General features: G+C 71.5%; 38 protein-coding genes and 1 pseudogene. 27 read left to right on the forward strand and 12 right to left on the reverse strand.

Annotated elements, in window-relative coordinates:
• The coding region (locus FGD71_RS42840; protein ID WP_140936066.1) for a hypothetical protein at positions 1 to 336 on the forward strand (336 nt) is incomplete at its 5' end.
• 85 nt (positions 337 to 421) lie between these two features.
• Here the strand turns inward: FGD71_RS42840 and FGD71_RS42845 are convergent.
• A complete protein-coding gene (locus FGD71_RS42845) occupies positions 422 to 601 on the reverse strand; it encodes a hypothetical protein (protein ID WP_119106004.1) in 180 nt (59 codons plus the stop codon).
• A gap of 225 nt (positions 602 to 826) precedes the next feature.
• Here FGD71_RS42845 and FGD71_RS42850 point away from each other — a divergent pair, with 225 nt between their 5' ends.
• The 4 genes from FGD71_RS42850 (at position 827) to FGD71_RS42865 (ending at position 4,849) form a co-directional block, all read left to right on the forward strand.
• Complete coding sequence (locus FGD71_RS42850; RefSeq protein ID WP_119106031.1) at positions 827 to 2,056, forward strand: NYN domain-containing protein; 1,230 nt, start codon at positions 827 to 829, stop codon at positions 2,054 to 2,056.
• A gap of 120 nt (positions 2,057 to 2,176) precedes the next feature.
• Positions 2,177 to 3,208 carry an ABC transporter ATP-binding protein gene (locus tag FGD71_RS42855; RefSeq protein ID WP_181359390.1) on the forward strand — a complete coding sequence of 344 codons (1,032 nt, stop codon included), beginning with the start codon at positions 2,177 to 2,179 and terminating at the stop codon, positions 3,206 to 3,208.
• Positions 3,209 to 3,288: 80 nt separating this feature from the next.
• Positions 3,289 to 4,113 carry an ABC transporter permease gene (locus tag FGD71_RS42860; protein WP_119106006.1) on the forward strand — a complete coding sequence of 275 codons (825 nt, stop codon included), beginning with the start codon at positions 3,289 to 3,291 and terminating at the stop codon, positions 4,111 to 4,113.
• 34 nt (positions 4,114 to 4,147) lie between these two features.
• On the forward strand, positions 4,148 to 4,849 hold the full coding sequence (locus FGD71_RS42865) for an AAA family ATPase (RefSeq protein WP_119106007.1): 702 nt from the start codon (positions 4,148 to 4,150) through the stop codon (positions 4,847 to 4,849).
• A gap of 1,120 nt (positions 4,850 to 5,969) precedes the next feature.
• Here FGD71_RS42865 and ybaK read toward each other — a convergent pair.
• From ybaK to FGD71_RS42885, 4 genes are all read right to left on the reverse strand, one after another.
• Positions 5,970 to 6,473: a Cys-tRNA(Pro) deacylase gene (gene ybaK, locus FGD71_RS42870; protein ID WP_119106032.1), complete on the reverse strand. Its 504-nt coding sequence runs from the start codon at positions 6,471 to 6,473 to the stop codon at positions 5,970 to 5,972.
• Positions 6,474 to 6,521: 48 nt separating this feature from the next.
• Positions 6,522 to 7,262: an LON peptidase substrate-binding domain-containing protein gene (locus FGD71_RS42875; RefSeq protein WP_119106008.1), complete on the reverse strand. Its 741-nt coding sequence runs from the start codon at positions 7,260 to 7,262 to the stop codon at positions 6,522 to 6,524.
• A 34-nt stretch (positions 7,263 to 7,296) separates the two neighbouring features.
• Entirely contained in the window at positions 7,297 to 8,361 is a 1,065-nt protein-coding gene (locus FGD71_RS42880) for a hypothetical protein (protein ID WP_420878400.1), read from the reverse strand.
• Positions 8,362 to 8,494: 133 nt separating this feature from the next.
• On the reverse strand, positions 8,495 to 10,087 hold the full coding sequence (locus tag FGD71_RS42885; RefSeq protein WP_119106009.1) for an oxidoreductase: 1,593 nt from the start codon (positions 10,085 to 10,087) through the stop codon (positions 8,495 to 8,497).
• A 584-nt stretch (positions 10,088 to 10,671) separates the two neighbouring features.
• Between FGD71_RS42885 and hisD the strand changes: the two genes are divergently transcribed.
• The 8 genes from hisD to hisF are packed head-to-tail and all read left to right on the forward strand — an operon-like array spanning position 10,672 to position 16,425.
• The gene (gene hisD, locus FGD71_RS42890; RefSeq protein WP_119106010.1) at positions 10,672 to 11,994 is read left to right on the forward strand and encodes a histidinol dehydrogenase; all 1,323 of its coding nucleotides are present in this window, start codon (positions 10,672 to 10,674) and stop codon (positions 11,992 to 11,994) included.
• Positions 11,991 to 13,118 (forward strand): histidinol-phosphate transaminase, encoded by a 1,128-nt coding sequence (locus tag FGD71_RS42895; protein WP_240437047.1) that lies wholly within the window; start codon positions 11,991 to 11,993, stop codon positions 13,116 to 13,118. Before hisD ends, FGD71_RS42895 begins: the two co-directional genes overlap by 4 nt.
• Positions 13,115 to 13,708, forward strand: a complete 594-nt coding sequence (hisB, locus tag FGD71_RS42900; protein ID WP_119106011.1) for an imidazoleglycerol-phosphate dehydratase HisB — start codon at positions 13,115 to 13,117, stop codon at positions 13,706 to 13,708. The genes FGD71_RS42895 and hisB overlap by 4 nt, the downstream gene beginning before the upstream one ends.
• A 4-nt stretch (positions 13,709 to 13,712) precedes the next feature.
• A complete protein-coding gene (locus FGD71_RS47780) occupies positions 13,713 to 13,877 on the forward strand; it encodes a hypothetical protein (RefSeq protein WP_162931383.1) in 165 nt (54 codons plus the stop codon).
• Positions 13,868 to 14,518, forward strand: a complete 651-nt coding sequence (hisH, locus tag FGD71_RS42905) for an imidazole glycerol phosphate synthase subunit HisH (protein ID WP_119106012.1) — start codon at positions 13,868 to 13,870, stop codon at positions 14,516 to 14,518. Before FGD71_RS47780 ends, hisH begins: the two co-directional genes overlap by 10 nt.
• Positions 14,518 to 15,243 carry a bifunctional 1-(5-phosphoribosyl)-5-((5-phosphoribosylamino)methylideneamino)imidazole-4-carboxamide isomerase/phosphoribosylanthranilate isomerase PriA gene (gene priA, locus FGD71_RS42910; protein WP_119106013.1) on the forward strand — a complete coding sequence of 242 codons (726 nt, stop codon included), beginning with the start codon at positions 14,518 to 14,520 and terminating at the stop codon, positions 15,241 to 15,243. Before hisH ends, priA begins: the two co-directional genes overlap by 1 nt.
• A gap of 25 nt (positions 15,244 to 15,268) precedes the next feature.
• Positions 15,269 to 15,673 carry a RidA family protein gene (locus FGD71_RS42915; protein WP_119106014.1) on the forward strand — a complete coding sequence of 135 codons (405 nt, stop codon included), beginning with the start codon at positions 15,269 to 15,271 and terminating at the stop codon, positions 15,671 to 15,673.
• Positions 15,670 to 16,425, forward strand: coding sequence for an imidazole glycerol phosphate synthase subunit HisF (gene hisF / locus FGD71_RS42920; RefSeq protein ID WP_119106015.1), 756 nt, complete (start codon positions 15,670 to 15,672; stop codon positions 16,423 to 16,425). The genes FGD71_RS42915 and hisF overlap by 4 nt, the downstream gene beginning before the upstream one ends.
• A 111-nt stretch (positions 16,426 to 16,536) precedes the next feature.
• Here hisF and FGD71_RS42925 read toward each other — a convergent pair whose 3' ends face one another.
• A complete protein-coding gene (locus FGD71_RS42925) occupies positions 16,537 to 17,172 on the reverse strand; it encodes a TIGR03085 family metal-binding protein (RefSeq protein ID WP_119106034.1) in 636 nt (211 codons plus the stop codon).
• Between the two features lie 127 nt (positions 17,173 to 17,299).
• Between FGD71_RS42925 and hisI the strand changes: the two genes are divergently transcribed.
• From hisI to lgt, 11 genes are all read left to right on the forward strand, one after another.
• On the forward strand, positions 17,300 to 17,692 hold the full coding sequence (hisI, locus tag FGD71_RS42930) for a phosphoribosyl-AMP cyclohydrolase (protein WP_119106035.1): 393 nt from the start codon (positions 17,300 to 17,302) through the stop codon (positions 17,690 to 17,692).
• Between the two features lie 11 nt (positions 17,693 to 17,703).
• Positions 17,704 to 19,227: an anthranilate synthase component I gene (locus FGD71_RS42935; RefSeq protein ID WP_119106016.1), complete on the forward strand. Its 1,524-nt coding sequence runs from the start codon at positions 17,704 to 17,706 to the stop codon at positions 19,225 to 19,227.
• A 76-nt stretch (positions 19,228 to 19,303) separates the two neighbouring features.
• Positions 19,304 to 19,954: a TIGR02234 family membrane protein gene (locus FGD71_RS42940; RefSeq protein ID WP_119106017.1), complete on the forward strand. Its 651-nt coding sequence runs from the start codon at positions 19,304 to 19,306 to the stop codon at positions 19,952 to 19,954.
• Between the two features lie 177 nt (positions 19,955 to 20,131).
• Complete coding sequence (locus FGD71_RS42945; RefSeq protein ID WP_119106036.1) at positions 20,132 to 20,383, forward strand: HGxxPAAW family protein; 252 nt, start codon at positions 20,132 to 20,134, stop codon at positions 20,381 to 20,383.
• A 115-nt stretch (positions 20,384 to 20,498) separates the two neighbouring features.
• Positions 20,499 to 20,942 (forward strand): DUF2752 domain-containing protein, encoded by a 444-nt coding sequence (locus FGD71_RS42950; protein WP_119106018.1) that lies wholly within the window; start codon positions 20,499 to 20,501, stop codon positions 20,940 to 20,942.
• A 182-nt stretch (positions 20,943 to 21,124) separates the two neighbouring features.
• Positions 21,125 to 21,934 carry an indole-3-glycerol phosphate synthase TrpC gene (gene trpC / locus FGD71_RS42955; RefSeq protein WP_119106019.1) on the forward strand — a complete coding sequence of 270 codons (810 nt, stop codon included), beginning with the start codon at positions 21,125 to 21,127 and terminating at the stop codon, positions 21,932 to 21,934.
• A gap of 7 nt (positions 21,935 to 21,941) precedes the next feature.
• A complete protein-coding gene (gene trpM, locus FGD71_RS49485; RefSeq protein ID WP_240437048.1) occupies positions 21,942 to 22,205 on the forward strand; it encodes a tryptophan biosynthesis modulator TrpM in 264 nt (87 codons plus the stop codon).
• A gap of 224 nt (positions 22,206 to 22,429) precedes the next feature.
• Positions 22,430 to 23,716, forward strand: a complete 1,287-nt coding sequence (trpB, locus tag FGD71_RS42965; protein ID WP_119106020.1) for a tryptophan synthase subunit beta — start codon at positions 22,430 to 22,432, stop codon at positions 23,714 to 23,716.
• A complete protein-coding gene (gene trpA, locus FGD71_RS42970; RefSeq protein WP_119106021.1) occupies positions 23,713 to 24,525 on the forward strand; it encodes a tryptophan synthase subunit alpha in 813 nt (270 codons plus the stop codon). Before trpB ends, trpA begins: the two co-directional genes overlap by 4 nt.
• Before the next feature lie 78 nt (positions 24,526 to 24,603).
• Entirely contained in the window at positions 24,604 to 25,377 is a 774-nt protein-coding gene (locus FGD71_RS42975) for a DsbA family protein (protein ID WP_162931385.1), read from the forward strand.
• 80 nt (positions 25,378 to 25,457) lie between these two features.
• Positions 25,458 to 26,453 carry a prolipoprotein diacylglyceryl transferase gene (gene lgt, locus FGD71_RS42980; RefSeq protein WP_119106023.1) on the forward strand — a complete coding sequence of 332 codons (996 nt, stop codon included), beginning with the start codon at positions 25,458 to 25,460 and terminating at the stop codon, positions 26,451 to 26,453.
• Between the two features lie 64 nt (positions 26,454 to 26,517).
• On the opposite strand, the gene FGD71_RS42985 is transcribed toward lgt, so the two are convergent.
• From FGD71_RS42985 to FGD71_RS50345, 6 genes and pseudogenes are all read right to left on the reverse strand, one after another.
• Positions 26,518 to 27,348, reverse strand: a complete 831-nt coding sequence (locus FGD71_RS42985; RefSeq protein WP_119106024.1) for an HpcH/HpaI aldolase/citrate lyase family protein — start codon at positions 27,346 to 27,348, stop codon at positions 26,518 to 26,520.
• On the reverse strand, positions 27,345 to 28,538 hold the full coding sequence (locus FGD71_RS42990; RefSeq protein WP_119106025.1) for a CaiB/BaiF CoA transferase family protein: 1,194 nt from the start codon (positions 28,536 to 28,538) through the stop codon (positions 27,345 to 27,347). Before FGD71_RS42990 ends, FGD71_RS42985 begins: the two co-directional genes overlap by 4 nt.
• Positions 28,535 to 29,926 (reverse strand): ADP-ribosylglycohydrolase family protein, encoded by a 1,392-nt coding sequence (locus FGD71_RS42995; RefSeq protein WP_119106026.1) that lies wholly within the window; start codon positions 29,924 to 29,926, stop codon positions 28,535 to 28,537. Before FGD71_RS42995 ends, FGD71_RS42990 begins: the two co-directional genes overlap by 4 nt.
• A complete protein-coding gene (locus FGD71_RS43000) occupies positions 29,923 to 31,068 on the reverse strand; it encodes an ADP-ribosylglycohydrolase family protein (protein ID WP_119106027.1) in 1,146 nt (381 codons plus the stop codon). Before FGD71_RS43000 ends, FGD71_RS42995 begins: the two co-directional genes overlap by 4 nt.
• 7 nt (positions 31,069 to 31,075) lie before the next feature.
• Positions 31,076 to 32,365, reverse strand: a complete 1,290-nt coding sequence (locus tag FGD71_RS43005) for an ADP-ribosylglycohydrolase family protein (protein WP_338120114.1) — start codon at positions 32,363 to 32,365, stop codon at positions 31,076 to 31,078.
• Between the two features lie 1,055 nt (positions 32,366 to 33,420).
• Positions 33,421 to 34,476: pseudogene (locus tag FGD71_RS50345) on the reverse strand (ADP-ribosylglycohydrolase family protein); the annotation flags it as partial.
• Between the two features lie 328 nt (positions 34,477 to 34,804).
• On the opposite strand from FGD71_RS50345, the gene FGD71_RS43020 reads away from it, so the two are divergent.
• The 3 genes from FGD71_RS43020 to FGD71_RS43030 all read left to right on the forward strand — a co-directional run bounded on the left by FGD71_RS43020 (position 34,805) and on the right by FGD71_RS43030 (position 41,959).
• Entirely contained in the window at positions 34,805 to 35,533 is a 729-nt protein-coding gene (locus tag FGD71_RS43020; protein ID WP_119106028.1) for a VIT1/CCC1 transporter family protein, read from the forward strand.
• A 368-nt stretch (positions 35,534 to 35,901) separates the two neighbouring features.
• Positions 35,902 to 40,506 carry a glutamate synthase large subunit gene (gltB, locus tag FGD71_RS43025; protein ID WP_119106029.1) on the forward strand — a complete coding sequence of 1,535 codons (4,605 nt, stop codon included), beginning with the start codon at positions 35,902 to 35,904 and terminating at the stop codon, positions 40,504 to 40,506.
• Positions 40,499 to 41,959: a glutamate synthase subunit beta gene (locus FGD71_RS43030; RefSeq protein ID WP_119106030.1), complete on the forward strand. Its 1,461-nt coding sequence runs from the start codon at positions 40,499 to 40,501 to the stop codon at positions 41,957 to 41,959. Before gltB ends, FGD71_RS43030 begins: the two co-directional genes overlap by 8 nt.
• Positions 41,960 to 42,135: the final 176 nt, after the last annotated feature.

Consider the following 42,135-nt stretch of genomic DNA (forward strand, 5'->3'; position numbering starts at 1 on the left):
GTCGAGGACGCCGTCGTGTTCGTCAAGGGCCGCCTCGACAAACGCGAAGACGTCCCCCGCCTGGTCGCCATGGAACTCCAGGTCCCGGATCTGTCGAACGCGGGCACCAACGCGCCCGTGATCCTGACGATTCCGGCGCTGAAGGTCACGCCGCCCATGGTCAGCCGGCTCGGTGAGATCCTCAGCCACCACAAGGGCGAGAGCGAGGTGCGCATCAAGTTGCAGGGCCCGCGCAAGACCACGGTGTTGCGGCTCGACCGGCACCGGGTGAAGCCGGACGCCTCCCTCTACGGTGATCTGAAGGTGCTGCTCGGGCCGTCCTGCCTCGCGGGCTGAATCGGCGGTCGACCACACGAGGGGCGCATCCATGGCGGATGCGCCCCTCTTGGTGTGCCTGGGCCTACCGTCCGCTGCCCTGGCTTCAGTTGTGGCCGAAGCGTTTCTGGCGCTTGCGGGCGGTATCAGTGGGGCCGTCCTGAGTCAGGGCCTGTATCGCCTGTTGAGCCTCGGGCGATGCGCTGCGTGACTGCTCCTGCGCCTGGTCGGGCTGCGAGGCGGGGTTCTGGCGGGCGCTCTGCTTGCGGTTCTTGTTCTTGGCCATGGTGATCTGCCTCCTGTGGGTTACCTGGGGGTCAGGGCCGGGACCAGACTCACATATGCATATAGAGCACGCATTTCGGAGAATTACCGTGCGTAATAAGGCTCGTCGGAGAGCGAACCTCCGATACGCCACGCCGAAGATCGAGTTCCGGCCGTTAACCTCCGCGCCGTCGGGCAGACTCGAAGGAAGCCCGAAGCAAACTTCCCGGGAAAGAGGGTGGATCGCGTGGACCGCTGCATCGTCCTGGTGGACGCCGGGTATCTGCTCGGGGCTGCCGCCAGTCTCCTTGCCGGGGAGCCTTCGAGGTCCCGGATCACCGTCGATCACGCGGCCCTGATCCAGGGACTGCGCGAGCGCGCAGAGTCCGACACGGAGCGGCCCCTGTTGCGCATCTACTGGTTCGACGGCGCCCCCGACCGTGTGCCGCAGCCCGAGCACCGCAGGCTGCGCGTGATGCCGCGGGTGACCGTACGCCTGGGCGCGCTGACCCGCAGTGACGGACGGTGGGCGCAGAAGGGTGTGGACGCCGCCATGCACGCCGAGCTCACCGAGCTGGCACGCAACCGTGCCTGCTCCGACGTGGTGCTGGTGACCGGTGACGGTGATCTTCTGCCGGGCATGATGGCCGCCAAGGAGCACGGCGTCGCCGTACATCTGTGGGCCGTGCAGGCCGCCGACGGCGACTACAACCAGTCCGAGGACCTGGTCGCGGAGGCCGACGAACGCCGCGTGCTGGACCGGGCCTGGATCACCAAGGCCGTCCACGCCAAGGATCTCGGCGGGACCTGCGCCCCGCCGCCCGCGCCGCGGCCCGAGATCGCCGCGATCCTCTCCGCGCCGCTGCCCGAGTCCGCGATGCCCTCCAGGGGCGAACGGAACGCGCGGGAACCGGAGCACACACAGGCGGCGGTGAGCGGGAACGGTACGGAGGAGCGGGTGCCGGCCGCGAAGGGGGTGCCGACGCCGAAGGACCTGGCGGCGCTGCGCGGGCCCGGCACGCAGGCAGCTCAGCACCCCGCTCAGCACCCCGCCAACGCGACGTTGCGCTGGTCGTCCGACAAGGGGTGGGTGGACCGGCCCGGGGTCGCCGGGGAGACCGCGGACGCCGCGTCCCTGCCCACGCTCGCGCAGCTCACGACGGCCGAGCAGCGGTGGGCCGACCGTGAGGAGGACATCACGACGGTGGGCGGCGACCCGTACGAGGTCGGACAGGTGTTCGCACGGCGGTGGATGGGGCGGCTGTCGGACCAGGCCCACCTGCAGAAGCTCTCGACGATGTATCCGCGGGTGCCGCACCGGATCGACGGCGAGCTGCTGCGGTACGCGGCCCGGTTCGGGCTCCTCGCGCACAAGGACGACCAGATCGACGAGCACGATCGGTATGCGATCCGGGCCGGGTTCTGGCGGGAGATCGATGTACGGACCGCCGCCGAGCACGCTCCCGCGGGTGAGTGAATTCGTCCTGGCGGCACGTCCGGACACACGTTCTGTGGTTACTCGCCGTTTCCACGGATATGCACCTCTGTTCCGCCCCGAGCGTGGTTCCCCGTCGGGGACCCCGTAGTCTCGTTCCTCGTGAGTACGCGCACCGCACAGGCAGCCCGCAACGGGCACGGTGGGGATGTCGTGTGCGCGGTGCGGGATCTGACCAAGACCTATCCGGCCGTGCGCGGGCGGCGCGGGGCGCCCGGGACACCCGAGGTGCGGGCCACGCACGGCGTGCGGCTCGACATCCAGCGCGGAGAGGTCTTCGGGCTGCTGGGGCCGAACGGCGCCGGGAAGTCCACCCTCGTACGGCAGCTGACCGGCCTGATGCGCCCCGACCGCGGCAGCGTCGAGATCCTCGGGCACGACATCGTGCGCCATCCCGAGCGGGCGGCGCGGATTCTCGCGTACCTCGGGCAGGAGTCCACCGCGCTCGACGAGCTGACCGTCTCGCTCGCCACGGAGACCACCGGTCGGCTGCGCGGGCTCGATGTGCGCAGCGCGCGGGCCGAGCGGGACGCGGTGCTCGAAGAGCTGGGGCTCACCTCGCTCGCCTCACGCCCGCTGAGGAAGCTGTCCGGCGGACAGCGCAGGCTCGCCTGCTTCGCGGCGACGCTCGTGGGGGAACGGCCGCTGCTCGTCCTCGACGAGCCGACCACGGGCATGGACCCGGTCGCCCGCCGGGCCGTCTGGGGCGCGGTCGACCGGCGGCGGGCCGAGCGCGGTACGACGGTCCTCCTGGTCACCCACAACGTCATCGAGGCGGAGACGGTCCTCGACCGCGTCGCCGTGCTCGACCAGGGCCGCGTCATCGCCTGCGACACCCCGGCCGGGCTGAAGGAGAAGGTCGCGGGCGAGGTGCGGGTCGAGCTCGTCTGGCGCGAGCACGCACCCCTGGACATCCCCGAGGTCGCCGCCCTGCGCGACCGCGCCGTCGAGTCCGGGCGCCGCTGGGTACTGCGCCTCGCCCCGGAGGAGGCCCGCGCGGCCGTCGCCGCCGTCACCGGCGGCGCCGCCTTCTCGGCCCTGGACGACTTCACACTCGCCACGCCGAGCCTCGAAGACGTGTACCTGGCGCTGGGCGGGAGCGCCGGCAACGTACGAGGGCTGGTGAAGGCCTGAGTGGGTGAAGGCGTGAGTGTTCGGGCCTTCGTGGCCGTACGGAACAGGACGACAGCAGAAGCGAACAGGAGCCGCTCGACGTGAGTGTCGTACCCGCCGAGGTCCTGCCGGGCCGCGCCCTCGCCGTCGAGGACGCCGCCGCGGAAGGAGCCGCCGTGCTCGGACCGCGTGCGCGGCTGTGGCCGGCGCTGGCCGCCGTCTACCGGGCGCAGCTGTCCCGGGCCCGGGTCGCGCGGATCCCGCTGCTGTTCGTGGCCACCTTCCAGTCCATCGGGATCATGGTCCTGATGCGCGGGGTGGTGGACGGCGGGGGAGAGGCGCGGGCTGTGGTCGCCGGCTCATCCGTGCTCGTCGTCGCGTTCGTCGCGCTGAACCTGCTCGCCCAGTACTTCGGGGAGCTGCGCGCCAACGGGGGGCTCGACCACTACGCCACGCTGCCGGTGCCGCCGGCCGCCGTCGTGCTGGGGGCGGCTGCGGCGTACGCCTCCTTCACCGTGCCCGGGACCCTGGTCACCGCCGTGGTCGGCTGTGTGCTCTTCCAGCTCCCGCTGGCACATCTGTGGATCCTCGCCGCGGTGATCCCGGTCGCGGGTGCGGCGCTCGCGGGGCTCGGCGCGGCCCTCGGGCTGCTCGCGCCTCGGCCCGAACTCGCCACATTGCTGGGGCAGTTGGGCATGTCGGCGGCGTTGCTGCTCGGGGTGCTGCCGCCGGACCGGCTGCCGACGATCCTCCAGTACGCGCGTGACCTGCTGCCGTCCACGTACGGCGTCGAAGCCTTCGGGCTGACCTTCGGGGCGAGCCCCGACTGGGGTGTCGTCGTGCTCGACCTCGCCGTGTGTGCGGGCGTCGGGGTCGCCTCGCTGGCCGTCGCGACGTGGGCGTATCGCCGGGCTGCCGTCCGGTGACGCGATTGCCGGGAGAGCCTGGCACGATGTGAGGGTGACCGCACCGCTGACTCCGCCTCCACCGCCGCACGACCAGTCTCCGCACCAGCAGCCTGGGCACGCGCAGTCCGCGCACCAGCAGTCGGGGCATCACGCCTGGCAGGCGTCGCCCGTCGCCGGTGTGGGCGGGCCCGTCGGACCCGTCGGATATCAGCAGGAGGACGGCCCCGGGATGAAGACCGAAGTGCGGGAGGCCGCCGTCATCACGATCGCGATGACGATCACAGGGCTGCTGCTCGGCGTCCTGTGGTGGTGGCTGGCTCCTGAGGTGCCGCTGGTCTCGGACGGCTCCGTGGTCTTTCTCAAGGACACGGAGGGGGAGCAGGCCATCGGGGTGGACGGGACGTTCACCCTGCTCGCGCTCGGGTTCGGCCTGGTCAGCGCGCTGATCGTGTTCTTGATGCGGCGGCGTGGAGGCGTCCCTGTCGTTGTCGCGCTCACGCTCGGCGGTGTGCTGGGCTCACTGGTCGCCTGGCGGCTCGGGATCTGGCTCGGGCCCACGCAGGATGTGGCGGCACACGCCAAGGAAGTGGGCAAGGGCGTCACGTTCGCCGCGCCGCTGGAGCTCGGGGCCAAGGGGGCGTTGCTGGCCTGGTCCGTTGCGGCGCTGCTGGTGCATCTCGGGCTGACGGCGTTGTTCGGGCCGCGGGATCCTGATCCGTATCAGCAGAACCTGTACGACGGGCCTCCGGCGTAGGGCGGAAGCCCGCGCGGGGTGGGCCACAGGGGATTTCGCCCCCGCCGCCCCTACCCATTCCCATCCCCTGGGGCTCCGCCCCAGACCCCGCCTTGGGGCTGTGCCCCAGGCCTCGCCCTGGGGCACCGCCCCAGGCCCTCGTCCGGGGGGGTGCCTCAGGCTCCGTCGGGGGTCTGGCCCAGGTCCTGTCCGAGGTGTTGCGCCAGGCTCCGTCAGGGGGTCTCGCCCGGGTCCTGTCCGGCGTGCTGCCTCATGTCCGTCAGGTCTGGCCCAAGCCCTGTTCTGGGGGGCTGGCCCAGGCCCTGCCTTGGGCGTTTGCTTCAGGCCCTGTCTCTGGGGATGCCGTCCCATGCTCCGTCCGGAGGTGCTGCCGCAGGCCCCGTCCGGGGGCTCCGTCTCGGTCACCTTCGGGGGTGCTGATTCGGGCCTGTCCGGGGTGCTGTCTCGGGTCTCATTCCCGGGGGTTGCCGCAGGCCCCTCTCCGGGGTGCTGTCTCGGGTCCCGTCCCGTCCGGGGGGGGTGCTGTCCCAGGCTCCGTCGGGGGGCGATCGCGGTTGGGTCCCCCGGCGGGCGGGTGTCCGCCCGGCCGATGTCCGTCGGAGACCTGTCGGATTCGCTCATCGCAGCCTTCTTCTGCCGCCCGGGGGCGCCTGGGCGTGCCGGGCCGTTCCGCCGATCTGGACCTGGAGTACGGCGTGGCGACCCAGGCCCTGTCCGGGGTGTTGCCTCAGATCGCGTTCCGGGGGCGCTGGCCCAGGCTCCGTCTGGGGGTACTGGCCCGCCCCGTCGGGGGCTCTGGCCCAGGCCCTGTCCGGGGTGCTGCCTCAGGTCCCGTTCCGGGGGCGCCGGCCCAGGCTCCGTCTGGGGGTTCTTGCCCAGGTCCCTGTTCGGGGGTTCTGGCCCGCCCCGTCGGAGGGCTGGCCCAGGCCCTGTCCGGGGTTCTGCCCCAGGTCCCTGTTCGGGGGCGCTGGCCCAGGCCCTGCCCGGGGCGTTGCCTCAGGTCCCGGTCCGGGGTTCCTGTCTCAGGGCCCGTCTGGGGGTTGCTGCCCCGGGCTCCGTCCGTCCGGGGCCTTGCCCCCGGGGCCCGCTCCTCAAATGGCTGAGGGGGCGAGAGTCGGAGTCATGGGCGGGCGATGGGGGCCGATACCGCCTCGGTGAGCTTGGTCAGGTCGTTGGGGGACAGTTCTACTTCGAGGCCGCGGCGGCCCGCCGAGACGCAGATCGTGGTGTGCGTCGAGGCGGAGGAGTCGAGTACCGTGCGCAGTTTCTTGCGCTGGCCGAGGGGGGAGATGCCGCCGCGGACGTACCCCGTCGTGCGTTCCGCGGCCGCCGGGTCGGCCATCGCGGCGCGCTTGCCGCCCACCGCTGCCGCCAGGGCCTTCAGGTCGAGTGAACCGGCCACGGGGACGACGGCCACCGTGAGTTCGCCGTCGACGTCCGCGACCAGGGTCTTGAAGACCCGGTCGGGTGACACACCCGTCGCCTCGGCCGCCTCCTCCCCGTACGACGGGTGAGAGGGGTCGTGCTCGTAGGCGTGGACCGTGTACGGGACCCCGGCCGCGGTGAGTGCCACCGTCGCGGGCGTGCCCCCCGGCTGCTGCTGTTTCTTCGACTTCTTCGCCATCAGCTTCTTCGCCATCAGCCTTCTTGCGTACCTCGGTCGTGCGTCGCGTCAGTTCAGACTTGTCGGGCTGCGCGTCAGGTCCGCCGCGGGCAGTGACGGCAGATTACGGATGATCGCGGTCTCCGTGCGCAGCAGTTTCAGCTCCTCGCGCAGACGCGAGGCCGTGTCCGGTGCCTGGAGCAGGCTCTGTTTCGCCGGGACGTCCAGCATCGCCGCGGCCGCGACCAGGTACGAGACGACGGCCGGCTCGTCCGGCAGCTCGGTCCCGGTCGACAGGGACCGCTCACGGGCTCCGGCCAGCCGCTTCTGGTACTGCCGGAACGCCCGCAGCACCCCTTCGGCCAGCGCCCCCGCCTCGTCGCCCGGATCCTCCTCCAGCTCCTCCAGCTCGGCCGTCAGAAACGCGCCGGACGCGTCGACCGAGAGCAGCCGTACCCGGGTCGTCCCGGTGGCCAGAACCTCGAAGCTGCCGTCGGCCCGCTCCCGGATGGTCGCCGCGTCCGCGATGCAGCCCACCTCGTGGAAGGCCTTCACGGGGTCGTCGCCGAAGCCGGCCGCGGGCCCGCGCTCGGGTACGGCCGTCTGGTCCGGCATGCCGGGTGCGCTCGGCGCGACCTCGTGACCGTCGCGGATGGCGACGACGGCGAACCGGCGCGGCTCGTCCTCGGGAGACTTCAGCAACTCGCGCATCATCGCGCGGTAGCGCTCCTCGAAAATGTTCAAAGGCAGCACGAGGCCAGGGAACAGGACGGAGTTCAGGGGAAAGAGCGGGAGCCGGACGGTGGTCACGACGCAGAAGCCTAATGGTCGCCGGGCGGGCGGGTCAGCCGCGCTCACTTCGTGGATACGGGTACCCCCCACTCCGTGGCTCCCGCGGTGACGCCGGCCGGTGCTTCGACGGCCGGCGCGAGAGCTCCAGGGGCATGCTCGCGGCCACTTCGAGCCGTATCCCGTCGCGCAGTTCCAGGAACTGCCCGAGCGGGTCGTCCGAGATCCGGTCCCAGGGGAACGAGGTGGCGTGCGGACCGATCCAGCGCAGCTGTTCCAGCGCGTCCTCCCAGCGTTCGAGTCTGATCAGCACATACGTGAGCAGATTGCGGACCTGCGCGGGCCAGGGGTCGCCGGCCGCGTACTGCGCCGACACGGCGATCGCCAGGTCGGCCGCCGCGTCGAGGCGCCCCCGCGGTACCCCGCCCTCGCCGCCCCCGATCAGATACGCGAAGGCCGCGCGGACCGGCAGCGCCTGGATGAGGGAGCCGGGCAGCGTGTCCTGCGCGGCCTCTTCGGCGAAGTCGAAGCACTCGTGGTGCGAGCCGTACCAGGCGGCGGACAGGTACTGCAGGGCGGCCACATGGCAGCCGTAGTGGTGCGGGGAGCGGCGTACGGCCTCGGTCCACAGCTGCTCGAACTCGGTGTGCGTCGCGTTGGTGCCCCGGGCGTGGTCCAGCGCGATGCGCCACGGCACCGGGTCGCGCGGGTCCCCCTCAGCGGCTGTGGCGATCAACGGCGCGACCTGGCGCAGCAGTTCGGCGCGGGCCGGTGATTCCCAGCTCCGGCACACCTCGAGCTCGGCCTTGACCAGAAGCGCGTCCGGGTCGTGCGGGGACGCGGACCGCCAGTGCTCGAACCACTCCGGTCGGGAGCGCGCGAAGGCGGCGAGGCGCGTCACGTACCGGTCGCGGTTCTCCCACTCCGCGGACTCCCGGGTGGCGGCGAGTAATTTGGCCGCGAGGCCGTAGTCGCCCCGGCCCGCGGCGACCAGCGCCGGCGCGAGCCGCTCGTCCGGGGCGTCGAGCAGCACCTCGTCGTCGGTGGGCAGACCGGCGGCGAGGCGCGAGGTGTTCCGTGCCATCCGGGCGGTACGGATGAACGCGCGCAGCAGTGCCATGGTGAGGCCCATTGAAAGCCGCAGGTCGGACGTGTGCCAGAGGTGAGCGGTGACGCTTTTGTAACCGTCGGTTGGTTGTGTGGGGAATGGTCAAGTCTGGGTAAAAGGTAGCGGTTCATGGGTGGTTGAGGCGTCAACCCCGGCGCAGCAGTCGCGACGCCCCCGCCGCCACCGTCGTCGCCAGGATCCAGCCCAGCAGGATCACGGCCGCCGACGCCCACTGCCAGCCGCCCTGGAGCCTCCACCGTCCGGCCTGGCCCAGGTCGATGACGGGGATGAGGAGGTCGAGGGCGAACAGGGAGGCGTTCCACTCGGGGCTCTCACCGGGCTTCACCGGGGGGTGGTCGGCCTGCGAGAAGGCCACCGAGCTGGCCGCCCACAGCACCGCCATCCAGACCGCGGCGCGGCCCGGCCGGTATCCGTAGGCGACCGTCCAGTCCTGCACGTACCCCCAGAACCTGGCCGCGGGCGGCAGGAACTCGCGACGGTGGCGCTGTTTGGCGAGCAGCACCTCGCGCGCGTCCTCGTCCTCGCCGCCGCTGCGCAGCACGGTCGCCAGGCGCTCGTACGGCTCCGGGTTGTACTCCGGTGTCGCCGCGGCCACCCACTCCAGGCGCCGGGTCAGCGGGAACGGGCCGCGCGGCACCAGGCTCTCGTACTGGAAGCCGTCCATGCGGAACTGGCCCGCGCCCGGCCAACTCGCCGCCTTGTCGACCAGAGTGACGATCCGCGCACCGGACAGCACGATCCGCCCGTGCTGCGGCCGCTCCCCGAGGAAGCGCAGCTCGGGTGTCTGGAGGCGGCGCAGCGAGATCTCCTGCTCGTTCGCGAGTGTGAAGCGGGCCTGGTCGAAGTCCACCGCGTCCCCGAACCGCCCGTCGTCGAGCCGGATCCCGCCCTCGGACTCGAACCGCTGCACCCGTGTGCCGCGCGCCGGAGTCCTGCCGCTGGTCTGCAGCGGATTGCCGACGCCCGCGGGCGTCATGTAGAGCGTGCGCTCGACGGTCAACTGCGGGGCGTTCAGCGCCAGTCGGCCGTACGGGTTCTTCAGTTGGCTCCCGCGCAGGCTGAGCGAGACGCCGACCGTGGCGCCGCGCAGGCTCAGTTCGCCGTCCGACTCCAGCATCTCGGCCTGCAGGTCCTGGCCGACGGTCATCCCGTCGCCGGTGAGGGAGCGGCCGTGCCGGTCCCGGTAGACCATGGCCTGGTTGAGCAGCAGATCCGTGCCGATGTGCGCGTCGCTGAGGCGTACGCCGTTGTGGAAGCGGCAGCGCGGCAGATGCAGATCGCCCTCGGTGTGCAGCCGGGCCGCCTCCAGGCGTGGCACCGAGCAGTCGACCAGGCGCAGGGTCGTGAACCTGGCCTCCGGCAGCAGGATCTCCTTCTCGAACCGGCAGCCCTTCAGCTCCACGTACGGCTCGATCGTGCCGCCCGCGAGATCCAGCACGTCGGTGATCTGGACGCCGGACAGCTTCAGGGAGGAGACGCGGCCGTCGAGCGCGGGCGGCCCGTTCAGCAGCAGCATGCACACGACGCGCGCGCGTACGCTCCGCTCCGGACCCCATGGATGGCCGCCGTGCGGATCGTCCACGACCATGTCCCCGGCGCGCAGGTCGTACACGCTGCCGTTGCGGAACGCCTGCCACATCCCCATCTCGGCGGCGGTCAGATCCTCCGGCGGCTCCCCGTCCCGGATCCCGTCCCGGATGCCGGCGCCCTCGGTCACGTCTTTTCCTTCCTCCTCAGCTACTCGCGGGTTTAGGACAGCTGTTCATGTGATGCCCGCTGAGTGACGACACGAACGCTAATGGTGAAGCCGATCTTCCGGGGCCACCGTCAGCCATCCGGATCTGGCCAGCCATGGGCCAGGATTCCGTGCGGCCGCGATGCGGGTGGGAGCGGCGGGGTGGGCTGTTGGCCGGTGGGGTGGGCCGGTGGGGTGGGGCGTAGTGCGGCGGGCTGTCGGGAGTGTGGGCCGCCGCGCCGCGCGCGCACCGTACTCCGCGCCGACCTCTGCCGCCGTCGCGACTCCGCGCCCGGACAGCCGACCGCCGCCCACGCCGCCGCACCCGTAGGTGCGGCGATCACCGCCCTGCACCTCCATGCGGCGCCGGCCGCTCGCAGTCCTGGCCGCCGCCAGGTCGAAGCGGGCGTGCGGGTGGCCCTCTGGCTGTCGCCGCGACCCGGTGGCGGCCCGCCGACGGCGCCGCGGAGGTCCGCCGACATGCGGGTCGGTCGCTGATCAGCGGTCCGTATCAGCGATTGATACAACCGTCCGGCGCCCGATCGCCGTCTGAGAGAATTGGCCACGTGATCTCCCGAATCGATCTGCGCGGCGATGCCCTCCCCGAGGGCTCGGCCCTGCGTGACCTGCTGCCCCGAGCCGACTTCGACGTCTCGGCCGCCCTGGAGAAGGTGCGTCCGATCTGCGAGGCCGTGCATCATCGGGGGGACGCGGCGCTGATCGACTACGCGGAGAAGTTCGACGGAGTTCGGCTGGACCAGGTGCGCGTACCCGCCGCGGCGCTCGCGCGGGCCCTGGAGGAGCTCGACCCCGCCGTGCGCGCCGCCCTGGAGGAGTCGATCCGCCGCGCCCGCATCGTCCACCGCGAACAGCGCCGCGCCACGCACACCACCCAGGTCGTGCCCGGCGGCACGGTCACCGAGAAGTGGGTGCCGGTGGAGCGGGTCGGGCTGTACGCCCCCGGCGGGCTGTCCGTGTACCCCTCGTCCGTGATCATGAACGCGGTGCCCGCGCAGGAGGCCGGCGTCGGCTCCATGGCACTCGCGTCACCGCCGCAGAAGGAGTTCGGGGGCATCCCGCACCCCACGATCCTCGCCGCCTGCGCGCTGCTCGGCATCGACGAGGTGTACGCCGCCGGAGGCGCCCAGGCCGTCGCGATGTTCGCGCACGGCACCGAGACCTGCGCCTCCGCCAACATGGTCACCGGCCCCGGCAACATCTGGGTCGCCGCCGCCAAGCGGTACTTCACCGGCAAGATCGGCATCGACGCCGAGGCCGGCCCCACCGAGATCGCGGTCCTCGCGGACGAGACCGCCGACCCGGTGCACGTCGCCGCCGACCTGATCAGCCAGGCCGAGCACGACCCTCTCGCGGCCGCCGTCCTCGTCACCGACTCCGTCGCGCTGGCCGACGCGGTCGAGAAGGAGCTGGCCCCGCAGGTCGCGGCCACCAAGCACATCGAGGACCGGATCGCCCCGGCCCTGGCGGGCAGGCAGTCCGCGATCGTCCTGGTCGACGGCGTGGACGCGGGCCTGCGGGTCGTGAACGCGTACGGCGCCGAGCACCTGGAGATCCAGACGGCCGACGCCGCGGCGGTGGCCGACCGCGTGACGAACGCGGGCGCGATCTTCATCGGCCCCTGGTCGCCCGTCTCCCTGGGCGACTACGCGGCGGGCTCCAACCACGTCCTGCCGACCGGCGGCTGTGCCTGTCACTCCTCGGGGCTCAGCGTCCAGTCCTTCCTGCGCGGGATCCACATCGTCGACTACTCGCGCGACGCGCTGGCGGAGGTGGCGCACCACGTCGTGACGCTCGCCGAGGCCGAGGATCTCCCCGCCCACGGTGCCGCGATCAAGGCCCGGTTCGACTGGAAGGTACCGAGCAAGTGAGTTCCAGCATCGGCATCGACGACCTCCCCGTACGCGACGAGTTGCGCGGCAAGTCCCCCTACGGCGCGCCCCAGCTCGACGTCCCCGTACGTCTGAACACCAACGAGAACCCGTACCCGCTGCCCGAACCGCTCGTCGAGCGGATCACCGAGCGCGTGCGCGAGGCCGCCCGGAACCTCAACCGCTACCCCGACCGGGACGCGGTGGAGCTGCGCACCGAGCTGGCCAACTACCTGACGAAGACCGGCAAGTACGCGGTCGGCGTCGAGAACGTATGGGCGGCCAACGGCTCCAACGAGGTCATCCAGCAGCTGCTGCAGACCTTCGGCGGGCCCGGCCGCACGGCGATCGGCTTCGAGCCCTCGTACTCGATGCACGGCCTGATCGCGCGCGGCACCGGCACCGGCTGGATCTCCGGGCCGCGGCGCGACGACTTCACGATCGACCTCGCCACCGCCCGGCAGGCGATCGCCGAGGAACGGCCGGACGTCGTCTTCATCACGACCCCCAACAACCCCACGGGCAACGCGGTTCCGCCCGAGACGGTCCTCGCCCTGTACGAGGCCGCGCAGGCGGCCAAGCCCTCCATGGTGGTCGTCGACGAGGCGTACATCGAGTTCAGCCACGGCGACTCACTGCTGCCGCTGCTCGAAGGTCGGCCGAATCTCGTCGTTTCGCGGACCATGTCGAAGGCGTTCGGCGCGGCCGGGCTGCGCCTCGGCTATCTCGCCGCGCACCCGGCGGTCGTGGACGCCGTCCAGCTCGTACGGCTTCCGTACCACCTGTCGGCCGTCACGCAGGCGACCGCGCTGGCCGCCCTGGAACATACGGGCGTCCTCCTGAAGTACGTCGAGCAGCTGAAGGCCGAGCGGGACCGGCTGGTCGCCGAGCTGCGCGCGATCGGCTACGAGGTGACCGAATCGGACGCCAACTTCGTGCAGTTCGGGCGGTTCGCCGATGCCCACGAGATCTGGCAGAAGATCCTCGACCGGGGTGTCCTGGTCCGGGACAACGGGGTACCGGGGTGGCTGCGGGTCAGTGCCGGTACGCCCGAAGAGAACGACGCGTTCCTCGATGCGGTGCGCGAACTGAAGAAAGACCAAGAACAGGAGCAGAGCGCATGAGCCGCGTAGGCCGTGTTGAGCGCACCACCAAGGAGACCTCGGTCCTCGTAGAGGTCGACCTCGACGGGTCCGGGAAGGTCGATGTGTCGACCGGCGTCGGCTTCTACGACCACATGCTCGACCAACTCGGCCGCCACGGTCTGTTCGACCTGACCGTGAAGACCGAGGGCGACCTGCACATCGACTCGCACCACACCATCGAGGACACGGCGCTGGCGCTGGGCGCGGCCTTCAAGCAGGCCCTCGGCGACAAGGTGGGCATCTACCGGTTCGGCAACTGCACGGTCCCGCTGGACGAGTCCCTCGCCCAGGTGACCGTCGACCTCTCCGGCCGCCCGTACCTCGTGCACACCGAGCCCGAGAACATGGCGCCGATGATCGGCGAGTACGACACGACGATGACCCGGCACATCCTGGAGTCCTTCGTCGCGCAGGCGCAGATCGCGCTGCACGTGCACGTGCCCTACGGGCGCAACGCGCACCACATCGTGGAGTGCCAGTTCAAGGCGCTGGCCCGGGCGCTGCGTTACGCCTCCGAGCGTGACCCGCGGGCCGCCGGCATCCTGCCCTCCACGAAGGGTGCGCTGTAAAGCCATGAGCGGGCTGTCCACCATACTGATCGTCGTCGGACTCTTCCTGGTCGGCGGCATCATCTCCTTCGTCAAGCAGCAGATGCCGAAGAGCCTCGTCGTGCTGCTCTCCATCGGAGCCGCGATGTGTCTCGTGGCGGGAGTCCTCCGGCTGGAGGTGTGGAATTGAGTACTGCTTCCAAACGCGTGGTCGTCTTCGACTACGGCTTCGGGAACGTGCGGTCCGCCGAACGCGCTCTCGCGCGCGCGGGTGCCGCCGTCGAGATCACCCGCGACTTCGACAAGGCCATGAACGCGGACGGGCTGCTGGTGCCCGGTGTCGGTGCCTTCGCCTCCTGTATGCACGGGCTGAAGGAGGCGCGCGGCGACTGGATCGTGGACCGGCGTCTGGCCGGCGGCCGACCGGTGATGGGCATCTGCGTCGGCATGCAGATCCTCTTCGCGCGGGGCATCGAGCACGGGGTGGAGACCCAGGGCCTCGACGAGTGGCCCGGCTCGGTCGAGCCCCTGCAGGCCGACATCGTGCCGCACATGGGCTGGAACACCGTGGAGCCGCCGGCCGGTTCGGAGCTCTTCGCGGGGCTCGACGCGGACGCCCGCTTCTACTTCGTCCACTCCTACGCCGTCCATGACTGGTCCATGGAGGTCGCCAACCCGGCGATGCGGGAGCCCCTGGTGACGTGGTCGACGCACGGCAAGCCCTTCGTGGCGGCCGTCGAGAACGGCGCTCTGTGGGCGACCCAGTTCCACCCCGAGAAGTCCGGCGACGCCGGAGCGCAGCTGCTGAACAACTGGATCGGAACCCTGTGATGGCTTCGAAGCTCGAACTCCTTCCCGCCGTGGACGTCCGTGACGGCCAGGCCGTCCGGCTGGTGCACGGCGAGTCCGGTACGGAGACCTCGTACGGCTCTCCTCTGGAGGCCGCCCTCGCCTGGCAGGGTGCGGGTGCCGAGTGGCTGCACCTGGTCGACCTGGACGCCGCGTTCGGGACCGGGGACAACCGTGCGCTGATCGCCGAGGTGGCGAAGGCGATGGACATCAAGGTCGAGCTGTCCGGCGGCATCCGCGACGACGCCACGCTCGCCGCCGCCCTCGCCACCGGCTGTACCCGCGTCAACCTGGGCACGGCCGCGCTGGAGACGCCCGAGTGGGTCGCCAAGGTCATCGCCGAGCACGGCGACAAGATCGCGGTCGGCCTCGACGTACGCGGCACGACGCTGCGCGGCCGCGGCTGGACCCGCGACGGCGGCGACCTCTACGAGACGCTGGAGCGTCTCAACTCCGAGGGCTGCGCCCGCTATGTCGTCACGGACATCGCCAAGGACGGCACGCTGCAGGGCCCGAACCTGGAGCTGCTGAAGAACGTCTGCGCGGCGACGGACCGCCCGGTGGTGGCCTCCGGCGGGGTGTCCTCGCTGGCCGACCTGCGCGCCATCGCCGAACTCGTCCCGCTCGGCGTGGAGGGCGCGATCGTCGGGAAGGCGCTGTACGCGAAGGCGTTCACCCTGGAAGAGGCCCTGGAGGCTGTGTCGTGACGGTCATGAAAACGGGTGCGGTGTCATGACGTCGGAAGCCGTACGGCGTGTGCAGAGCGGGAGCCCCTGGGAGGAGTCCTTCGGTTTCGCACGCGCCGTCGCGGCGGGCGACCGCGTTCTGGTGGCGGGCACGACGTCCTTCAAGGGAAACGTGCTGTACGGGGAGGGCGACCCCTACGAGCAGGCGCGCGTGGCCTTCTCCAACGCCCTGGACGCGATCGGCACCTTCGGACTCGGCGTCGAGTCCGTGGTTCGTACGCGGATGTACCTCACCCACGCGCGGGACGTGGACGAGGCGGGCCGGGCCCACAAGGAGATCTTCGACTCCGTACGCCCGGCCTCGACCCTGCTGATAGTGGACGGCTTCGTCGATCCGCGCATCCTGGTCGAAGTGGAACTGGAAGCATTCAGAGGAGCCGTGAATTCATGACCCTGGCGGTCCGAGTCATCCCCTGCCTGGACGTCGACAACGGCCGGGTCGTCAAGGGCGTCAACTTCCAGAACCTGCGCGACGCGGGCGATCCCGTCGAGATGGCCAAGGTGTACGACGCCGAAGGCGCCGACGAACTGACGTTCCTGGACATCACCGCGTCGTCGGGCAACCGCGAGACGACGTACGACGTGGTGCGCCGCACCGCCGAGCAGGTCTTCATCCCGCTGACGGTGGGCGGCGGCGTGCGCACCCCCGAGGACGTCGACAAGCTGCTGCGGGCCGGGGCGGACAAGGTCGGGGTCAACACCGCGGCCATCGCCCGCCCCGAGCTGATCCGCGAGATCGCGGAGCGCTTCGGACGGCAGGTCCTGGTCCTCTCGGTCGACGCGCGGCGCACCGAGTCCGGGAGCTTCGAGGTGACGACGCACGGCGGCCGCAAGGGCACCGGCATCGACGCGATCGAGTGGGCGCACCAGGCGGCCGAACTGGGCGCGGGCGAGATCCTGCTCAACTCGATGGACGCCGACGGCACGAAGGACGGCTACGACATCGAGATGATCGAGGCCGTACGCAAGCACGTCACCGTCCCGCTGATCGCCAGCGGCGGCGCCGGCCGGCTCGCCGACTTCCCACCCGCCATCGCCGCGGGCGCGGACGCCGTCCTGGCCGCCTCCGTCTTCCACTTCGGCGACCTGCGCATCGGCGAGGTAAAGCAAACCCTGCGAGACGCGGGCCACCCCATACGCTGACATTCCGCCCAGGCGAGCCGAGCCGATACGGGCGCTTCCTGCCTGGGCCGGGTGCTCGCCGGGTTCAGCGCTGTTCGCTCACCGGTCTGCCGGGCTGAGACGCCAGACCGGTCAGATTCCCAGCTGCTTCGTCTCGTGCAGCTTGGCGATCGCGTCCTTTTCGCCGTCCTGCTCGACGTCGGCCACGTCCTGCCGGCCGTACGCGAACAGCAGGAGCTCGGAGGGCTCGCCCGTCACCGTCACCACCGGCGTTCCCCGGTTGGCGACCACGGTGCGGCCGTCCGGGCGACGCAGCACCAGGCCGACCGGTGCCTTGCGGCCCATGAGACGGGCCGTCCGCTCCAGTCCCGACCACAGGAAGTTGGCGAAGACCGGGTCGATCTCGCGGCGTGTCCAGTCGGGCTGGGCGCGGCGCACGTCCTCGGCATGGATGTAGAACTCCGCGGCGTTCGACGCCTCGTCGATCTGCTTCAGGGCGAAGGGCGAGAAGCGCGGTGGCCCCGTACGGATCAGCTGGATCAGCTCCTCGTACGGCTTCTCGGCGAACTCCGCCATCACCCGCTCCAGGCGCGCCGCCAGCTGCTTGATCAGCATCCCGGCCGCGGCGTCCGTGCGGCGCTCGCGCGTGACCACGTGGGCCGCGAGATCGCGGGTGTTCCAGCCCTCACAGAGCGTGGGGGCATCGGGGCCCGCGGCCTCCAGGAGGTCCGCCAGCAGAAGTCGTTCACGCTTGGCATGGGTCGACATGTCTGCCAGCCTACGACCGGGGCCCTGGTCCGCCCACCCGTCTCCGGTCATCAGTCCGCGGGTCATCGGCAGCTCATTCAGCGGACGTCCCTCGGACCGGCCCCACGGGCGCGGCACAATGGCCCACATGAGCAGCATGCCTCCGTCCAGCAGCCTGGATCCCTCCATCGCCGCCCGCCTCAAGCGCAGCGCCGACGGACTCCTCCCCGCGATCGCCCAGCAGTACGACACCGGAGAGGTGCTGATGCTGGGCTGGATGGACGACGAGGCACTGCATCGCACGCTCACCACGGGCCGCTGCACCTACTGGTCGCGCAGCCGTCAGGAGTACTGGGTCAAAGGCGACACTTCCGGGCATGTCCAGCACGTCAAGTCCGTCGCTCTCGACTGCGACGCCGACACCGTCCTGGTGAAGGTCGACCAGGTGGGCGCCGCCTGCCACACGGGCGACCGCACCTGCTTCGACGCCGACGTCCTCCTCGAGGACGCCGAGTCCGACGTACTGTCGACCGGACAGTAGGGTCAGCCGCCATGGACCTCGAGACGTTCCGCAAGCTGGCCAACGACCGGCGTGTCATCCCCGTCAGCCGCAAGCTCCTCGCGGACGGCGACACGCCCGTCGCGCTCTACCGCAAGCTCGCCGCCGAGCGGCCCGGCACCTTCCTGCTGGAGTCCGCCGAGAACGGCAGCGCCGCGCTTTCATGGTCTCGCTACTCGTTCGTGGGCGTCCGCAGCCACGCGACCCTGACCGCACACGACGGGCAGGCGCACTGGCTCGGCTCACCCCCCGTCGGCGTCCCCGTGGACGGCGACCCGCTCGCCGCGCTGCGCGCCACCGTCGAGACGCTGCACACCCCGCACGACCTCGTCCACGACAGCGGGCTGCCCCCGTTCACCGGTGGCATGGTCGGCTACCTCGGCTACGACATCGTGCGCCGCCTGGAGAAGATCGGCCCCGGCGACCACGACGACCTGCAACTGCCCGAGCTGACCATGCTGCTCACCAGCGACCTCGCGGTCCTGGACCACTGGGACGGCACGGTCCTGCTGATCGCCAACGCGATCAACCACAACGACCTCGACACCGGCGTCGACGAGGCGTACGCGGACGCCGTCGCCCGCCTCGACGCCATGGAGGCCGACCTGTCGCGCGCGGTCTCGCAGCCGCCCGCCGCGCTCCCGCCCTCGGAACTCCCCGAGTACACCGCGCGGTGGGGCGGCCCCGACTACCAGGACGCCGTCGAGGACATCAAGGAGCGCATCCGCGCGGGCGAGGCCTTCCAGGTCGTGCCCTCCCAGCGCTTCGAAACCCCTTGCACGGCAAGCGCGTTGGACGTCTACCGTGTGCTGCGCGCCACCAATCCGTCGCCGTACATGTACCTCTTCCGCTTCGACGACTTCGACATCGTCGGCTCCTCCCCGGAGGCCCTCGTCAAGGTCGAGGACGGGAACGCGATGGTGCACCCCATCGCCGGTACGCGCCCGCGCGGCGCGAACCCGAACGAGGACCAGGCCCTCGCCGACGAACTCCTCGCCGACCCCAAGGAGCGCGCCGAGCACCTCATGCTCGTCGACCTGGGACGCAACGACCTCGGCCGGGTCTGCGAACCGGGCTCCGTCGAGGTCGTCGACTTCATGTCCATCGAGCGCTACTCGCACGTGATGCACATCGTCTCGACGGTGACCGGCAGGGTCACTCAGGGACGTACGGCCTTCGACGTCCTGACCGCGTGCTTCCCGGCGGGCACTCTCTCCGGCGCCCCCAAGCCCCGCGCGATGCAGATCATCGACGAACTGGAGCCCGCGCGCCGCGGCGTGTACGGCGGCTGCGTCGGCTACCTCGACTTCGCGGGCGACTCCGACACCGCCATCGCCATCCGTACGGCGCTGCTGCGGGACGGCACGGCATACGTGCAGGCCGGCGCCGGGGTCGTCGCCGACTCGGACCCGGTGGCCGAGGACACCGAGTGCCGCAACAAGGCCGCCGCCGTACTGCGCGCCGTACACACGGCGAACCGGCTCGGCCGGCCGGCCGGTCAGGACGCCGGTCAGTAGGCCGGTCGGCACGCCCGTCGGTGGGACGCGTCTCACGTGAACCCCGGGTGACGGTTCGCCCGGGGTCAGGGCGATAGTGGAGTACGTGACTGCCGTACCTCACCCCCGATACGAAGCCGCCGGATCCACCGGACCCGCCCGGTCCGGCCGGCGCAGCCTCGCCCTCGCCCTGCTGTGCGGCGCGCTCGGCGCGGCCGTCGCGCTGCTCGCCTCGCGGCAGGGCTGGTCGGAGGGCACCACCACGGTGGCCGGCGGCGACTTCCCGCTGAGCGCGACCGGCAGCGACGTCACGGGAGTGCCCGCTGCCCTGGCCGTAGTGGGCCTCGCCGCGCTCGTCGCCGTCTTCGCCGTACGCCGCGCCGGACGCTTCCTGGTCGCCGGGCTCCTCGCGCTCTCCGGCGCGGGCACCGTGGCCGCCGCGCTCCTCGGCGTCTCCGACAGGTCCGCCCTCGACGACAAGGCCGCGCAGGCCTCCGGCGACACCACCGCGACCGTCGACTCCATGAGCCACACCGCCTGGCCGTACGTAGCCGCCGTGGGCGGCCTGCTGCTCCTGCTCGCGGGTCTGCTCGCGCTGCGCTACGGACGGCTGTGGCCCACCATGTCGGGCCGGTACGAGCGGGACGGCACCCCCCGGCCCCGTAAGGCCAAGCCCGTGGCGGACCCGGACCGGCCCGAGGAGATGTGGAAGGCGCTGGACCGGGGCGAGGACCCGACCGGGGCGTAGCTCAGCAGCTCGGTAGTCCAGCTGTCCGCCGCACGCCCCCCGCTCCGAGGCGGGAATTGCGGGCTCTCGCCGTACGCGAGGACCCCCCGGTCGGCCGGTACACGCGAGTACGGGACAATGGCCACCGAGCGTCTGACTCACACAGGCACATACGTCATCAGCTACGAGGAGCAAGTCATGGCGGGCAGCAGCCACGGTCACACCCCGGCCGCCTGGACCGGTGTCACTATCGCCTTCATCGGTTTCTGCGTCTCGGGTGCCTTCACGGTGTTGGCCAGCCCGCTGGGCTTCTGGGCCGGACTGGTCATCGTCGCGGTCGGCGGCGTGGTCGGCATGGCCATGAGCGCGGCCGGCCTCGGCCGGCCGAAGGGCGCGGGCAAGCCCGGGTCCGCCGAGTCCGCACGCGAAGTGGCCTCCGTCGAGAGCTGACCCGCCACGGCATCGCGCGAAGGCGGCCCCGGTTCCAACGCCGGGGCCGCCTTTTTTCGTGTTTTCGTGCGCGTGTGCGTGCAAGGTTGTGCAGGGCTCACCCGCGCGGGGCAGAATGCGTGGGGTGAACACCGAAACCCAGAGGGTGACGCGCCCTCCCGGATCCGTGGTGCGGCGGCTCGCCGTGCCCGGTGGTGTCCTCACGGCCGTCGTCGGGGCCTTCGCGTACGTCGCCGCCGTCGATCCGAACGAACCAGGGCACTACCCCGCCTGTCCGCTGCTCCAGTACACCGGCGTGTACTGCCCCGGTTGCGGCGGACTGCGCAGCGCGCACGCCTTCGTGCACGGGGACTTCGCGGCGGCACTCGGGGCCAACGCGGTCGCGGTCGCCGGGTATCTCGTGTTCGCGGTGGTGTGGACGCTCTGGGCGGTACGGTCGGTCCAGGGGCGCCCGCTGCGGCTCGATCCGGGGCCCGGCCTCCTCTGGGGCGTCGGTGCCTTGCTGCTGGTCTTCACCGTTGTCCGGAACCTGCCGTTCGGTGGCTGGCTCCATCCTTGATCAACTGGCGAATGTCCAGGTAATGGGACCGGCGTCAACCGGATGTGAGGGCTTCGCCCTCCTCCAGATACCATCGCAGTGACCATCGGTTTTCGTCTGATGCGGTTTCGTCCGATGCGGGCGGACCGGGTCAGCTGCTCAACCGCTTGTACTGTCCACCGTCAGGGAAGGGGGCCGCTCGCGTGAGTGTGCTCGACGAGATCATCGACGGAGTCCGTGCCGACCTCGCGGAGCGGCAGGCGCGCGTCAGCCTCGACGAGCTCAAGGAGCGCGTGGCGAAGGCTCCGGCAGCCAAGGACGGCGAGGCCGCCCTGCGTGGTGACGGTGTCAAGGTCATCTGTGAGGTGAAGCGGTCCAGCCCGTCCAAGGGCGCGCTCGCGGCGATCGCCGACCCGGCCGGGCTGGCGGCGGACTACGAGGCGGGCGGCGCGGCCGTCATCTCCGTCCTCACCGAGCAGCGCCGCTTCGGCGGTTCGCTGGCCGACCTGGAGGCCGTCCGCGCGCGCGTGGACATCCCGGTCCTCCGCAAGGACTTCATCGTCACGTCGTACCAGCTGTGGGAGGCGCGGGCGTACGGCGCGGATCTGGCGCTGCTGATCGTCGCCGCGCTGGAGCAGCCCGCTCTGGAGTCCCTGATCGAGCGCGCCGAGTCCATCGGGCTCACGCCGCTCGTCGAGGTGCACGACGAGGACGAGGTCGAGCGGGCGGTGGACGCCGGCGCGAGGGTCATCGGCGTCAACGCGCGCAACCTGAAGACGCTGAAGGTCGACCGGACGACCTTCGACCGCGTGGCCCCCGAGATCCCCGACAGCCTCGTCAAGATCGCCGAGTCCGGCGTCCGCGGCCCGCACGACCTCATCGCGTACGCCAACGCCGGCGCCGACGCGGTTCTGGTGGGCGAGTCGCTGGTCACCGGCCGCGACCCGAAGACCGCCGTCTCCGACCTGGTCGCCGCGGGCGCGCACCCCGCGCTCCGCCACGGGCGAGGCTGACCCTCGGATGTACGCCGACCGCACCCTTGCCGCCACCACCCGTCCTGGGGCTCGCCCCGACGGTGGTCCGGTGTGCGTACGGTCGGCCGCCGCGGCCCCCTTGGCGCCGCGGGACCCCTACGCCCGCCTCGCCCGCGGCTGCCGTCCGCGAGGGTGCCGGGCGCCCGCGCGACGGGTGCACGGGCGCAGGGTGCGGTACGTGATCGGAGACGAGCCGGGTCAGGTCAACGGGATGCGATGGCCTCGGCGCCCGGGGACTGTCCGACCCTGATCCGCCGGACAGGCCCTGGCGCGCCTTCGCCGCCGGTAGGTTTCCGCTCGGTTCAGCGCGGCGATCTCGTTGCGTGCAGGTGAGATGCCCTGGACAGGGCGCCCGCACAGCGATGCAGATCCGTCGTGAGCATGACTCGACGTGCACCTCCGACGGCGCACGCGCGCACATCGTGACCGCCATCCGACTTGCGACCGGGGCCCACGCCCCTGTGAGGTAACCGCATGCCCAGCGAGTTCTTCATTCCCGACCCGGAGGGTCAAGTTCCCAGTGCCGAGGGATACTTCGGCACGTTCGGCGGCAAGTTCATCCCGGAGGCGCTCGTCGCCGCCGTGGACGAGGTCGCCGTGGAGTACGACAAGGCGAAGGCCGATCCCGAGTTCGCGCGTGAGCTGGACGACCTGCTCGTGCACTACACGGGCCGGCCCAGCTCCCTGACCGAGGTGCCGCGCTTCGCCGAACACGCCGGGGGCGCCCGGATCTTCCTCAAGCGGGAAGACCTGAACCACACCGGATCCCACAAGATCAACAACGTGCTCGGCCAGGCGCTGCTCACCAAGCGCATGGGCAAGACCCGCGTCATCGCCGAGACCGGAGCCGGCCAGCACGGCGTCGCGACCGCCACCGCCTGCGCCCTCTTCGGCCTCGAGTGCACCATCTACATGGGTGAGATCGACACCCAGCGGCAAGCCCTCAACGTCGCCCGCATGCGCATGCTCGGGGCCGAGGTCATCGCCGTGAAGTCCGGCTCCCGCACCCTCAAGGACGCCATCAACGAGGCGTTCCGCGACTGGGTCGCCAACGTCGATCACACCCACTACCTGTTCGGGACCGTCGCCGGGCCCCATCCCTTCCCGGCCATGGTCCGCGACTTCCACCGCGTCATCGGCGTCGAGGCCCGCCGGCAGATCCTCGAACGCGCCGGGCGCCTTCCCGACGCCGCGGTCGCCTGCGTCGGCGGCGGCTCGAACGCCATCGGCCTCTTCCACGCCTTCATCCCGGACACGGACGTACGCCTCATCGGCTGCGAGCCCGCCGGACACGGCGTCGAGACCGGTGAGCACGCGGCCACCCTCACCGCCGGCGAGCCCGGCATCCTCCACGGGTCCAGGAGCTACGTCCTGCAGGACGAGGAGGGCCAGATCACCGAGCCGTACTCGATCTCGGCCGGCCTCGACTACCCGGGCATCGGCCCCGAGCACTCCTACCTCAAGGACAGCGGTCGCGGCGAGTACCGCGCCGTCACCGACGACGCGGCCATGCAGGCCCTGCGCCTGCTGTCGCGGACCGAGGGCATCATCCCGGCCATCGAGAGCGCGCACGCGCTCGCGGGTGCCCTCGACGTGGGCAAGGAGCTGGGCAGGGACGGTCTGATCATCGTGAACCTGTCCGGGCGAGGCGACAAGGACATGGACACGGCCGCCCGGTACTTCGGCCTGTACGACACGGACGCGGCCGTCGCCGCGGACGCCGACGGCGACACCGCCGAGATCGAGGGGGACGCCAAGTGAGCGGCAACATTCAGCTGTTGAGCGACACCCTCGCCGCCGCGAAGGCCGAGGGGCGATCCGCCCTCATCGCCTACCTCCCGGCCGGCTTCCCGACCGTCGACGGCGGTATCGACGCCATCAAGGCCGTCTTCGACGGGGGCGCCGACGTCGTCGAGGTGGGGCTGCCGCACAGCGACCCGGTCCTCGACGGCCCGGTCATCCAGACCGCCGACGACATCGCCCTGCGCGGCGGCGTCAAGATCGCGGACGTGATGCGCACGGTCCGCGAGGCGTACGAGGCGACCGGGAAGCCGGTGCTCGTGATGACGTACTGGAATCCGATCGACCGCTACGGCGTCGAGCGGTTCACCGCCGAGCTGGCCGAGGCCGGCGGGGCGGGGTGCATCCTGCCCGACCTCCCCGTGCAGGAGTCCGCGCTCTGGAGGGAGCACGCCGAGAAGCACGCACTCGCGACCGTCTTCGTGGTCGCGCCCAGCAGCAAGGACGCCCGGCTCGCCGACATCACCGCCGCGGGATCCGGATTCGTGTACGCGGCCTCCCTGATGGGCGTCACCGGCACCCGTGAATCGGTGGGCGCGCAGGCCCAGGACCTGGTGCGCCGCACCAAGGCCACCACCGACCTGCCGGTCTGCGTCGGACTCGGCGTCTCCAACGCCGGACAGGCCGCCGAGGTCGCCGGCTTCGCCGACGGCGTCATCGTCGGCTCGGCCTTCGTGAAGCGCATGCTGGACGCGCCGGACGAGGCGGCGGGCCTGGAGGCCGTACGCACGCTCGCCGCGGACCTCGCCCAGGGCGTCCGAGGGGCGTAACCGACAATCCGCTCACTCGTACGGGTGGACCTGGGACCGGGGAGGCGCGCTGCGCCTCCCCGGTTCGTTCTGCCGGGCGTGAGCGAGAAGAACCGTGAGGGAAAGCGCACCGCCCGCGAGCGGCTTGCGGCGGAGCGAGAGAAGCAGCGGTCGGCGGAGAAGCGCCGCCGGCTGCTGATCGTGGGCGCCGCCGTCGTCTGCGTGCTGGCACTGGCCGCGGTGATCGGCGTGGTGGCCGCGAACATGGACAAGGACAAGACGGACACGGCGGGCCCGGTCACGGCGCCCTCGGGGGCGAACGGCGACGACAACCTCGTCATCCCCGCGGGTGAGGCGAGCGCCAGGTCCACCCTCACCGTGTGGGAGGACTTCCGCTGCCCGGCCTGCAAGAACTTCGAGAGCGCGTATCGCCCGACGATCCATGAGCTCACGGACTCCGGACAGCTGAAGGTCGACTACCGGCTCGTCACGCTGATCGACGGGAACATGGGCGGCAGCGGCTCCCTGCGCGCGGCCAACGCCGCGGCGTGCGCTCAGGACGCCGGGAAGTTCACCGCGTACCACGACGTGCTGTTCGACAACCAGCCCGTGGAGACGAACGACGACTACGCCGACAACGGCAAGCTGATCGAGCTGGCGGGCAAGGTGGACGGGCTCGACACCGGCGCCTTCAGGAAGTGCGTCGAGGACGGCGCGCACAACAGCTGGGTCGCCCAGTCCAACAAGGCCTTCCAGAGCAGTGGCTTCCAGGGCACGCCGACGGTGCTGCTGAACGGAAAGAACATCTACCAGGACCGGACGATGACCCCGGCGAAGCTGAAGCAGATGGTCGAGGAGGCGAACAAGGCGTAGCGCGGCCGTGCCTCGTTATGGAGCCGTAGCCCGGGCGGGTTGCCGAGTCTCCCGCCCGGCAGGGTAGCGTCGACCCTGCCATGGAACTTGCCTACATCCCCAGCCCGTCGCGCGGAGTGCTTGAGCTCGGCCCCATTCCGCTCCGCGGCTACGCGTTCTGCATCATCATCGGTGTCTTTCTGGCCGTCTGGCTAGGAAACAAGCGGTGGATCGCCCGCGGGGGCCGGTCCGGCACCGTGGCCGACATCGCCGTGTGGGCGGTCCCGTTCGGCCTCGTCGGCGGACGGCTGTACCACGTCATCACGGACTACCAGCTGTACTTCAGCGAGGGCCAGGACTGGGTCGACGCCTTCAAGATCTGGGAGGGCGGCCTCGGTATCTGGGGCGCCATCGCGCTCGGTGCGCTGGGCGCGTGGATCGGATGCCGTCGGCGCGGAATCCCGTTGCCCGCGTGGGCCGACGCCCTCGCGCCGGGCATCGCCCTCGCTCAGGCCGTCGGTCGTTGGGGCAACTGGTTCAACCAGGAGTTGTACGGGCGGCCCACGGATCTTCCCTGGGCGCTGAAGATCACGTCCTCGGCCGACGGACGCATCCCCGGCACGTACCACCCGACCTTCCTCTACGAGTCGCTGTGGTGCATCGGCGTCGCGCTGCTCGTCATCTGGGCGGACCGGCGCTTCAAGCTCGGGCACGGGCGGGCGTTCGCGCTGTACGTCGCCGCGTACTGCGCGGGCCGGTTCTGGATCGAGTCCATGCGCGTCGACGAGGCCCACCACATCTTTGGGCTCCGCCTCAACGAGTGGACCGCGATCGTGGTCTTCCTCCTCGCCGTCATCTACTTCGTGGTGTCGGCCAAGCGGCGTCCGGGCCGCGAGGAGGTCGTCGAGCCGGGTGTCTCCGACGGTTCGGGGGACGACTCGGCTGCCGAGGCCTCCGACAAGGACGAGGACCAGGACAAGGACGAGGACACCGAGGCCTCCGGCAAGGACACGGACGCCGCGGCGGAGCCCGAGCCGGACGAGGACGCCGCGGCGTCGGACACGAAGGACGAGGCCGAGTCGGCCAAGAAGGGCTGACATCGGTTCGTACGTCGAAGGGGGCGCCCCAAGGATTTTGGGGCGCCCCCTTCGTGTGCCGGGGCTATGTGCGGCGGCGGGCCAGGGCCAGGGTGCGGTGGGCCGCCGCCACCACCGCCGTGTCGATGAGCCGGCCGTTCGGGAGGGCCTGGGCGCCGGGCTCCGTGGCGGCGGCCTTGATGATCTCCTCGGCGGAGGCGATCTCCTCCAGAGACGGCAGATAGGCGTGCTCGATGACGGGCAGCTGGTCGGGATGGATGGCCGCGCGGCCGATGAAGCCCAGGGAGCGGCCGTGGGCGCAGGACACGGCCAGGCCGGCCAGATCGCGTACGTCCGGATAGACGGACTGGGCGGGCGGGGCCAGGCCCGCGGCGCGGGCGGCGAGGACGACGCGGGCGCGGGACCAGTCGAGTCCGGCCTCCTCACGTACCCCGAGGTCCGCCCGTAGATCGGTCTCTCCCAGGGCGATGCCGCGCAGCGAGGGGTCGGCCGCGGCGATCGCATACGCGCGCTCGATGCCGAGGGCCGATTCCAGCAGGGCGTACAGGGGGAGACCGGCCGCTCGTTGCGCGGTGCGGGTGATCTGGGCGGGGGAGGTCACCTTGGGCAGGCGCAGGGCCGAGAGGCCCGGGAGCGGCAGCAGGGAGCGGAGGTCGGCGTCGCCCTGCGGGGTGTCCAGGGCGTTCACGCGGACGTGGACCGGGAGCGGTGGCGGCTCGGAGAGGAGTTCGGCGGTGGCGGCGCGGGCGTACTCCTTGCGCTCGCGCGCGACCGAGTCCTCCAGGTCGACGATGACCACGTCGGCTCCGGCACGCAGGGCTTTCGCGACCACGGAGGGGCGGTCACCGGGGGCGTACAGCCAGGTGAGGGGGAGGGGCTCGGACTCGGCGGTCACAGCGCGCCCTCCGCTCTGAGGGCGGTGATCTCGGCGGCGGTCAGGCCGAGTTCGGTGAGGACCGTGTCCGTGTCTGCGCCGTGCGGGCGGCCCGCCCAGCGGATCCCACCGGGCGTTTCGGTCAGGCGGAAGAGGACGTTCTGCATGCGCAGCGGGCCGAGTTCGGGGTCGTCGACGGTCGTGATCGTGTCCAGGGCCGCGTACTGCGGATCGGCCATGACTTCGCGTACGTCCTGGATGGGCGCCACCGCGGCCTCCGCCTTCTCGAAGGCGTCGATGACCTCGGAGCGGCTGTGCCGGGCGATCCACGCGCCGACCGCCTCGTCGAGTTCGTCCGCGTGCCGGGCCCGGTCCACGCCCGTGGCGAACCACGGCTCGGTCGTCAGCTCGGGGCGCCCGACCAGGCGCAGCACGCGTTCGGCGACCGACTGCGCCGAGGTCGAGACGGCGACCCAGGAGCCGTCCGCGGTGCGGTAGGTGTTGCGGGGCGCGTTGTTCTGCGAACGGTTGCCCAGGCGCGGCTGGACGTGGCCCAACTGGTCGTACCAGAGCGGCTGCGGGCCCAGCACCGTGAGGATCGGCTCGATGATCGCCATGTCGATCACCTGGCCGTGGCCGTCGGCCGTGCGGTCGCGGGCCGCGAGGGCCGTCATCACCGCGTACGCCGTGGCCAGGCCGGCGATCGAGTCGGCCAGTCCGAACGGCGGGAGGGTGGGCGGCGTGTCCGGTTCGCCGGTGATCGCCGCGAAGCCGCTCATCGCCTCGGCGAGCGTGCCGAAGCCCGGCCGGTGCGCGTACGGGCCGAACTGGCCGAAGCCGGTGACCCGGGCGAGGACCAGGCGGGGGTTCGCCGCCGACAGCTCCGCCCAGCCGAGGCGCCATTTCTCCAGCGTGCCCGGGCGGAAGTTCTCGATGATCACGTCGGAGGAGGCGGCGAGTCGCAGGAGGGTGCCGCGGCCGCCGTCCTTCGAGAGGTCGAGGGTGATCGTGCGCTTGTTGCGGCCGAGGAGCTTCCACCACAGGCCGACGCCGTCCTTGGACGGGCCGTGGCCGCGGGAGGGGTCCGGCTTGCGGGGATGTTCGACCTTGATGACCTCGGCACCGAAGTCGCCGAGCATCGTGGCGGCGAGCGGTCCGGCGAAGAGGGTGGCCAGGTCGAGGACGCGGAGGCCGGTCAGGGGTGCGGTCATGGGTGGGAGGCCTCCTGGTGGGTCAGGTGGGCGAGGGTGTCGAAGCCGATTCCGTCGAAGTCACCGATGGAGGTGGCGAGCCGGTTCTTGAGAGGGGCCGTCCAGCGGTCGGCGATCGCGTCCGGGTGGCCCGCCAGGAGTCCGGCGATGGAGCCCGCCGTCGCTCCGTTCGAGTCGGTGTCCCAACCGCCGGACACGGCACGGCAGATGGACGCGGTGAAGTCGCCGTCCGCGTGGGTGAGGGCGGCGGCGAGCAGGGCCGTGTTGGGGATGGCGTGGACCCAGTGGTACGGCGTGTGGGTGGCGTGGAGTTCGTCCACGACCCCGTCGAAGTCCCGGCCTCGGTGTTCCTGGGCCAGTTGAACGGCGTGGCGGACGGCTTGGGCGAGGCGGGAGCCCGGGGGGACGACGGACAGGCCGGTGCGCAGGCAGGTGTGGATGTCGCCGGCGCGCGTGGCTGCCTCGGCGATCGTGGCCGCCGTGAACATCGCCGCGTAGACGCCGTTGGACGTGTGGGTGAGGGTGGCGTCCCGGTGGGCCTGTGCCGCGGCGGTGGCCGGGTCGCCGGGGTTGGTCCAGCCGTGGACGTCCGCTCGGATCAGGGCGCCGATCCATTCGCGGAAGGGGTTGCGGTGATGGGCCGTGAGCGGGGGCTCGATGCCGCCCAGGAGGTTGCGGTAGGCGATGCGTTCCGCTGTGAAGGTGCGAGCTGCCGGGAGTTCGTCCAGCCAGAGTCGGGCGACGTCCGTGGTGGAGAAGTTCTTGCCGTGGCGTTGGAGCAACAGGAGGTTGAGGACGGGGTAGTTGAGGTCGTCGTCCTCCGGCATGCCGTTGATGTTCTCGGCGAGGGAGGTGGTCGCCGAGCGGCGGTTCCAGGGGTATGCGGTCGTGAGCTCGGATGGCAGGCCCCGCGCTGTGAACCAGGTGGTCAGGGGCCAGTTGCCGGCGGCTCGGGCAAGGGCGCGGATCGCTGTCAGCGGGAGTTTTTCCACCGGCTTGCCCAGGAGACAGCCGGTGGCTCTGCCGAGCCAGGCGGCATGCAGGCGGGGGACGGGGGCGGTGGGAGGGTCCTCTTCCCCAAGCCCACCGCTTTGCTTCGTGGGCCAATCGGGGCACAGGGCTTGGATCTCGCCGAGGCCGGTCGGCTCGCTGTGCTCCAACCCGCTGGGCAGAGCGGCGAGTTCATCGAGCAGATCGTCGGCCAGCCTCCGTAGGTACGGCGACGCCGGTTCGTGTGAGGCGCCCGCACGACGGGGGGCTTCCTGGCCGCCCGCTGCGTGCCAGCGGGCGGCGATCGCGGAGGGATCGCGGCCGTCCTGAGCCGCCTGGCGGAGTTCGTGGCCCAGCAGGTCCTCGGGCTGGACCCAGGTGAGGCGGAGTGGGGTCATGAGAGCTCCGCGAACGCGGATTCATGGGCGCGGCGGCGCCGTACGTCCTTGGCGAAGGTCTCCCGGGTCACCTCCGCGAGTGTCCTGGCCGGAGTCTCCAGGTCCAGTCGGCTGGACTCCGCGACCGTCTTGGCCCAGTCGCGTGGGGGCGGAGAGCCGAGGGCGCCCGCGAGGGCGCCGGACATCGTGGCGATGGAGTCGCAGTCCCGGCCGTAGTTGACGGAGCCGAGGACCGCGTGGCGGTAGTCGCCGCCGGACACCACCACCATGCCGAGAGCGATGGGGAGTTCCTCGATCGCGTGGAGGCGGGAGGGGCGGCGGGCGCCGAGGGACGGGGCGCGGTAGTCGGGGCCGACCGTGTCGTACGGGGCGACCGCCTCGCGCAGGGGGCGCAGGGCCGACTCGAAGTCCGTGTGGCGGGTTGCCGTTTCGCAGACCGATTCGATCGCCGCGCGGGTGCCGTCCTTCGCCACGCTCAGACAGGCCTCGACGACCGACTCCGGGCTCGCACCCGGAGCGCAGGCCGCGGCCACCGCCGCCGCGAAGACGCCCGCGGCCTCGCGCCCGTACGACGACTGGTGCGCGCCCGCGATGTCGAGGGCCTCGGCGTACGCGCCCGCCGGGTTGGCCGCGTTGACCAGGCCGACCGGGGCCATGTACATCGCGGCACCGCAGTTGACGATATTGCCGGTGCCTGCCTCGCGCGGGTCGATGTGGCCGTAGTGGATGCGGGCCACCAGCCACTTCTCGGCGAGGAAGACGCGCTGGAGGGGGAGGGCCTCCGCTTGAAGTTCGGGGATCCAGCGGGGGGTGGTCATCAGATCGGGCACGAGATGCTCGGCGATCGCGTATGCGTCCAGGTGGTCGCGGACCGTGGCGTACACGCGGATCAGTGCGTGGGTCATCAAGGTGTCGTCGGTGACGTGGCCGTCGCCCTTGTGGTACGGGGCGATGGGGCGGGCGGTGCGCCAGTCGTCGCCGTTCCAGGGGCCGACGATGCCGTGGACGCGGCCGCCGTGGCGTTCGGTGATCTGCTCGGGGGTGTAGCCCTCGACGGGGCCGCCGAGCGCGTCGCCGACGGCGGCTCCCACGAGGCTGTGGATGATCCGTTCTTCCAGGGTTCCGGTTCGGGTGGGCGTCATGTCCGAATCATCCCTCTGGGAGGGCCAGTTCCGTCGCTGTGAGCAGTTCGGCGAGTTCCACCAGATCCGTGCCGGTCAGGCGGGGGAGGGCGCAGCCGGAGAGGGTGCGGCAGGCGTCGCGCCAGGCGGAGGGGATGGCGCTGCCGCCGCCGAGGGCGCCGGTGAGGGCGCCCACGAGCGCGGGGGCCGAGTCGGCCACGCGGGACAGGCAGGCGGCTGCGGGCACGGCCTGGTCGATGCGGCCGCGCGCGGCGGTGGCGAGGGCGAGGGCCACCGGGACGGTCTCGGCGGCGGCGATGCCGTAGCTGTAGACGTGGTCGACGATCTGGTGCTCGAGGAGGGGTACGAGACCGAAGGCGCCGCCTGCGGGGTCCGTGTCGCGGACGAGACCGAGCGCGTGGCGGGCGTTGCGGCCGATCTCCGTGGACTCGGGGAGTTCGGCGAGCGCGGCCGTCGCGCAGGCGTCGACGTCCGCGCCGGCGAGCGCCAGCGCGATCGCCGCGGCCATGGCACGGGCACCGTGCACACCGTCGCCGTCCTGGGTGTAGCGGGCGTCGAACTCGGCGAGCTCCGCGGCGAGTTCGGGCTCACCGGCGTGCGCGACGGCGAGCACACAGGCCCGTACGCAGGCCGCGTCGTCGAAATAGTGGGGGTTGTCGTGGCCGGTGGCGGGCGGGCGCAGACCGGTGGCGAGGTTGCCGAGTCCGGCGTGTACGGAGATGCGGGCGCGCAGGGGGAGGACGGCCGACTCGACCTCCGGGGCGCGGTCGGCGGCCGTGGCCACCTCGCCGGCGAGGGCGTTCCAGGAGAGGTCGATGGCCGCGCGCATCCGGCGCTCCCGGCTCAGATCGCCGAGCACGCTGCCGTCGGCGGCCCGCAGCAGGGCCTCCGCCGCGAAGGCCGCCCATTCGGCGTCGTCCGACGGTCCGAGCCTGAGCGGTTCGGGCGGCTGGTTGAGCGCGATCGGCACGGGCAGCGTCGTGGTCGCGTTCTGCTCCGCGAACGTGTCCAGCTCCCGCGTCAGCCGCCGCGTCCACTCGGGCATCCGAGCGGCCCGATGCCGCGCGGCGGGCCAGCCGGCGGCATCTCCCGCGGCCAGCCCCAGCAGGAGACCTTCGATACGCCGCCGGGGCGGAGCCGTGGGCGCATCGGGTACGGGGCCCGGGGTGTCGGTGAGGGAGCCGGGTGCGCCGGGCGGAGGGCTGGGGGTACTGGGAGCGCTCGGAGCGAGACAGCACGGGTCGGCGGCACCGACACCGCCGGCGCCGGGCGCGCTGACCAGGGGGTTGGGACTCACGGCCGCACCTCGTCCCCGTCGCCCGCGGTAGTCGGCACGCCCCGGCCAGGATCGGCGGCCGGCACAAGGCACTCGCGGCCGATGCCCGACGCACCCTGCTCAGCACCGGCGTCCAGAACGCACCCATCGGGCCCGCCGACCCACCCGCCCGCGTCGTGATCAACGGCCCGAGCGAACGCCCTGAAGGCAGGGGCGGGAGCCGGGGGCGGGGTTGGGGCTGGTGCCGAGGGTTGAGTCGTGGCCGTCGACGGGGCCGGGGCGGCAACGGACGCGGCAGCCGAAGCCGGGGTTGGGGTCGAGGACGGGGCGGGAGCCGCGTCCGGGGCCGAACCCGGAGCCCGAGCGGGGGCCGCAGCCGCAGCCGGGGCCGAACCCGGAGCCGGATCGGAGGCGGGCGCCGCATGCGGAGCCGGAGCGACACCTGCGGCCGCAGCCGATGCCGGAGCCGGGGCCGAGGCGGGATCCGGTGCTGGTGCCGAGGTGGGAGCCGATGCCGGAGCCAGGGCCAGGGCCAGAGCTGGAGCGGGGGCCGGAGCCAGATCCGAGGGAGCGACACCTGCGGCCACAGCCGATGCCGGAGCCGACGTCGAGGCGGGAGCTGCAGCCGGTGCCGGGGTGGGAGCCGATGCCGGAGCCAGGGTCAGAGGTGGAGCCGAGGCCGAACCCGGAGCCGGGGCCGAGGTGGGATCCGGTGCTGGTGCCGAGGTGGGAGCCGATGCCGGAGCCAGGGCCAGGGCCAGAGCTGGAGCCGGGGCCGGATCCGAGGGACTGACACCCGCGGCCGCGGCCGCAGCCGATGCCGGAGCCGGGGTCAGAGGTGGAGCCGAAGCCGATGCCGGAGCTGGTGCCGGGGTGGGAGCCGCATTCTCAGCCGTACTCGCGGCCGCAGCTGGGGCCGACACTGAGGTGGGAGCCGCACTCGCACTCGCGGCCGCAGCCGATGCCGGAGCTGGAGCTGGAGCCGAGACCGGGGTGGGAGCCTCAGCCGCAGTCGCAGGCGGCGCTGAAGACAGGCCCAGGCCCAGGCCCAGAGCCAGAGCCAGAGTCGGAGTTGGCCTTCGGGCTGGCTCTGGCGTGGGTGCCGGCTCAGGTCTCCTTCCCGGCGGCGCCCCCTCCTCTTCCGGTGTCAGCAAGTCCGCCACGTCCAGTACGTGATGCCCCCGCATCGAAGGGAGGCAGCTGCCGCGGGCCGGACCGATGGCTGCTGCCCAGGCCGTGGGGATCGCGGAGGCGCCCCGCGTGGCGCCGGCCAGTGCGCCCGCCACCGCCGCCGTCGTGTCGGCATCGCGGCCCATGTTCACCGCCGTGAGGACCGCCTGGCGGAAGTCGCCGTCGGCGGCCGCGTACGCGCCGAAGGCCAAGGCCACCGCCTCGGGGGCCAGGTCGGTCCAGGGGTAGCCGCCGATGACCACCGCGGAGCGGACCGCGCGTTCGCCGCGGTGGGCGCAGGCGACCGCCCGGCGCAGGCAACGCGCGGTCCAGGAGTCGTCCGGGACGACCGCGAGGGCGGAGGCGACCACCGCGCTCGTGGGGGCGCCCGCCATCGCCGCCGCCACTCCCGCCGCGACCGCCTGGCCGCCGTAGATCCCCTCGCCGTCGTGGCTCACCGAACCGTCGATCGCCACCAGGCGGGCCGCCTCGGCGGGGCGGCCCGCGGCGAACACCCCGAAGGGTGCCGCACGCATCGCCAGCCCGTCGCTCCACGCATGCCGGTGCTGGGCGGAGATGGGCGCCGCGAGACCCCGGCGCAGGTTCTCCAGCGTGCCCCGCTCGCTGAAGCCCGCGCCCCGGAACGGCCCCTCGTCCCGGTCCGCGATCCACTGGTGCCAGGCCGCCTCGACATGCGCGACCGTGAGAGCCGAACCGTGCCGGGCCAGCAGCAGCCCCGAGAAGATCGCGTACTCCGTGTCGTCCGTGCCGGACGGGCGCTCGGCCACGTACCCCGTGATCCGGCCCCAGCGAGCGCGGATCTCCGAAGGCTTCATGTTCTCGGCGGGCGCGCCCAGCGCGTCCCCGACAGCGAGTCCGAGCAGCGCACCGCGTGCCCGTTCACGAAGCCCGGCGGCGTCCTCGGGCGCCGGAACCGAGGGAATGCAGGCGATGGAAGCCATGCGGTGCCACTCCTCTCAGGGCTCCTGGCCTCCTGTCAGTTGCGAGGACCTCAGTGCGCGGACCTCAGTGCGCGACGCCAGTCGCGGACTTCAGCGCGAGCGCGGAGCCCTTTGTGGATGTGTCCCACCTGAGCGCCCCACCCGTGCCTCACACACCTCAGCGTCACCCGGTCGACATCTGTGCGGGGCCCCCTACGGATGAGCGGCGGAGGGTAAAAGCGCAGGTAAGTACGGCCTTCCTTGCTGGCGGGGCCGGAATTCCGGGCGTACTTTTGGTGTTGTCCAAAACTGGAATCAGTACACATCACACTCCGCCGGGGGATCCGTCATGTCCGTCATCGAGACCGAAGCGAACCTGCATGTGGCGCACCGCGACAACCACACCCACCGAGACGTCAACGGTGGCTGGCTGCGCCCGGCGGTCTTCGGCGCGATGGACGGGCTCGTCTCCAACCTGGCGCTGATGACGGGTGTCGCGGGAGGGTCCGTCTCCCCCCGGACCGTCGTCATCACTGGTCTCGCGGGCCTCGCCGCCGGTGCCTTCTCCATGGCCGCCGGCGAGTACACCTCCGTCGCCTCGCAGCGCGAACTCGTCGAGGCCGAACTCGAAGTGGAGCGCGGGGAGCTGCGCAAGCACCCCAAGGACGAGGAGAGTGAGCTCGCCGCGCTGTACGAATCCCGTGGCGTCGCCCCCGCGCTCGCCCGTGAGGTCGCACGGCAGCTGTCCAAGGACCCCGAGCAGGCCCTCGAGATCCACGCGCGCGAGGAACTGGGCATAGACCCCGGCGACCTGCCTTCGCCGGCCGTCGCCGCCGCGTCCTCCTTCGGCTCCTTCGCCCTGGGCGCCCTCCTGCCCGTACTGCCCTATCTGCTGGGCATGACCGCACTGTGGCCCGCGGTGGTCGTGGCCCTGTTCGGGCTCTTCGCGTGCGGTGCGGTCGTGGCCCGGGTGACCGCGCGGTCCTGGTGGTACAGCGGACTGCGGCAGCTCGCCCTGGGCGGGGCCGCGGCGGGTGTGACGTACGCCCTGGGCAGTCTGTTCGGCGCGGCCGTATGATGGGTGTGCTGAGGGTTCTATGCACGGGACTGCATAAGTAGCCGTTACTCAGCGGTTTCGATTCCATGACCACTGGGCATGAGCCGTAAGCGCCGCTGGCAATGAAGCCTGCGCCGCACCCAGCGTGGTGGGCGACGTTGCCCGTTGCGTACGGGCCGACGGGCAACGACCTGTCCCAGTAGGTCCCCTTACTCCACCGCCACGAGCGGTACCCCCACCGCGGGCTGCGGTGCCCGCATGTTGGGACGCGGTATCCGGTTCCCGAGATCCGCCCCATCATGTAACCTGCACGAAATTTTGCACCTATAGCAGAGGGCCAACGTCGTCCCTCGGCACTTGCATATGCCACGACGACGACGGGAGAGCCGATGCGCACGCCGCGCCAGCCGTCCCAGCACTCCACGAATGGCCAGAACTGGTCGTTCATGGATGCTCGCCCTGCCGCGCAGGGGATGTACGACCCGCGCAATGAGCGCGACGCCTGCGGCGTCGGCTTTGTGGCGACCCTCACCGGTGAGGCGAGCCACGCGCTGGTCGAACAGGCGCTCACCGTGCTCCGCAACCTGGAGCACCGCGGCGCGACCGGCTCGGAGCCCGACTCCGGTGACGGCGCGGGCATCCTGTCCCAGGTCCCGGACGCCTTCTTCCGTGCGGTGACCGAATTCGAGCTGCCCGCGGCCGGTGCCTACGCGGTCGGCATCGCCTTCCTGCCCGAAGACGGGGCGGCCGACGCCATCTCGCGGATCGACACGATCGCCGACGAGGAGGGCCTGACCGTCCTCGGCTGGCGCGACGTCCCCGTCGCCCCCGAACTCCTCGGCGCCACCGCCCGATCGACGATGCCCGCCTTCCGTCAGGTCTTCATCGCCGACGGCGTCAGCGAGGGCATCGCGCTCGACCGCAAGGCCTTCGTGCTGCGCAAGCGCGCCGAGCGCGAGGCCGGTGTCTACTTCCCGTCGCTCTCCGCGCGCACCATCGTCTACAAGGGCATGCTGACCACCGGTCAGCTGGAGCCGTTCTTCCCGGACCTGTCCGACCGCCGCTTCGCCTCCGCGATCGCGCTCGTGCACTCCCGGTTCTCCACGAACACCTTCCCGAGCTGGCCGCTCGCCCACCCGTACCGCTTCGTCGCGCACAACGGCGAGATCAACACGGTCATGGGCAACCGCAACTGGATGGTGGCCCGCGAGTCCCAGCTGGTCTCCGACCTGTTCGGCCCGCAGGATCAGCTGGAGCGGATCTTCCCGATCTGTACGCCCGAGGCCTCCGACTCGGCCTCCTTCGACGAGGTGCTCGAACTCCTGCACCTGGGCGGCCGCTCGCTGCCGCACTCCGTGCTGATGATGATCCCGGAGGCGTGGGAGAACCACGACTCCATGGACCCGGCCCGCCGCGCCTTCTACCAGTACCACTCCACGATGATGGAGCCCTGGGACGGCCCGGCCTGTGTCACCTTCACCGACGGCACCCAGGTCGGCGCCGTGCTGGACCGCAACGGTCTGCGCCCCGGCCGCTACTGGGTCACCGACGACGGCCTCGTCGTCCTCGGCTCCGAGGTCGGCGTCCTCGACATCGACCCGTCGAAGGTCGTCCGCAAGGGCCGCCTGCAGCCCGGCCGTATGTTCCTCGTCGACACCGCCGAGCACCGCATCATCGAGGACGACGAGATCAAGCAGTCGCTCGCGGCGGAGAACCCGTACGAGGAGTGGCTGGAGGCCGGCGAGATCGAGCTCTCCGACCTCCCCGAGCGCGAGCACATCGTGCACACCCACGCCTCGGTCACCCGTCGCCAGCAGACCTTCGGGTACACCGAGGAAGAGCTGCGCGTCATCCTCGCGCCGATGTCCAAGGCCGGTGCCGAGCCGATCGGCTCGATGGGCACGGACTCGCCGATCGCCGCGCTGTCCGAGCGCCCGCGTCTCCTCTTCGACTACTTCACCCAGCTCTTCGCGCAGGTCACCAACCCGCCGCTGGACGCGATCCGCGAAGAGCTGGTCACCTCGCTGCACTCCTCGCTGGGCCCGCAGGGCAACCTCCTGGAGCCGACCGCCGCGTCGTGCCGCAGCGTCACCCTGCCCTTCCCGGTGATCGACAACGACGAGCTGGCCAAGCTCATCCACATCAACGCCGACGGCGACATGCCGGGCATGACGGCCGCGACGCTGTCGGGTCTCTACCGGGTCAGCGGTGGCGGCGACGCCCTCGCGGCCCGGCTCGAGGAGATCTGCGCCGAGGCCGACACCGCCATCGAGAACGGCGCCCGCCTGATCGTCCTGTCCGACCGGCACTCCGACGCCGAGCACGCGCCGATCCCGTCGCTGCTGCTCACCGCGGCCGTCCACCACCACCTGATCCGCACCAAGCAGCGCACCAAGGTGGGGCTGCTCGTCGAGGCGGGCGACGTCCGCGAGGTCCACCACGTGGCCCTCCTCATCGGCTTCGGCGCCGCGGCCGTCAACCCGTATCTGGCGATGGAGTCCGTCGAGGACCTCGTCCGTGCAGGGACGTTCCTCCAGGACATCGAGGCCGAGCAGGCCATCCGCAACCTGATCTACGCCCTCGGCAAGGGCGTTCTGAAGGTCATGTCCAAGATGGGCATCTCGACCGTCGCCTCCTACCGGGGCGCCCAGGTCTTCGAGGCCGTCGGCCTGGACCAGGCCTTCGTCGAGAAGTACTTCAACGGCACCGCCACCAAGATCGGCGGCGTCGGCATCGACGTCATCGCCAAGGAGGTCGCCGCCCGCCACGCCAAGGCGTACCCGGCGTCGGGTATTGCTCCCGCGCACCGCGCCCTTGACATAGGCGGCGAGTACCAGTGGCGCCGCGAGGGCGAGCCGCACCTGTTCGACCCGGAGACGGTCTTCCGCCTCCAGCACTCCACGCGCACCCGCCGCTACGACGTCTTCAAGCAGTACACGGACCGCGTGAACGAGCAGTCCGAGCGGCTGATGACGCTGCGCGGCATGTTCGGATTCAAGACCGGTTCCGAGGGCCGTCAGCCGATCTCCATCGACGAGGTCGAGCCGGCCTCCGAGATCGTCAAGCGCTTCTCCACCGGCGCCATGTCCTACGGCTCCATCTCCAAGGAAGCCCACGAGACGCTCGCCATCGCCATGAACCAGCTGGGCGGCAAGTCCAACACCGGTGAGGGCGGCGAGGACGCGGACCGGCTGTACGACCCGGCGCGGCGTTCGTCGATCAAGCAGGTCGCCTCCGGCCGCTTCGGCGTGACGTCCGAGTACCTGGTCAACGCGGACGACATCCAGATCAAGATGGCCCAGGGCGCCAAGCCCGGCGAGGGCGGCCAGCTGCCCGGCCACAAGGTCTATCCCTGGGTGGCCAAGACCCGGCACTCGACCCCGGGTGTCGGCCTGATCTCCCCGCCGCCGCACCACGACATCTACTCCATCGAGGACCTGGCCCAGCTGATCCACGACCTCAAGAACGCGAACCCGCAGGCGCGGATTCACGTGAAGCTGGTCTCCGAGGTCGGCGTCGGCACGGTCGCCGCGGGTGTCTCCAAGGCCCACGCGGACGTCGTACTGATCTCCGGCCACGACGGTGGTACGGGCGCCTCGCCGCTGACGTCGCTCAAGCACGCCGGCGGCCCCTGGGAGCTGGGCCTCGCCGAGACCCAGCAGACCCTCCTGCTCAACGGGCTGCGCGACCGCATCGTCGTGCAGACCGACGGCCAGCTGAAGACCGGCCGTGACGTCGTCATCGCCGCGCTCCTCGGCGCCGAGGAGTTCGGTTTCGCGACCGCGCCGCTCGTCGTCTCCGGCTGCGTCATGATGCGCGTCTGCCACCTGGACACCTGCCCGGTCGGTATCGCCACGCAGAACCCGACCCTGCGCGAGAGGTTCTCCGGCAAGGCCGAGTACGTCGTGAACTTCTTCGAGTTCATCGCCGAAGAGGTCCGCGAGCTGCTCGCCGAGCTGGGCTTCCGCTCCATCGAGGAGGCCGTCGGCCACGCCGAGGCGCTCGACGTCACCCGTGCCGTCGACCACTGGAAGGCGCAGGGCCTGGAGCTGGAGCCGCTGTTCCACGTGCCCGAGCTGCCGGAGGGCGCGGTGCGCCACCAGCTGATCGAGCAGGACCACGGCCTGGCGAAGGCGCTCGACAACGAGCTGATCAAGCTCGCCGCCGACGCGCTGGCCGCGAACTCCGCGACCGACGCCCAGCCGGTGCGCGCCCAGGTCGCGATCCGCAACATCAACCGCACGGTCGGCACCATGCTCGGCCACGAGGTGACGAAGAAGTTCGGCGGCGCGGGCCTGCCCGACGACACCATCGACATCACCTTCACCGGCTCCGCGGGCCAGTCCTTCGGCGCCTTCCTGCCGCGCGGTGTCACGCTCCGCCTGGAGGGCGACGCCAACGACTACGTCGGCAAGGGCCTGTCCGGCGGGCGCCTGGTCGTCCGCCCGGACCGGGGCGCCGACCACCTCGCCGAGTTCTCGACGATCGCGGGCAACACCATCGCGTACGGCGCGACCGGCGGCGAGCTGTTCCTGCGCGGCCGCACCGGCGAGCGCTTCTGCGTCCGCAACTCCGGTGCGACGGTCGTGTCCGAGGGCGTGGGCGACCACGGCTGCGAGTACATGACCGGCGGTCACGCGGTGATCCTCGGCGAGACGGGCCGCAACTTCGCGGCCGGTATGTCGGGCGGCATCGCGTATGTGATCGACCTGAACCGCGACAACGTGAACGTCGGCAACGTGGGCGCCATCGAGGCGCTCGACGACACCGACAAGCAGTGGCTGCACGACGTGGTGCGCCGGCACGCGGAGGAGACCGGTTCGACGGTCGCCGAGAAGCTCCTCGCCGAGTGGTCCGTGTCCGTGGACCGCTTCAGCAAGATCATCCCCAGCACGTACAAGGCAGTGCTCGCCGCCAAGGACGCCGCCGAGCGAGCCGGACTCTCCCAGTCCGAGATCACCGAGAAGATGATGGAGGCGGCGACCAATGGCTGATCCCAAGGGCTTTCTCAACCACGGCCGCGAGGTCGCCAGGACCCGCCCGGTGGAAGAGCGCGTCAAGGACTGGAACGAGGTCTACGTTCCGGGCTCGCTGCTGCCGATCATCTCCAAGCAGGCCTCGCGCTGCATGGACTGCGGCATCCCCTTCTGCCACAACGGCTGCCCGCTGGGGAACCTGATCCCCGAGTGGAACGACTACGCGTACCGCGAGGACTGGGCCGCCGCCTCGGAGCGGCTGCACGCGACGAACAACTTCCCGGAGTTCACCGGGCGGTTGTGCCCCGCCCCTTGTGAGTCCGCGTGCGTGCTCGGCATCAACCAGCCCGCCGTGACCATCAAGAACGTCGAGGTCTCGATCATCGACAAGGCGTGGGAGACCGGTGACGTCGCCCCGCAGGCCCCCGAGCGCCTGTCCGGCAAGACCGTCGCGGTCATCGGCTCGGGCCCGGCGGGCCTGGCCGCCGCCCAGCAGCTGACCCGGGCGGGCCACACGGTCGCCGTCTACGAGCGCGCGGACCGCATCGGCGGCCTCCTGCGCTACGGCATCCCCGAGTTCAAGATGGAGAAGCGGCACATCAACCGGCGTATCGAGCAGATGCGCGCGGAGGGCACCCGCTTCCGTACGGGCATCGAGATCGGCCGCGACCTCAAGGCGACGGATCTGCGCAAGCGGTACGACGCCGTGGTCATCGCGGCGGGCGCGACCGTCTCGCGCGACCTGCCGGTGCCCGGCCGTGAGCTGAACGGCATCCACTTCGCGATGGAGTACCTGCCGCTGGCCAACAAGGTGCAGGAGGGCGACTTCGTGACGCCTCCGCTCACCGCCGAGGGCAAGCACGTCGTCGTGATCGGCGGCGGTGACACCGGCGCGGACTGCGTGGGCACGGCCCACCGTCAGGGTGCCGCGTCCGTCACGCAGCTGGAGATCATGCCGCAGCCGGGCGAGGAGCGGAACCCCGGCCAGCCCTGGCCGACCTTCCCGATGCTCTACAAGGTCACCTCCGCGCACGAGGAGGGCGGCGAGCGGATCTACTCCGTCTCCACCACCCACTTCGAGGGCGACGAGGACGGCAACGTGCAGTGGCTGCACCTCGTCGAGGTCGAGTTCGTGGACGGCAAGCTGACGCAGAAGCCGGGCACGGAGCGCAAGATCCCGGCCCAGCTGGTCACGCTCGCGATGGGCTTCACCGGCACCGACCAGGAGAACGGTCTGGTCTCGCAGTTCGGCCTGGAGCTCGACCAGCGCGGCAACATCGCCCGCGACGCCGACTTCGCGACCAACGTCCCCGGCGTGTACGTCGCCGGTGACGCCGGCCGCGGACAGTCCCTCATCGTCTGGGCCATCGCGGAGGGCCGCTCGGCCGCCCGCGGGGTCGACCGCTTCCTCACGGGGGCGAGCGAACTGCCGGCTCCGATCCGCCCGACGGACCGTGCGCTGATGGTCTGACGGGTTTCACCAGACGTCCCGTACAAAGGCGTACGGAACACGCGACGCCCGCCCCTTGTCCCCGACCGGACGCTGGGCGGGCGTTGTGGTGTCTTCGCCCCCGCCGCCCCTACCCGTCCCATCCCGTACCTGGGGGCTGCGCCCCCAGACCCCCGTATCGGCCTGAACGGCCTCGT

Origin of the sequence: Streptomyces sporangiiformans (genome assembly GCF_005768555.2) — a bacterium.
GTDB classification, from domain to species: domain Bacteria; phylum Actinomycetota; class Actinomycetes; order Streptomycetales; family Streptomycetaceae; genus Streptomyces; species Streptomyces sporangiiformans.

Excerpts from the sequence above, each read along its gene's own strand:
- FGD71_RS42845 (WP_119106004.1), bottom strand. The coding sequence starts at position 601 with ATGGCCAAGAACAAGAACCGCAAGCAGAGCGCCCGCCAGAACCCCGCC.
- ybaK (WP_119106032.1), bottom strand. The coding sequence starts at position 6,473 with ATGGCGAAGAAGTCGAAGAAACAGCAGCAGCCGGGGGGCACGCCCGCG.
- FGD71_RS42880 (WP_420878400.1), bottom strand. The coding sequence starts at position 8,361 with ATGGCACTGCTGCGCGCGTTCATCCGTACCGCCCGGATGGCACGGAAC.
- hisB (WP_119106011.1), top strand. The coding sequence starts at position 13,115 with ATGAGCCGCGTAGGCCGTGTTGAGCGCACCACCAAGGAGACCTCGGTC.
- FGD71_RS47780 (WP_162931383.1), top strand. The coding sequence starts at position 13,713 with ATGAGCGGGCTGTCCACCATACTGATCGTCGTCGGACTCTTCCTGGTC.
- priA (WP_119106013.1), top strand. The coding sequence starts at position 14,518 with ATGGCTTCGAAGCTCGAACTCCTTCCCGCCGTGGACGTCCGTGACGGC.
- FGD71_RS42915 (WP_119106014.1), top strand. The coding sequence starts at position 15,269 with ATGACGTCGGAAGCCGTACGGCGTGTGCAGAGCGGGAGCCCCTGGGAG.
- hisF (WP_119106015.1), top strand. The coding sequence starts at position 15,670 with ATGACCCTGGCGGTCCGAGTCATCCCCTGCCTGGACGTCGACAACGGC.
- FGD71_RS42925 (WP_119106034.1), bottom strand. The coding sequence starts at position 17,172 with ATGTCGACCCATGCCAAGCGTGAACGACTTCTGCTGGCGGACCTCCTG.
- hisI (WP_119106035.1), top strand. The coding sequence starts at position 17,300 with ATGAGCAGCATGCCTCCGTCCAGCAGCCTGGATCCCTCCATCGCCGCC.
- FGD71_RS42935 (WP_119106016.1), top strand. The coding sequence starts at position 17,704 with ATGGACCTCGAGACGTTCCGCAAGCTGGCCAACGACCGGCGTGTCATC.
- FGD71_RS42945 (WP_119106036.1), top strand. The coding sequence starts at position 20,132 with ATGGCGGGCAGCAGCCACGGTCACACCCCGGCCGCCTGGACCGGTGTC.
- FGD71_RS42950 (WP_119106018.1), top strand. The coding sequence starts at position 20,499 with ATGCGTGGGGTGAACACCGAAACCCAGAGGGTGACGCGCCCTCCCGGA.
- trpM (WP_240437048.1), top strand. The coding sequence starts at position 21,942 with ATGTACGCCGACCGCACCCTTGCCGCCACCACCCGTCCTGGGGCTCGC.
- trpB (WP_119106020.1), top strand. The coding sequence starts at position 22,430 with ATGCCCAGCGAGTTCTTCATTCCCGACCCGGAGGGTCAAGTTCCCAGT.
- lgt (WP_119106023.1), top strand. The coding sequence starts at position 25,458 with ATGGAACTTGCCTACATCCCCAGCCCGTCGCGCGGAGTGCTTGAGCTC.
- FGD71_RS42990 (WP_119106025.1), bottom strand. The coding sequence starts at position 28,538 with ATGACCGCACCCCTGACCGGCCTCCGCGTCCTCGACCTGGCCACCCTC.
- FGD71_RS42995 (WP_119106026.1), bottom strand. The coding sequence starts at position 29,926 with ATGACCCCACTCCGCCTCACCTGGGTCCAGCCCGAGGACCTGCTGGGC.
- FGD71_RS43000 (WP_119106027.1), bottom strand. The coding sequence starts at position 31,068 with ATGACGCCCACCCGAACCGGAACCCTGGAAGAACGGATCATCCACAGC.
- FGD71_RS43020 (WP_119106028.1), top strand. The coding sequence starts at position 34,805 with ATGTCCGTCATCGAGACCGAAGCGAACCTGCATGTGGCGCACCGCGAC.
- gltB (WP_119106029.1), top strand. The coding sequence starts at position 35,902 with ATGCGCACGCCGCGCCAGCCGTCCCAGCACTCCACGAATGGCCAGAAC.
- FGD71_RS43030 (WP_119106030.1), top strand. The coding sequence starts at position 40,499 with ATGGCTGATCCCAAGGGCTTTCTCAACCACGGCCGCGAGGTCGCCAGG.